Here is a 57,671-nt window from a genome sequence, read left to right on the forward strand (position 1 = left end):
CTCCGCGAAACGCTCTTGCGGGACACCTAAACTCCAATCTACGCTCTCTCGTACTCCGCGAAACGCTCTTGCGGGGCACCTAAACTTCAATCTACGCTCTCTAGTGGTTCGCGAGCCTAGCATTATACCCGTATTAAGAATAAAACGCATATTTGTTCCAAGGTTGCCAAGTCAACTTCCTACTTAAGACATTCCGATTGAATTTCTTTGCGTTTATACCATCTTTAATCGAAAAATCATCGGTTACAGCGCAGGTGCGCAAAAGGATGCAAACTTAGAGAAAATTACGAAATTACGTTCGTTAGTTTAATCATATCAGAATTCATAGAACATAAGACTATATGAGTCCGATGGAATATAAGAGGGCGCACCTTAATAAAACTGTCTAGTTTAGTGTTGACAATCCAGCTTTCTTTTCGAAGCTGGATTAGCTCATTTTCTTCCGCTGACCGGTGGCCCTCCGCTTTGAACGAACCTGTTTTCTGATGGTTTAAAATCCAACGATCTAAGGCAGATGGGGTAATGTCATACTCTCTGGCAATGTCAGCTCTTGACTTGCCATTCTCATATAGCTTCACCATTTGCAGCTTGCATGCGGCTGTATACGTTCGACGCTCTCGTTTCATGGACTACACGCTCCTAAGGTTAGTAAGTATAGTGTACTAGCCCTTATAAGAGTTGTCTAACCAAGTGTAGACCATCCACACGGCCTCATTGTGAATTAGAGGTAAACAGCTATTTACTCAATGAACCGACCTATAGCGCAACAACTCCGATACACGCACAAATTCATATCCTTGCTTTTGCAGAATAGGCAAAATAATCTTTAAGGCTTCAACGGTTTGTGTCCGATTCCCTCCCCCGTCATGCAGCAGCACAATATCTCCATTTCTGGCATGGGAAATAATATGATTGGCAATTACCTGGACACCTGGAGAAGACCAGTCCCTTGTATCTTGATGATAAGACCATAATACAACTGTATAACCATAACTATTGACTTCTGCGAGAAGTGCATCATCAATATAACCTCCTGGTGGACGAAATAACTTAGGTTGGTTTGGCTGATATTGTTGTAATACATGATGGGCATTCAAAAACTCTGTGCGCAAGCGGTCAAATCCGTTTCGATTTTCATAAGGATGTGTCATCGTATGATTTCCAATATCATGACCAGCCTGAATTACTTGCTGCGTGATGTGTGGATAGCGATTGACCCGACTACCAATGGTAAAAAATGTTGCATGAGCATTGTATTGACGTAAAAGCGCCAAAATTTGAGGCGTATAAATAGGACTTGGCCCATCATCGAATGTCAGTGCAATAACCTTGTTTTGTGTCGGCACCTCCCAAACCACTTTTCCGGTCGGTTCTACCTCCCTTCTTTTAATCATTTCTGCTGAGACATTTACATTCATTAGCAATAGGCTTATCAAAAGAATACGCAAATATAGATATTTCATGGTAGTAAGTACCTTTCTGCCTGATGTCTTATCCATACTGTTCCTGAAAACTTATAATGAAATACTGTAATATGATTACCCTATTTGGGATTTAAAGGAACTTCATTGTATTGTCGCAGAAAGAATAATTATAAAGGTTAAGCGGACATTAGTAGTAATCAACTATAGACAGGAAGATTAAATTGAAACGAATAGTTTCTTTATTTGTTATTATATGCGCCATCTTGTCGATATGGACAGGCCAAGCTTTTGCAGTCGCATAAGCTGACATTCAACGTTACCATTACCAAAAAACAAAAAATTTCTAATCGAGCTTTTGTTCAACATAGCGGTCCACAAAGCGCAGCAAGAATTGCGTATGTAACGCCAACGAATATGGCAGTAGTGGAAGAAGATTACATTGCAAAATAAAAATAATGTAAGTAAACAACAATGCATACAGCATGGGAAAGTTTAAGTTCTCCGTGTTCTTAAGAGTTTGGATAGGACCAATAATAAATTGTTGAATCATCTCAGTATTTGAAATACCATCAATATGAATCAAAGCCACCTGATTTTCTTCTACATCAAATCTGCGTAAAATTAAATCAGAACAATTCCCTAAATAAGATTAAATCTCTTTAAGGTTTTGCTCTAGATTACTTGAAAGCGTTCGTTGCTCATGTTGTAACCCTTTCATATATCAACCTCTTCACCAAATAGTTAGGACTTATAATATGATATTGCCAATATATTTATTATTCGTGAAAATGGGCTGAACTATGTAAACCAGTACATAACTGAATCATGTAACTCTAAAGTCAAAAGAATAGAGAGTAACGAACACTCATAAAGGAAAAATCCGAACTAAATCGAATTCTGTGTAGAGAATTCCGACTAATAGTTCGGATTTTTCTTTGGCTGAAAACCTTTTGTCCCAGCTTCTTTATAAATAGTTCTAGAGAATTGGTCCCATCGTCTCTTTTAATACATTTACAGAATGAGCAATTTTGAATTTACGAGGTGTTACGGAGTCAGCCTCTATTTTGGCATATCCTGTATATCTTTTTGTGTTGGCTCTATTTATACTAATTGGTGCCGGTCTATATCATATTGCTACCGGTACAGTTTCTCCTGACTTACATACACCGGTTGGAACGCCAGTAGCCGGTATGACACATGTTGTTGCCAACTCCTTAAATTATGCAAAATCGCTATCACCAGACCAAATTATTGCGGTTTATGTTTCCTTTGAAAGAGAAGATGAAAAAAAGTTTGAAGAAAAATGGAAGATGTGGGAACCTGATGTACGATTGGTTACTCTTCATTCTTATTATCGAAGTATTATCCAACCGCTCACAAAATTCATTGATACGGTTCAGTACAAAGCAAGCGAATCAAACTATCGAGTAACTGTCATTATTCCTCAGTTTATTCCTAAAAAAGGCTGGCATAACATTCTTCATAATCAGTCTAGCTTACTAATTCGGGCATTTTTGCTTTATAAACGAAATGTAGTTATTACAACCGTACCCTATCATTTAAAAAAGTAAAATGAGAACACATTAATACCTAGATAACCCCAACTATATAAACACCGAACTTCAGATATAAGAAGTTCGGTGTTTTCATTTATAAATCAAATTTCTTTTTTATTTTTTTAAATTTAATCCTTATATAGGTTTAAAAATTACCTCTTCGGGTTATCCTATGCAAGTAAGATTGACTTACAGCTTTATTTTTCTACATATTTAGGAGGCAATAAAATGGAACGTGGTAAAGTAAAATGGTTTAACAGTGAAAAAGGCTTTGGATTTATCGAGCGTGAAGACGGAGATGACGTGTTCGTACATTTCTCCGCAATTCACAGTGAGGGCTACAAGTCACTGGATGAAGGACAAGAAGTGACTTTCGAAATCGAGCACGGTCAACGCGGACCACAAGCGACGAATGTCCAAAAAGTGTAATAGAGCATAAAAACAAAGCGAACCTAAATAGGTTCGCTTTGTTTTTATATAGCAATGTAAATACCAAGACCGGCTAACAACACAACTGCAAGCGCAACATAAATCAACGTCAATCGAACTGTATTTCCACGCATTTCCTTGTCATAATGTTCGTCACCTTTTCCGCCAATTTTCACCGTAGCAACAAATCCAAACAATAGAAAAACAATAATCAAGATATATGATAGGAACATGTTCTCTCTATTATCGCAGACTATTATAGCCCTGCTGCTCCTTTCCTTGTATAATCTGGCCCTTACACTCCCCTATTTTCCCTACACTTCACTATATTAACAACCGCTACAAGCATACAATACGAATGAAGCATAGCATCTAAGCATATGGTTGTAAATAACAGGACAAACAGATTTGAGGTGGATATTATGTTTCATCGGATAAAAAGCATTTTATTTTTCATGCTACTTAGCGGTGCACTAACCTTTTCAGTTGTATATTGGGGAGAGGTTTTACTTGGTGAAAATACGACCCAAACCGTTACAACCGAGTCATCAGAACAATTGGAACACGATATACTCTTTTTCTTAGAAAGCAAACTCGTCAAAAAAGAAACTATAAAAGGCTATGTAATTGAAACATATCAAGAATATGAGATATATAAAGACGCTTTAGGGAATGTAGTCAAAAGTATTCCTACTTCAAACTATCAGTATTTGCGCTATAAGAACTGACTAAAAGAGGCTGGGACAAAAGGTTTTTAGCCAAAGAAAAATCCGAACTATTAGTCGGCATTCTCTACACAGAATTCGATTTAGTTCGGATCTTTCCTTTATGAGTGTTCGTTATTCTCTATTCTTTTGGCTTTAGAGTTACATGATGCAGTTATGTCCCGGCCTCGTTTATAGTAAGTACACTTTGGTTACAATCTCTTTAGTGATATTGGTACCAAACAATCCATTCATTATTTTGCTTTTTCGCAAGAAATATTTCACTGAATGAGTATGCATTTTGCATCTTTGGAAACCGTATACGCACAAACCAAGAACGATTAGCAATATCGCGACCACAATTTTGAATTGCCATGTAATAGTATGATTTCTCTACCCCTTGCAAATTTTGCATAGGCATAATTACTTCTGCCTGATAGTCTAGATACTTTGGATTTTTACCGTACAATTTTGGAATAATGGAGCGTGGCAACTCTCGTAGTAATTCTTGCTTATCTTGCTCTGTTAATACGGACAAAATCTCAGTCTTTGGACAAACGGTTTTTACTACCTGTTCTGCTTGCACAGATGTTGCTGTCAGCAATAAAACAAAGCATATCATCACAATTTTCATCTCTTCACCTCTGCGATAGTATGCCCGTTTTCTCGCTCCTACAACAATTATATCTATATTGTAAATATATAGTAAATTCAAAATAAAGGTAGTTGATTTTTCAAACACTGTAATTGGATTTCTTTTCAAAATCTTATATGATAGAAACATAAGGAAAATTTACTGCATGCGAGAGGAATACGGTCATGATAAAGTCCAAAACATCTTATTTCACCTATGGTGTGTATATTATCAAGTCTGTACATGAACAATGGCTTGAATCATTTATCATCGGTCATAGCGGTGCCGATGTTTTTATGGAATCCAATATCTTGATTGAAAAGGATATTATGACTGAAAACGTAGAACATGGTATAGAAAAGCATGGATGCTTTGAAGTTATATCAAGAGATCCGTACCGCCTTCGCCTTGTGCGCGAAATGACAGAAACAGAGAAAAATGCTTGGAATGAATGGCATCGACTATACCGGGACTTAAAATGGAAAATTAAGTCCATTCTTTCTTACCAAGCCAATCCTCTTGATGATTGCGGTGCATTATTTTCAGATTTACAGGAACAAGCACAGCATATCTTATATACCTACCCTGTAACAAGCGATGAGCATACTGCACTACAAGAAATGTTAGACGATTTAGAAGCCTCTATACTTAATCTTGGTATTGAAGTTCCTAAAATATCATTGACTCCTGCAATGGAAATCCAAGAAGTGCAGCTTGATGCCGATAACTCGGCATTCATAGTCTCAAATACGACCGACTATATAGCAGAATATCTGCAACGCTTCAGCCGCTTATCTCATACACTTTCACTTATCGAGGATTCTGACAACCCTACTATTGTCCATATTCAAAATGAGCTAAAAGTAGAGTGCGCTTGGCTTCAAGTAAAAATTTTACGTGAACTTGGTCTAGAAGCGGAGCATGATGAGCAACAACCTGGACATCTTCTGTATCTGCGTATAGGTAATCGTGACCTTCATCCGTTTCAAACAGAGAGTGTGCGATGTTTATTTCATAACTTTAGTAAAATAAACATACATGACCCGAGGTTTACAGAATATACAAATATCATGCTATGTACATTACAAGCTTTATTTGGAAAATAAAAGACGCGGCATTTTGCTGCGTCTTTTATGCTTGCGCTGTTTCTTTGTTACGGTTAAAGAATACTTTCATCATTGGTGGTGTTACAACGGTTGTAACTAATACGACGGCTACCATAACGGCAAACAGATCTTGCTTTAGCAAGTCTGCTTCTAATCCGATAGCTGCGATAATAAGCGCTACTTCTCCTCGCGATACCATGGCGGCTCCTATACCTAGGGAACTATTCCCATTAAATCCGGTTATCTTTGCACCAAACGCACAACCTACAAGTTTCGTTATAATAGCGAGTACACTCAGTCCTAAAATAAGTAACCAGTTCTCACCGACCCCACTAAACTCAGCAGTAACCCCAATAGAAGTGAAGAACACAGGAACAAAAATAGAGTATCCAATTGTTTCTACCTTCTCAAAGATTTCATGCTTATAGTCCGTTACACTAATGGCAACTCCGGCGATATATGCACCAATAATAGCAGCAACTCCTGTATATTCAGCAAAATAGGCAAATGTAAAACAAACAATTAAACCGGCTGATATGAGTGATTCTGTTACACGTAGCGGCGCGAACTTACGCAAGATAATCGGAACCACTTTCCATCCAACAATAATGGAAACAATAAAGAATAACGCTTTCTTTAGAATAACCATTGTTAAGTTTACATCACCACCAGCAAGGCTCATAACAAATGCTAATGCAACGATGACAAGAACATCATCAATTACAGCTGCCCCTAAAATTACCGATCCTTCTCGAGACTGCAATTTCCCCATTTCCTTCAACGCCTGTACTGAAATGCTTACACTTGTTGCAGACAGCAAAAGGCCTAAAAAAACCGCTTCAAAATTAGACATACCTAGAACAATCCCGGCACCGTAACCGAGTGAAAGCGGAACAGCAACACCAGCCGCTCCCACAATACTAGATGCTTTTCCTGTCCGTTTAAACTCATCTAAGTCAGTTTCTAAACCAGCAATAAACATCAATAAAATAACACCAATTTGGCTTAATTCACCCAGAATTTCTGTGTCATTTACAAGGCCTAATACCGATGGGCCAAGAACGATACCAATTAACAGCTTTCCAAGTACAGAAGGTTGCCCCAATCTGACACTAATATCTCCTGCAAGCTTTGAAGCCAGTAAGATAATAGCAAGTTGCGTAATCAACATGTTAATTCTCCGCCTTTCTTACGTCATATAGCCTACCCCTGCAGAAACCGTGCTATACTTTACCTAAAAAAGACAAAAAGGAGCCTGCAGTGGCAGGCTCCTCCAAAAACGATGTATTTTCAATATATTATATATCCTACATGAATAGAGGGAAAATGTAAACCATTTTTGCTTACGGCTGCTTTGTAAGAGGTAAGATTAATACTTCCACCCTACGATTTTTTGCTCGGTTTTCAGCAGAATCATTTGGTGCAACTGGCCGATATTCACCATATCCAATTGCACTGAATTTCTCAGGTTGTAAGTTTGTGTTCTCAAGTAATACTTGCATAAAGTTTACTGCTCTTCCCGTACTTAAATCCCAGTTTGATTTAAACTCTGCGTTAGTAATAGGTACATTGTCTGTATGACCGGACACCATTACTTCACGGGGAGAAGCTGCAACAAGAAGCTGTGAAATTTCTTTTGCAGTTGCGACAGATTCCAATTTTACGAATGCCTTACCCGAATCGAATAAAGCATTGTCCATGATGGTGATCATTAAACCGCGCTCAGTCAAAGTCGTTTTTAAAGAAAGGGACAGTTTATTAGCTGCAATATATGCATCAATCTTTTCCTGTAATTGCTTAAGCTCTTCCATCTCATGTTTGGCTTTAATTTCTTCAGCAGATTTTTCTTCTTTCAATGGCACATCTTGGGCAGGTGGCACTTCGTTTAAAAATTCTTTGTTACCTGTACCACCTTTTAACTCCTTATTAAAAGCAATTGCCATCTGCCTAAATTTTTCTGTATCGAGGCTACTCATCGCAAATAATACAATAAATAAAGCTAACAGCAAAGTAAGCATATCCGCATATGGAATTAGCCATGTTTCGTCAATATGCTCCTCATGCTTTTTCTTTTTGCGCGCCATCTGTACCATCTCCAGCTTCTAGTTTCTTTCTCTCTGTTTCAGAGAGCGCTACAAGAATGCGGTTTTTAATTAAAAATGGATAAGTTCCTGCTTGAAGCATTAGCATGCATTCTAAAATAAGACGTTTTTTCTCTAACTCTTCTGCTGACTTTTGCTTTAATTTATTAGCAAATGGATGCCACAATACATATCCGCTAAAAATACCGAAAATAGTGGCAATAAAGGCGCCTGAAATCGCATGACCAAGCTTATTAATATCAGATAAATTGCCAAGGGCGGCAACAAGACCGATAACAGCTCCCAATACTCCAAGAGTTGGTGCATATGTACCTGCTTGCGTAAACATTCGTGCGCCGGAAGCATGTCTCTCTTCAATAGCCTCAATTTCTGCTTCCATCATGTTTTTCAGATCTTCCGGTGAGATACCATCAATTACAAACTTCATGCCTCTTTGAATAAAGTCATCATCGACCTCATTGACTTGTTGTTCTAATGATAAAATACCATGCTTTCTACTTTCGCCTGCCCAACGTACAAACAGTTCTAATAATTCCTGATACGATAATTGCTTTTTATTGGTTGTGAATAACAACTTAAAAAGCTTTGGGAGACGCTTCAGTTGCTTTCCTGGGAAAGCAATCGTCACAGCACCTGCAGTGCCGACAAAGATAATCATAAGTGCCGCCGGATTTAATAGTGCTTGTACATCTGCTCCCTTGAGGAACATACCGAATACAACGGCAATTATCGCTAGAAGGATTCCCACTATTGTTGCCAAATCCATATCTGCATCCCTCCATATATTACTTACACACAATGTGCAATTATTTATTTTTTTAATTAAATATAGAATTATCTATATACATAACTACATTATAACTTGTTATTTCATATTAAAATAGATGTTTTCATATAAAAAACCTTCACGAAATATAAAAATTTCGTGAAGGTTTTTTTAATCATTACGAAACCAACCCTTTTTCAAAAACCATATTGCCATCATACCACCTGTCCCTAACATCATACCTAGTATAATAAAATAGCCATATTTCCATCGCAGCTCAGGCATATGGTCAAAATTCATCCCATAAATACCAGCAATAAACGTAAGAGGCATAAAGATCGTGGTGATAACGGTCAGCTTTTTCATAATACTGTTCATATAATAGGAGTTTAATGAAATGTAATTGTCTCGCATTTCAGAGGTAATTTCGCGATTTGACATGACCATTTGACTCAGCTTTAACAAGTGGTCATAAATATCCTGAAAATAGGCCTTCTTATCATCCTGTAATAAAAACCGTTTGGATTCCAGCATCCTGTACAATAAATCTCGCATCGGTCCAATTACATAATGAAGCTGCAGTAGTTGACTTCGCACACGGAAGGTTTCATTAATTAGGGAAGGCATCGTTCCTTTTTGATAATCTACTTCCATTTGTCTCATTCGATCTTCGATATCATGCACAATCGGAAAATATGTATCCACAAGCTTATCTATAATTTTATGAAGCACTTCAACAGGCATCTGGTCACAGGTATGTTTTGAACTACAGAAATGGTTCCAAGCAGATATAATTTCCGGAACTTCTTCTAAGTGAAACGAAACAATAAAGTTTTCACCTAAAAATATATCGACTTCTTGAATATCCAATGTATCCTTATGAATGGCATGCATGACTAAAAAGCTGTGATTATTATAATACTCCAGCTTAGGGCGTTGTAAAAAATGCAAACAATCTTCTATTGCTAAAGGATGGAATTTAAAATAAGATGATAACAATAAAATTTCTTCGTTAGTTGGTTTTGAAAAATCTACCCAATACCAAGCAATGTGCTCTTTTTTGACATCAAGGACCGGTATATCTCGCAATACTTCATGTTCCTTTGTTACTGCTAGAATTCGAAGCATAACCCTCTCCTCTGCTATCTAAAATATGCTGGTTACTTACCCGATAATGACTTCACAAATTTTATCATCTGGACATCCTATAAGCAATATAAAGAAAATAGATATTCATTATTGAATATCAGAAACATGATGGGCTTTATTTCCAGACTTTTTTATTAACAAAAGCATAGTTAATATGAATGGAATAATAAATTGCAATGGAACATGCAGATAGATAGGAACCACTTTCAGTCCTATATATAGATGTTCGATCAAATTCCCAGATAAAATTAAAGAACATGCATAGGTTAAACAACATACTAAAATGATTGATTGATTTTTTTTATTCTTAATCCTAATTTTAGAAATTCCCACTAAAGCTGCATATGCAAAAACAAAAATTTTAATACATCCACCTATTAAGTTGATCAATACCGCAAATAGCTCAAAATGTTCTAAAAAACCTAAAAAGTCAAGACCTTCCAAAGCTTTTATGAACGGAAATACATATATTTCCGCAAGTTTAGGATGTAAAATCCCCACTATCATTTCAGCCGCCGCAATCAATAAACCTCCTACAACTAAAATAACCAACCAACCATATGTTTTCAGTTTGCTCTTATGATCAGCCAAAGGAAACAAAATTGTCAAAGCAATCAACTCCCCGTAAGGGAATGTAATTCCTGTAGGAAAAACAGTATTCACAATTGCGGAACCACTGTGTTGGAATAGTGGTCCCAAATTTTTTACTAAGAAAGCGTTACTAAAATAACCTGTCAGCAGCAACATGAGAATTTGAGTTATAACTACAAACAGCAAAATTTGCGTTCCTCTAGCAAAAGACTCGATACCCAAGTAAAGTATATAACCTATGGTGCTGATAAAACTAAAAGAGATAATCCAAGGGGATATATCTTCAAATAACATCTTGCTGGTAAAGAAAGCGAAGTCTTTCAAGACCCGACCGCCTATATAGCAAAAGTATAATGTATATACAATTTGTAATGACTTTCCTACAATCTTGCCGAAACCGTCTTCCAACAGCTCGTACAAATTTCCCCAATTACCAATTGAGAGCATGATAAAATAAAAATATAAAACTCCAACGCCTAAAAATGAAGTTATTAGTAGCCCAATCCAAGTATCTTGTTGCAGATTAAAATTTAAACCGACGACAATCGTGCTCCCTAATAAAAACAATAACATGATGGAGAAGATTTGTAAGAATGATAATTTTACCTGTGCCATGATTCTTTTCTCCTTATTAGAATCCATAGTCCTATTTTACAATTCGAATGATGTCACCTGTATTAATGAGTTTAATTTCAAATTTCCCTTCGATTTTCGCGTCTGGATACAGTCTGCTCCATTGTTTGCTTATTCGCCCCCATAAAGAAGGATTTTGATGGTACATGGCGTCACTGAAACCAATGAAATCCGTATTGTAGGTTTGACTTTTTCTAATTAAGTCTTGTAACTTCACTTGTAAATCTTTGCTTGATTTTTTTTCCAACTCCTTTATATATATTGGGTCTGCCAAATTTCCTTTGCAAGTAATGTCATATATATTTGCTTTAGCTTGAACCCCTAGACGAAAAGTATACGGCCGACGTTCTGAAATCACACTTATGACTGATTTTGTACTGCTTAATTTCCACGATACTCTACCCTTGGAATGAGGACATCCCGTAGTAACGCTCGCCCTATTTAGTTGACCTTGTACAATCCGATACATAATGCTTTCCTCGAATGAAAGCATACGATATAATCTATCACCTCGAAATACAGTGACACCTTCCAGTGAAATCAATACTCCGGGAGTACTCTGTTCGATGTTTGTTTTTTTAAAACCTTCCTTCGGATTTCCGACAACACTTATGTACGGGACAGTTAGTTGGGTTGTACGTGCCGTAAGAATTTCTTTCGCGTTCTCTAATGTTGCGAACCCCCTATATCCCATATGTCTCATTCCCCTTTCAAGCACTTCTTTAAAGCGGGAACTGGAAACTTTTGAAACAGGAGTGAATATACGAAACAGGTCATATGGAGAAATATCTTTGCATATCATAAATTTAATATCCGAGTATACATTCGGTTCTCGAATCAAGTAATTCAAAACATCACTTAATCCATCTCTTGCAAGGCGTTCACTAAACACCACAATTTGCGCCGATTGCAAAAACATGCGGCGGGACGTTATTTTGTACATATTTTGAATAGCTTCCTGGACGGTTTCTCCTTCTTGCTTATATGTATAAGCTGCTACTTCGTCTGAGGCATCTTTTCGATTGGCTGCAGGATTATAAAGTTGCAATGTAACAATATACTTACCCTCGCTTTTATCTACTCCTATACCTGAAACGACAGCTATGCTGTTTACTGTATTTTCTTGAATATTTCTTCCAGTGAATGTAGCTATTATAACCCCGATAAGTAAGACGCTGCGCAATTTAGATGTATTGCCCATTCAAAACTCCTCAATTCTTGTTATCGTCTTCGGTTTGTTGCAATGTTTCCTCTTTTGAAAAAACAGGAAAATTGTTCGCTACATCTTCAATTGATGATCTCAGTAGTCCGTCTTTTTGATCTCTTACTCGAAAAGGAGCAAATGGCGCCAAATATGGAACACCAAACGAACGCAGATTACATAAATGAAACAGTACAATTAAAGTAGCTAAAAAAATGCCGTATAATCCAAATGTAGCGCCTGCAATAATAAATATAAGTACTAAATATCTCGCTACATTACGCATCACCCAAATCGGAACGACACTGGTCATGATGTAAGAAGCGCTCATTACCACTAAAGTAGCTGGCTGTATGAGTTGGGATTCAACAGCTGATTGTCCCAAAACAATCGCACCGAACACTGAGATTGTAAGAACGACATTTTGTGGTACCCGATTGGAAGCTTCATAAATCGCTTCAATCATCGCCCCCAATAAAATTATCTCTACTACGGTTGGAAATGGTACGACTTCCCGCTGTGAAACGAAGCTAATTAACAACTGAATAGGTAATAGATTGGGATGATGTGTGGTGAAAGCAACATATAAACCCGGAACAACTATGGATACAGCATAGAGAATCATTTTAAATAAACGTAACCATTTGTTGTTTTCTAACTGGATATAATAATCTTCAGGCGTTTGAAAAAATTGGATGAATACGGCTGGAGCCACTAATACGAAAGGAGAACCATCCACAATAATACCAATTTTCCCTTCCAAAATTTCTGCAGCCACCACATCTGGACGATCGGTATTCAACATGAGTGGAAATATGGATTTAGATTCTTCTGTTAAGCCTTCTTCTATATAATTGGACTCTAGCACAACTTCCAACTCAATCTTATCTAGACGTTTTTTGATTTCTGTTAAGATTTCATTCTGAACACTCGTGTCCAAATAGACAATAGAAACATCAGTAGATGTTTTTTTTCCATAGGACTTTGTTTCTATGCGCAAGTCCGGATTTTTTATAACTTTTCTTAATAAAGATATATTTGTTGTTCGATTTTCCGTGAATGCGATATCCGGTCCTTTAGTCACCCTTTGTGCTTTTGGGTTTGTTAAACCTTTTTCATTCCACTTAACTATATCCGCGGATATAAATAATGGCATATCATCTACAACAAGCAATGTTTTTCCATTCACTATTTCATGAATCGCATCTTCCATGCTTTCTACTATCCGCACTGCCTTCACTTGAATGACATGCTGGATAAGAAAATTTAACAGCCCCTGCTCTTCATATTTCAAAGGCATCTCAAACGTCATCAACGGTTCGATAATATGAGTTTCTAAAGAGTGGGCGTCTATAGAGCCTTCAAAAAATATGATACTCACACGTAAACCAATTCCTTTTAGTGTGAATGTTCTTATCATAAGATCAGAACTCCAACCTAACTTTTCACTTATTTCATTTATGTTGGCTTGAAGGTTATTCTGTATTTTTGAATTTCTTGTAACCATATATCCCCCAAATTTTAAAAGTTAGTATTGGTATTATAAACCATCTAAAGAAAAATTATGTATACATCTGCAGCAGCTAAAAATTGTAACAAAGATGTAACCAATTATTTCACAAAAGATATTTCTTTTAAATTCACAATATTGTATATTTTCAATACAATCTTTATACACTAGGAGGAGTTTTATGAGAGTGAAAGGCAATTACGTACCAAAGCAAGATGTTGTGTTTTGTAGCGAACAAGATTCATTAGAAAGTGTACTGCAACTTTTGAATGAAACTGGCTATAGATGTATTCCCGTTTTGGATGAGACAAAAACGAAGTTTGTGGGCAATGTATATAAGGTTGATATTTTAGAATACGCTGCAGCCCTTAGTGATACTGTACGCCATGTTGTGAGAGATACAAGTGCTTTTGTATATGAAGAATCCTCATTTTTTAAAGTGTTCTTTACTATTAAACGCTTACCATTTCTTGCTGTTATCGGCGAGAGCGGTAACTTTCTTGGCATTTTAACTCATTCTAAGGTATTTGCTTTACTAGAAGACGCGTGGGGCGTAAATTCTGGTGTGTATTCAGTAACTATCGGTACACAGGATTATAACGGAGCCATTCAAAAGCTTGCTAAGGTATTGAAAAAATATACAGGAATTCAAAGCTTGCTCACACTAGATAATAATGCTTTATATGTAAGACGCATGGTATTTACATTAGGTAAAGAGTTTGATACGTCGGAATTACAGCCTCTTTTAAAAGAACTTGAGGAAAACGGATTTCGAATTGTTCATATCGAAGAACTATAAGAGGCGGAATGCCTCTTTGTTTTTGTATCTAGCACATGTATACTTATTGCCGTATAATACAGATGGGTTCTATCATTTAGAAAGGATATATCTATGGCTCTATGAAAAAAATGACTATGGTCCTCCTACTTTTTACAGGTATATTTATGATAACGATTGCTATTTTAAAGACGGAGCCGATGTTCCAATCGTCTAAAGCAGAGACTTCCGCAGTACAGGTGGATACTGAAAAGAAAGAAAGAATTCCGGAGTTTCCTTCCTACGAAGACACTTTACACGAACATACTGTAACAAATACAGAGTCACTTTTAGTGTTAGTAAACAAAGAGCGTTTATTGCCGCCTTCCTATGTGCCACGAGACCTAGTTGTACCGAACGTTCCAAGAAGTCCGGAAACATCTGCTAAAAATGTTTATATGCGAAAAGAAGCAGCACAGGCATTAGAACAATTATTTACAGCTGCACAAGCAGAGAATTTGCAGCTGCTTGCGGTATCTGGATATCGCTCTTATGAATATCAACAAAAATTATATCAGCGTAATATAAAAACTCAAGGTGAAGAGAAAACACAGGCATACAGCGCTCCCCCCGGAGCAAGCGAGCATCAAACTGGTCTCGCGATGGATATTACATCAAAAGCCGCACAATATCAGTTAAATGAAGCATTCGGCAATACAGCCGAGGGTCAATGGCTTATTAAACACGCTCACGAATTTGGCTTTATTATTCGATACAATGCCAGTAAGCAGAGTATAACCGGCTACGCTTACGAACCCTGGCATATCCGTTATATCGGCAACCCCTACGCCTCGTATTTACAAAGCAATAACTTAACTTTAGAAGAAGCAACAAAACAAGTTGTTGCGAAATGAAAAAATAGGGACTGCAATATACAGCCCCTATTTTTTCATTTTCTGTTTCCACTCTTCCGGCCACGGTAAGCTTTTTCCTGTCTTTTTGGATGCCTGCACCATAGTACTACGTCCTACAAGACAAACCTCATCTCTATCATTTTTCACCATATAATGCAGATCAGCGGATGACGCGCCAATGCTTTGTACTTTCACATACACCTTCAAAGGTTCATCAAAAAAGACTTGCTTTAAATAATCACATTGTAAATTCGCAACTACAATCATCGCTTCGGCATCTTTTTTCGTCCATTCCTGCATGAATCGCAATTCTTTAAAAAATTCAATACGTGCTTCTTCAAAGTAAGTAAATGGTACTTTATTATTTAAGTGCCCAAACATGTCTGTTTCTGAAAAGCGCACCTTCGTCGGCATAAAGAAAACGAACTCTCTCTCCCACGTTGAAAAATCTTCAATATAATCAATTTTTCGCATCTACATATCCCCCTTAATACTATCGCCTCTTCCTATGGAAGAGGCGATAGATGTATCAGTAATTATTGTCGCTGCCGAAGAAGTCTTTAAATGCTTGAATTGTTGTATCACGGTTTAGTGCCGCGATAGATGTTGTAAGCGGAATCTCTTTCGGGCAAGATTGCACGCAGTTTTGTGAGTTACCGCAGTTCGCAAGTCCGCCGTCTCCCATTATGGCATGCAGACGTTCTGCTTTATGCATAGCTCCCGTTGGATGCGCATTGAACAAGCGCGCTTGTGAAAGCGGCGCAGGTCCAATAAAGTCCGATTTGCTGTTTACGTTTGGACATGCCTCTAAGCATACACCGCATGTCATACATTTAGACAATTCATATGCCCATTGACGCTTTTTCTCTGGCATTCTTGGTCCCGGACCTAAATCGTACGTACCATCAATTGGAACCCATGCTTTTACGCGTTTTAGCGCATTGAACATTCTGCTTCGGTCGATTTGCAGGTCGCGAACAACAGGAAAAGTCTTCATTGGTTGCAGGCGAATTGGTTGCTCTAGCTTATCAACAAGCGCTGTACAAGATTGGCGCGGTTTCCCGTTTATTACCATAGAACAAGCACCACAAACCTCTTCCAAACAGTTCATATCCCAAGAAATAGGTGTTGTCGGGTTGCCTTTTGCATCTACCGGGTTACGACGAATTTCCATTAAAGCGGAAATTACGTTCATATTCGGACGATATGGAATTTCAAATTCCTGATCGTACGGCTGTGAATCAGGTGCATCTTGTCTTGTAATAATGAGGCGGATTGTTTTTTCAGACATGTTGCTTATCCCCCTTTTGCTCTGTTGCAGTATCCTTTTTCTTTTTATCTGTCGTGTAATCACGTTTACGCGGTGCGATTAGTGATACATCGACATCTTTGTAAGAGAAGGAAGGTGCCATGCCTGCGCCTTTAAACTTCGCCATTGTATGCTTCATGAAGTTTTCATCATCGCGTTCAGGGAATTCCGGTTTGTAATGGGCACCGCGGCTTTCATTACGGTTGTAAGCCCCCAATGTGATAACACGTGCTAATTCTAGCATGTTGTCAAGTTGGCGTGTAAAGGATGCACCTTGGTTGCTCCATTTTGCCGTATCGTTAATATTGATACGCTTATAACGCTCCATCAACTCTTGAATTTTATCATCTGTCTCTAGCAACTTTTTGTTGTGACGAACAACCGTTACGTTGTCTGTCATCCACTCACCAAGCTCTTTGTGGATAACATACGCATTTTCTGTACCATCCATCAACATAATGTTATTAAAGCGCTCTGTTTCCTCAAGCTCATGACCTTCAAATACAGAAGAAGCAACAGCCTCAGCTGATTTTTCTAAGCCCTTCATGTATTCAATTGCCTTTGGTCCTGCTACCATACCGCCATAAATTGCAGATAACAATGAGTTTGCGCCAAGTCGATTCGCACCGTGCATGGAATAATCACACTCACCAGCTGCGAATAAACCTGGGATATTTGTCATTTGGTCATAATCCACCCATAGACCACCCATAGAGTAATGAACAGCAGGGAAGATTTTCATTGGTACTTTACGAGGGTCATCCCCCATAAATTTCTCATAAATTTCAATGATTCCACCAAGCTTAATATCAAGCTCTTTTGGATCTTTATGAGAAAGGTCCAAATACACCATATTTTCGCCGTTGATACCAAGCTTCAAGTCTACGCACACATGGAAGATTTCACGCGTTGCAATATCACGAGGAACAAGGTTTCCATATGCCGGATATTTCTCTTCCAAGAAATACCAAGGTTTACCATCTTTATACGTCCAAACACGTCCGCCTTCACCACGTGCAGATTCACTCATCAAACGCAATTTGTCATCCCCTGGAATAGCTGTTGGATGAATTTGAATAAATTCGCCGTTTGCATAAATTGCACCTTGCTTATAAACAGCTGCAGCTGCAGTACCTGTGTTAATGATAGAGTTTGTTGATTTTCCGAAGATGATCCCAGGTCCGCCCGTTGCCATAATAACTGCATCGCCTGCAAAGCTCTTAATTTCCATAGAAGTTAAGTTTTGTGCAACGATACCGCGGCATATACCTTCATCATCAACTACGGCACGTAAGAATTCCCAACCTTCGTACTTCGTAACAAGCCCTGCTACTTCGTGACGGCGCACTTGTTCATCTAACGCATATAATAGTTGCTGACCTGTTGTAGCACCCGCAAATGCCGTACGATGATGCTTTGTACCACCAAAGCGGCGGAAATCAAGCAATCCTTCTGGCGTACGGTTAAACATAACACCCATGCGGTCCATCAAGTGGATAATGCCAGGTGCTGCTTCTGTCATTGCTTTTACAGGAGGCTGATCTGCTAAGAAATCGCCGCCGTATACTGTATCATCAAAGTGCTCCCATGGGGAGTCTCCTTCACCCTTTGTGTTGACGGCGCCGTTAATACCGCCTTGTGCGCAAACTGAGTGAGAACGCTTTACTGGCACTAATGAAAACAGATCTACTTTCACGCCTGCTTCTGCTGCCTTAATCGTTGCCATTAAGCCGGCTAAGCCGCCGCCGACTACAATCAGTTTTCCTTTCATATTCTCCCACTCCTTACATATTTGCTAGCTGTGGATCTACGAATGCCAACAATGAACGAATTCCAACAAAGGAAAGTGCTAAGAATAAAATCATTGTTACGTACGTAGAGATGCGCTGTGAGCGAGGTGATACCGTAATGCCCCAGCTAATAAAGAACGACCATAATCCATTTGCAAAGTGGAAGATTGCCGAAACAACACCTACCACATAAAAAGCAAACATAAATGGATTATCAAGAATATTTTGCATCATGTCAAAGTTCACTTTTTGTCCAAGTGCTGCTTGTACGCGTGTTTCCCATACATGCCAAGACACGAAAACTAAAGTGAACACACCTGTAAAGCGCTGCAACATAAACATCCAGTTACGGAAGTATCCGTAAGAGGAGACATTGTTTTTTGCAGTAAATGCGATATAAAGCCCGTATACCGCGTGATACAACAATGGTAAAAAAATCACAAACGTTTCCAAAACAATTCTAAACGGCAGCGATTCCATAAAATGCGCGGCCTTGTTAAATGATGCGGCTCCATTTGTCGCAAAGTGGTTAACCACCAAGTGCTGCATCAAAAAGATACCTACCGGGATTACGCCCAGTAAAGAGTGCCATTTGCGAAATGCAAACTCACGGCCTTTCATCTCCCATTCCCCCCTCGAATGTGTAACTAGAATCATAGATTATTACTTTACAACAATAGCAATTTATAAACAACTACTGTTGACTTCAAAAGTAAGTAAATGATTCAAAATATTTAAGCATAATTTCTGACAAGTTCATTTTACTCCTATTGTCATAAAAGCGTCAAGAAAACGGATACATAATCTAACGATAAAATTTGTAAACAGATGACAATACTACTTCCAATCCGGTAATGTTTTTGTAAACTTACCAAGAAGTAGCTGTGTTTCCGCGCAAAAAATGTTATATAATATGGGCAGAGAAGAAAGAGGGGAACCGTATTGACAAAATTAATGATTACTGATGACCTTATAAAAATACCTGTAAATGCCTTTGCATATGAATTAATTCGTGAAGAACTTCTTCCAGACTTAATGGGAAAAGAAGCAAGTCGCATCTTATATTGGGCCGGGAAAAATTTAGCAAGAAAATATCCGGTCGAAACCGTTGAAGATATCCTTGCCTTTTTTGAAAAGGCAGGTTGGGGCACATTAACCATTGTGGAACAAAAACGTCGTGAGATGCAACTAGAGTTAACTGGACCATTAGTGACCGAACGTTACCGCAACAAGCGAGAGACTACATATCAAATGGAAGCTGGTTTTATTGCTCAGCAGCTGCAGCAACAGCGCAAAGTAATCACCGAAGCCTATGAGGAGCAAAAAAAACGCTCCAATAAAGTCCTGTTTATTGTGCAGTGGGATGCAAAGGATACAATTGAAGAATAAAAAACGCCGTATTCACGGCGTTTTTTGCTGTAGTCGGTCAATAATCAGCTCCCCAACGGCGCGGGGAATACCTGCTTCTATAATTTGTTCAATCGAAGCCTCGCGTAGCTTCTTAACAGAACCAAAATATTTGAGCAGCATTTTACGTCGCTTCTCACCGATACCCGGAATATCGTCTAAAACAGATTGAATAGCTGATTTCCCATGCAATTGCCTGTGGAACGTAATCGCAAAACGATGCACCTCATCTTGAATGCGCTGCAACAAATAAAATTCCTGACTGTTTCGTTCCAGTAGAATTGGCTCTGGTGGGTCTCCGATTATTAAATGTGATGTGCGGTGTTTGTCATCTTTTACAAGACCTGCGATTGGAATAGCTAAGCCAAGCTCATTCTCTAGTACATCAGAGGCAGCTGCTAGGTGTCCTTTTCCTCCGTCAATGATAATTAAATCTGGAAGCGGCAAACCTTCCTTCAGTACACGTGAATAACGACGTCTTACTACTTCACGCATTGACTCATAATCATCAGGCCCTTGTACCGTTTTAATTTTATACTTCCGATATTCCTTTTTTTCTGCTTTTCCGTCAATAAACACAATCATGGCCGAGACAGGATTGGTTCCTTGAATATTGGAGTTATCAAACGCTTCAATACGATGCGGCGTTGGAATGCCTGCTTTTATCCCCAGATTTTCTACAGCCTTGATTGTGCGCTCTTCATCTCTTTCAATGAGATGAAATTTCTCCTGCAACGCAATCGTTGCGTTTTGTCCTGCTAAATCAACTAACTCTTTTTTCTTGCCTCGTTTTGGTTGAATTACAGGTACTTCCAAAAATTTCTCTACAATTTCTTGATCAATTGTATCTGGCAGTGCAATTTCTTTTGGTTTGAAATGATTGTCCTGCGCATAAAATTGACCGATAAATGTTAGAAACTCTTCCTCAGGCTCATCATAAATAGGAAACATAGATACATCGCGTTCAATTAACTTTCCTTGCCGCACAAAAAAGACTTGTACACACATCCATCCTTTATCGACCGCATAGCCAAATATATCTCGATTCACTAAATCAGCCATGATCATTTTTTGCTTTTCCATAAGTGCATCTATATGCGCAATTTGATCGCGTAGCTCCTTTGCTCGCTCAAATTCTAGCTTATCCGCAGCTTCAAACATTTTTTTCTCAAGCTCTGTACGAATGTCTGAGTGGCCCCCGTTTAAAAAGCGTGTAATTTGTTCAATAATTTCTTTATTTTGTTCATCTGTCACTGTCTTTACACAAGGAGCTAAGCACTGCCCCATGTGATAATATAAACAAACCTTATCAGGCATATTTGTACACTTTCGGAGCGGATACATACGGTCAAGCAATTTTTTAGTTTCATTCGCAGCTTGTGCGTTTGGATATGGACCAAAATATTTACCTTTATCTTTTTTTACACTTCGTGTAATAATAAGACGCGGCTGTTCCTCCCCAGTAATTTTAATAAACGGATAGCTCTTATCGTCCTTTAGCATAATGTTATATTTAGGGTCGTACTTTTTAATTAAATTCATCTCTAAAATAAGCGCTTCTAAATTGGAGGACGTTACAATATATTCAAAATCCACAATTTCATTTACAAGCCGATATGTTTTACCGTCATGCGTGCCCGTAAAATACGAGCGCACACGATTTTTTAATATCTTCGCTTTCCCAACATAAATAACCGTACCATTTTTATCTTTCATTAGATAACAACCTGGGCGGTCCGGTAAAATAGCTAGTTTTTCACGCAATTGACTCATAACTTCCTCCTCTATGACATTATTTTCAGGAGATTGAGCTATTTTTAGTGCACATGTACACTGTATCGCCATTCACTTCTCATCCAACCGATACAGCGTAATATCACTGTAGATAGGGTCAAATAACGGATTGGAGCGGAATGTTTTTACTCTCTCTACCTGCGGCTGAATGCCTTGCGTTTGAAAGCCGCTCAGCAGATGATTCGTAACATATATTGTATCATGTTCGCGATACTTTTTATCTTGTAAAAAGTAGGCATACTGTTGCACGCGTTTATGTGTATACGGCACTTGTAGATATTCCATAACCCGCGTCTCCTCCCAAGTATACACAGTTGCTTCTCCTTGTATATACAGAGCTAGCTGATAGGTGGCCGGCAAGCTTGTTGCTTGTTCCCGAACTAGCATACCACCTACAGATGTTTGCAATAAAGCAATTACAATGAGCGGAACAACTGTAACGCGCGGCGAAGCTCTCAATATAAGCAACAATAATAATAAAACAAGTGGATAAGAGTGCCTTGGTTTATCAATATTTTGTGCAAGCAAATTCCATATGAAGTATGCGGAGAATAGAAGAAAAATTAATGCTTCTTGTTTAAAGTGTAGGCTTTGCCATTTCCATATGACTACAAGCAACAACAAAATAAATGCGCCTGCTACTAGAAAAGAGTGTGCAAATAGTCCTGTCCAAACAATATTTGTCCATACAAGATTTGCTATTCGGTGGAATATAGGATCATTCGTCGCTGTAGCAGCACCACCCCACTCTGTAAAGTGACCGCTCACAAAACCAAATGCAAGCTTTAGAAATCCATCTAAACCTCCCGTATTCCAAACGAGCGCACCAATCCAGATAAACTGCATTAAACCTGCTAGTACAACAAGGAATAAAACCTTAGCACCTCTTCTTTTCCAATCCGTATGCCAGAGCCAAAATAGTCCTGCTCCAAACGGTATGTACGATACTCGTATCCCCATTAATATCGCAAACAAAAACAGTGGTATAACTTGACACCAAAATGCTGCTTTTGCCCTTGCAATGTACAAGCTCCAAATATACCACCAAAGTATCGCAAGCGCCGTCCCCTCTGACATGGCTTGCGTGGCTAACACCGAAAGATAGCTGCCTGTTTGTAACACAACTGTAATCCATATCGCCAACTCTTTTGATACTCGTTGTCTGCAAATCAGATAGATAGGTACAGTAGCAGTAATAAGTAATATTGTATTTCCAATTGCCAGCGCTTCAGACGGGTTGTCGATCCATGTATGAATCAGCATCCCCATAAAGATAAAAAATGGATAACCAGGAAAGTGGGGTTGCATCATCGCTAAATCATAACGATCTAAGGCAAGGCTAAAATCCACCTCGTCCCAAGTCGCCGCAAACGGGCTAGCATACAACAAACGCAGCGTAAATGTTATCGCTAGCAACCCAACAGCCAACATAAATGATATCTTCTTCATTATTCTTTTTCCTCCCATGCCTAATATGAAAAAAGTACAAGGCGCGCCTTGTACTTTAGCTAACAGATCGATTTACTTGTGCTTTTTTCTCTTCAACCGGAGGCTTTTTTCCTGTCACAAGCATGTAGATCACAACAAAATATCCGAGATATACGATTACTTCTTCTATAGATGGCATAGAGGAGTAGCCAAGAAATGCCTTTAAGAAAATACCAATATCACCCGATAAAAGCGGTGCTACACCGTTATCTCGTAAATAATGCTCATAGTCGATTGGATGTTCTGGTAAGAACCAAGTGATATCATATACATGTGGCATCACGCTACCAAGCAACTTGATATCCTGTAGCATAGATACACCTTGCACCAAAAGTCCCGCCGCAATCATTACGATAAAAACACCAGTTACTTTAAAGAAGGTTTTTAGTGATACACGCATTGTTCCTTTAAAGAACATGTAAGCAACAACACTGGCAACAAGCAAACCGGAAACAGCACCCCAGCCTTGAAACGCAGCTCCAATATTTCCTCCAGTAATAGCGGCAAAAAAGAATACCGTTTCAACACCTTCACGAAGTACAACTAGAAAAGAGTGCACCACCATCCCGATTACGTTACCGGTGGTGATATAGTGACTCATTTTTCCTTCTACATTGGCTTTTATATTCTTACTGTGCTCAGCCATCCAAAATACCATTTGTGTCAATAATACCGCGGAAACAAAAATGATGCCAATCTTCAAATACATCTCGCTTCCCATCGCTGCAAAGCCCGTAAAGACAACTTGAAACAACAGCGCGACAAGAAAGCTGGCTAACACTGCCATACCGGCGCCAAGCCATACGTATTTCACAAACTTTTTATTATCTGTTCTTTTAAGGTATGTGGTAATAATTCCTACGATAAGCAATGCTTCGAGTACTTCACGGAATGTAATGAGAAACGCTTGAAGTTGCATCATTCTTCCTCCTTACTGTTATCTTCTTCTGCGAATCGCATATGTAATTAAAGCCACTAACAGCGCTACAATTACAATGATTGGTAGCCAGTTTTTTACACTTGATAAATCTGTCCATTCTGTTTTTTCGGCTGCTTCTGTACTTTCCGACTTTTCGTCAAAATGACCGACTTTATAGTCCTTTATATGAAACTCTTTCTTTAGTTCATCTAAAATAATCTTTTTACTCGCAACAAAAGCGTCTTTATTTGCTTCTTTTTGTCCAACTCCAAACAGTCCGGGATTCCCCATCGCTTCCAATGCTTTATTGAATTCATCACGCATTTTTGTATCCAGAGCTTTATCTTTGGCTGCTACAAGGGGCGAAAGTGCTTCATATGTCGCAAAAGCCTTTGCCAACAAACGCTTGCTCGTATCGTAATCTGTAAACTTTTGCTCGACATTTTCAAGACGTCGACCAATATTAAGCGCTAGAATACTTTGCATATCTGTAAGAAGTAGCTCTTTATCTTCTTTTTCAAAAGCCTTTTCAATTGCTTTTGAAGGAGCCGACCCCATGTGCTGATCGATTTCTTCTTGTACAGTACTATAAATCTCTTTTGCCGCCTTATAATTTGGCGGGTTTTCATCAAGCTTAATTGCCATCTCCTTATAAGCTTCCGCAATTTTTTCTTCATTCGGGTTGCCGTAAGAATAAGCAAATGTACTTGTATGTATAGAAAATAGTGATAAGAAAGTCAAAATTCCGACTATTATTTTTTTCATTTTTGCATCTCCCTTCACTGAAAATGATAATAATTATCACTAAAAAAGTCAAGATGAGAAACCTCATCTTGCATTCTTTTCTTCTATGCTACGCTCTCCCCACGCCGTATACGGAACTGGCCTGCGCATCTCCTTCCAAATGCCTGGCAAAACAGAAGTCATATACTTACCAAATTTAATAAATGATTGTCCCGCTGTTCTTACTTTATAGGTAATTGGCACCTCTTTCATCCGAAAGCCTTTTCGTACAAGATTTAGTGTCAGAACTTGCGCATAATTATAATCATGAATAATTTCTGCATGCTCCATGGCCTCTCTGGAAAAAGCACGCATGCCGGATTGTCCATCATAAATCCATCTACCAAGCAAGATTGACTGCAATAACGTAAAGCAATAGTTACCGAGACGGCGATGTAGTTTCATACCAGTAATAGTGCCTAAAAAGCGAGACCCCATTACATAATCCGCTTCGCCTCGTAGAATGGGTCGTACAATATTTGGAATCTCTTCGGCAGGATATTCATTATCCGCATCTATCATAACGCCCACTGTGGCATCCAATAGACAGCAATGTGCTAAACCAGCACGGACAGCTGCACCTAGTCCTTGATTCACTGGGAATGAAACGATATGATCTGCCCCTGCCGCTTTTGCCACCGAAACTGTTTGGTCAGTAGAACCGTCATCAATAACTAGAATCTCCACTACCACTTTATCATCAAAATGTCTAGGGATACGGTAAATTACCTCGGCAATAGAGGCTTCCTCGTTATGCGCCGGCAAAAAAACAATAACCCGTTGTGTCATTTTCTTACAACTCCTTCTGCTAAAACAGGACCACGACTGTGAGAAGGATACGGAGCACCTAGCATATATGCAATCGTAGGAGCCACAGACACCAAACTATGTCGCTCCTCTACTCGTATACCCCCTTTTACATTGGCACCATACATAAAGAATGGCACAATACGCTCTCCTTCATCGAGATGACCATGCCCACCAATGCCGTCAGCTTGTCCATGGTCGGCACAAATAATAAAGGTTGTATTCTCAGCTTTTCCTGTTTGCTCTAAATGTTCAATAAAGTCCTTCACATGTTGATCTGCTTCGTGTATCTTTTGCAAATATTCATCATACAATACACCTCGGCTATGTCCTGTTTGATCTGTAGAGATAAGCTGCACAATAAACAAGTCCGGATCTTGCTCATCCATAATTTGTTTTGCTTTTTTCATAATTTGTGCATCTACGATATCATTTTTCATCACCGCTGTATAGGTTTCTACGTCTGTGCCAAACGCATCCACTAAATGAGCAACTGCCAGCATCTTGCCTCGTTTTCCAATCTTTCGCAATGAATCAAAAATACTTTCCACTTTCACACCTAAGCTCCAAACCATATTGGATTTGATTCCATGCTCAAAGGAATAAGTGCCCGTGAACATGGAGGAAAAGCATACGACTGTGCGTGCTGGATACACAGTTTCCATATTTGTATATTCCGTACCATTTTTACGTAAATAATCTAAGTATGGTGTGTCCGCTGCTTCAAAGCGGTCTTTTCGCATACCGTCAATTACAATAACAACAACCTTCTCACTAAGAGCTTCTCCAATCGCCATATTGCTTGTATAGGTGTCAATTGGTTTTGGTTTCCAGTCAAATAAATAACGATGTAAGACAACTGTATATACGATTACACACCCGTAGAATAAAACGAGCTGTTGCCACTGCAATTCCATATTGCCACTTGCAAAACGTTCGAAATAATAATACCACACGGACAAAAGTAACAAAAATTTTGGCATCTGCTCCTGTGCGTTTCCACTTGTTGAATCACTATTTTTCAGCACTAGCTTCCAGAAACGCGTAAAGTTTAACCAAGATGTACCTATTCGTAAGTGATAATAAAATGTGCCCCAAAAGAAAATGGTAAAGAAAAAGTATAATCCCATTGCAAATAATAAAAGTGGTATATTTACTGTTTTAAACATAATGACATATGCAACAAATGGCAACCATAGATAATTTCGTAAGAACAAAGGAAAATCGTATATATAATACAATACAAATAATGGTATAACGAGCAGTAAGCTGCTAAACAAGGCGGTCCAATCGCTCATTGTATATAAAATAAATGTCCCAATGACAAATATGGGTGTAAACGGCTTTCCCTCATTTAATAAATTCCAGCAGCGTGCTGCTGTTTTTTCAAATTTTGATGCCTTTTTTACTTGCTCCACCTTTTTTCTCCTCTCTGTAGCCAATACTTTGTAAATTGTATTGGAAATACAACCAACACAATGACTCCTGTTACATATGAAAAGATGAACTTAAACCCATGGCTCAGCAAAGCCCACTCATAGCCGTCACGAGCCGCTACTCCAATTATGCCGAGCGCAAATGTCATCACAGTTTCATAGGTACCGATGCCACCCGGTGTAAATTGGAATACCTGCCCGGCAATTGTTATACTATTAACCCAAATCGCTTCCCAAATTGTAAGAGATGCAAGTGTATAGATAATAGCAGCTTCCGCTACCCAGCTACCTATTGTTAACAAGAGTATAAATACACCCGTTTGGCTAAATAATACTTCCTTTATATTCATGACATGGCTGGCAACAAAACGGGGTGACCGCCAAAGCATTACCCCTGCCGTCATGCCCATTAGAACCAATACAATTCCTGCTGTTATACTTATTTGCTCGTTCCATAGAAAGATTGCCCCCATGCCTGCAATGACAACCAAAACCAATAAATCAAGCGTACGAAGTACAATCACAGATTGCAATGCCACTGCCCAAGAAACACGGCCCTTCTTTGTCACGGCAGCAACACGTACCATATCACCCGCCTTCACAGGCGATAAATGATTAAAAAGCAAGCTGTAGCATAAGCCAGCCAACGCTTCTCCCAACGTAATGGTATTGCGTAAGTATAAACGCCAGGCATAAGCTCGCAGGACAAATGCAAACGCATAACCAATTGTCATCCAAAATAATGCCTCCATGCTCAGCAGTTGCTGGAGTTTGTTCGTAAGAGACTGCATATCAAATAGCATCATTGACATCCATAAAAAAATGCATACGAGGAGAAATCCAATTATTCTAAAGAAGGTACGCATGTTCACGAGCCCATGCGACGGTTCGTCGCAGTCCTTCTGCAAAAGATATGCGCGGTTCGTATCCGAGTTGTTGGCGAGCGTTTGTTAAATCCGCCCATGTCGAAGTGACATCACCCATTCGTTCTTGTTCATATATCACGTTCATTTCGGGAAAATATTTCTTCAATTCAATCAATACATCTTTCATAAGTACAGGCGCATCTGAACCAATATTAAAAGTGCCGCTCTTGTTTACGTATAATGTGCGGCATATTCCTTCCACAATATCATCAATATACGTATAGTCCCGGCCCGTTCCTGCCCCAAATATATGCAAAGGTTCTCCCTTTTGAAGCTTACGTAAAAAACTTCCGATAGCCATATCAGGTCTACCCCACGGCCCATACACTGTAAAAAAGCGCAAAATATTAAGCTGAAAACCGTACATATGCTGATATGCATAGCACATTGCTTCCCCGCTGTATTTAGATGCAGCATACGGTGATAGCAATCGTCCGTCTGCCATATCCTCTCGAAGTGGCACACCTGCTTTTTCACCGTACACAGAGGATGACGATGCAAAGACGACTTGTTTTACCTTATGCTTTCCTGCAGCACTTAAAATATTGATTGTTCCCTTTACATTAATGTCTACATAATGATGCGGATCTTGAAGTGAAAGTTGCACACCTGGCAGTCCCGCCAAATGAACAATTACATCCGGCTTTTCTTTACCGATAAGTGCCTCCAAATATAAAGCATCTAAAATGTCACACTCATAAAAGTCTACATTTTTGTATTGCAAGGCACGAGAGAGTTGTTCTTGCTTTCGCTGTCTTGAATAATAGGGGTGGAAATTATCTAGTACTATGATTTCCGCATGTTCTTTTGCAAGACCGATCGCTAGATGACTTCCAATAAAACCTGCCCCACCTGTTATCATGATTTTCATAAATATCCCTCCGCCATTACCGTAACAAAAAGAAGAAACCTTGTCCAAAACAAGGTTTGCTTCTTTTTGTTATTTCGCTGTCTGTACTACTTTATTTAACACAGGCTCCAATGTAGCCATTGCTTGATCAGCTTTTGTTTTATCTTTCGCTTTTATTGCATCAATATATGCTTGTGCTGCAGCACGAAGACTTGTTGCCTCGGACTCTCCCAGCAATGTTTTCAAATCTTTCTCAATTACATTGATAAACAATGCACCTTCTAGTCCTGTAATTACACCTTTATCTTGACCGAAGTTTTCCTTGCTTTCTTTATACTCGGCAAGAGCAATCTTTGCAAACCCACGTACAAATGCTTTATTTACTGCATTTGCATCAATCGTTTTTACATCTGTTTGCAAATCAAACTGCTTTGCAATTACATCAGCTTCTTCGCTCGCATGTTTTTTTACGTATGGATACACTGCTTGATAAAATGCCCATCCCTCAGCTTGCTGCACTTTTGCTTCTTTTTCATCTTGTTTCGCTGTTTGAGCAGCTTTCGTTGCATAGCCGTTTTGCAGATCTCCTGCAGCTAGATAGAATGTTTTCATCAACGTTTTATCAACAAGCTGTTTACCAAGCGCAAATGCTAACTTATCACCTTTTTCAATTGCATTCTTCATCTCTGTAAAGCCTGCATCAATGGTTTCTTTCATATTTGTACCGTTTGCCGTATCACGTTTTACAACTGTTCCTTCAATTGCTTTATAGAAATTAACAGCTTCGTTATACTCTTCGTTTACTTCCTCTTTGTTACCCCAGTTTTCATCAATCTCTTTGAATTCATGACGCATTGTTTGGAAGAACTCTTTTTGCAATAACTTATCAAATATTTGCTTTACAACCATACCTTCCATCTGCTTATTTTTACCAGCTTCTAATGCAGCTGTAATTGTTTGATCAATTTTTTCATCAAACTCCGCATCACGCTTTTGTACTAAGATTTGTAATTTTTCTTTATATAATGTCATTACTTTATCAAAATCAACCGGTTGACCTGCTTTTGCTTTTTCTAGCTCTGCAGCACCGTCTTTATATGCTTGAATTATTTCTGCTTCTGTTAAAGAAGGCGTAGCTTTCTCTTCTGCTTTTTTCTCTGTTTTTGCCGCCTGCTTTGGCTCTGCTTTTTGCGCTGCTTCTTCTTTTCCGCAGCCCGCAAATAATAATGATGCTACTGCCGCTGCAGATAATACCTTCCACTTGACTGACATATTGTACGTCCCCCTGTTACATAAGTGATAATGATTTTCATTTCAACTGTTTACATTATAAAAGAGAAGGATTCTCATTGTCAACGACATTTTTGAAAATAGTTTCATCATTAGTGCTCCCTTAATTGAAGCAGGGGTTGCTAAGAACACAATGCCTTCTCTCGTACCGATAGCTCTAATTCAAACAATGCGCTCGGCATGTCGATACAAAGTAATAGTTCCTTTTAATAACTAAGCGTCATCAAGGTTTCTGTCATGAGGAACCGAATTTCAAAAAAAACAGCGGCCAATAGGCCGCCTTGTATTACAGATGTTTAGACACCAATTCAACTAAAGCTTCTTTTGGTTTGAAGCCCAACGTTTTATCAACAACTTTGCCGTCTTTCATTACAAATAATGAAGGAATGCTCATTACCTCAAATTTTCCAGCTGTTTCTTGATTTTCATCCACATCTACTTTTACAATCTTCACTTTTTCGCCCATTTCAGCAGCAAGCTCTTCTAGAACAGGAGCAATCATTTTACAAGGTCCGCACCATGGTGCCCAAAAGTCTACCAGTACTACACCGTTTTCTGTTTCTGCTGTGAATGTTTGATCAGTTGCATTTACAATTGCCATTGTTTGTTCCTCCTTTAAGGTTATTCTATAGAAGAGTATAACATTCTCTTCTTGCTGTGGCGAATATTATGTATTGTCCCTCATAAAACCACTCTTATACGAAGCGAAAGCGAGAAGCAGGGGACTTCTCGCTTTCATATGATTAGGGGTAATGCACAAATTAAGAATGTACTTTTAGCTTTTTAAATTCTTCTGTTAGTAGCGGTACAACTTCAAATAAGTCGCCTACGATACCATAATCTGCTACCTTGAAGATGTTTGCTTCCGGGTCTTTGTTGATTGCAACAATCACTTTGGAGTTGGACATACCAGCTAAGTGCTGAATTGCCCCGGAGATACCGCAAGCAATGTATAAATCTGGTGTAACTACTTTACCCGTTTGCCCAATTTGTAGAGAGTAATCGCAATATTCAGCATCACACGCACCGCGTGAAGCACCTACTGCAGCACCCAATACGTTCGCCAATTCCTGAAGTGGCTTGAACCCTTCTGCACTTTTCACGCCGCGACCACCAGCAATAACAACCTTAGCCTCAGATAAGTCAACGCCTTCTGCAGCTTTACGAACCACTTCTTTGATAATTGTTCGCAAATCTTTAATATCCACAGATAAAGAGGTTACCTCACCTGTACGAGACAGATCTTGTGCCAATGGCTGGATATTATTTGGACGAATTGTCGCAAACACAATGCCCTCTGTAATAATTTTTTTCTCAAAGGCTTTACCTGAATAGATTGGACGCGTGAACACTACATTACCGCCAACTACTTCAAGTGCGGTTACATCAGAAACAAGACCTGCATCAAGCTTTGCTGCTAATTTTGGCGAAAGATCTTTTCCTAAAGCCGTGTGACCAAATACGATCCCGCCAGGTTGTTCAGCTTCTACTGCCGCCAATACCGCTTGTGCATAGCCGTCTGATGTATATGCTTTTAATTTTGCATCTTCAATCGTAATAACGCGGTCTGCACCATATGTAATTAAACTTTGTGCCAAAGGTGCAATTCCTTCTCCTACTAAAAGTCCTACTACTTCGCCGCCCTCTGCAATTGTTTTGGCAGCTGCAACTGCTTCAAAAGACACGTTTCTTAAAGAACCGTCGCGTACTTCACCCATTACTAATACTTTGCGCATGTGTTTCGCCTCCTGTTAATTAAATGACTTTCGCTTCTGTGTGCAACAATGCAACCAGCTCTTTTACTTGATCTTGCAAATCTCCTTGCAATACTTTACCTGCATCCTTTTGCGGTGGAAGATATACTTCAATCGTTTTTGTTTTGGCTTCAACATCGGCTTCTTCCAGATCTAAATCATCAAGCTCAACTTCAGCAAGCGGCTTTTTCTTTGCCTTCATAATGCCTGGTAAAGATGGATAACGCGGCTCATTCAATCCCTGCTGTGCAGTCACTAAAATAGGAAGAGAAGATTCAATTATTTCCGTATCACCCTCTACATCTCGCTCAATTGTTACTTTCGTTCCTTCAATTGTAAGTTTGGTAATTGTTGTTACATACGGAATACCTAGGGCTTCTGCTACACGAGGTCCTACCTGTCCAGATGCACCGTCGATGGCAACGTTACCTCCTAGGATTAAATCGGCATTTTTATCCTTTAAGAACTCAGCTAATACTTTTGCTGTTGTATATTGATCACGGTTTTCCACGTCATCTTCCACATTGATTAAAACGGCTTTATCACAGCCCATTGCCAATGCTGTGCGTAGCTCTTTTTCCGCATCTTCGCCGCCTACCGTAACAACCGTTACCTCGCCGCCTTGTGCGTCTCGTACTTGAATCGCTTCTTCAATGGCATATTCGTCGTACGGGTTAATAATGAATTCTGCTTCTCCCTCATAGATCTCACCGTTTTTAATCACAATCTTTTCTTCTGTATCAAACGTTCTTTTCATCAGTACGTAGATATTCATGATATATCCCCCTTAATATTTAAACATTGTATCAATTTTAATTTTTCAGTCTTTTTTGACTAAAAAAAGAACCCCTTATTTGCCGCTGAATACAGGTTTACGTTTTTCCAAAAAGGCTGCCACACCCTCTTTACCATCTTCTGTGGTAAACACTTCGCCGAACATGCCCGCTTCTTGCACTACACCTTCGTAATACTCAGATGTTTTCGTCGTTTGCAACAAAGCAAGTGTTGCACTCACAGAAGCTGGGCTTTTGGTTGCTATTTTTCTAGCTAATTGTAAGGCTTCGTCCATCACATGCTCTGCAGGGTGCGCACTGTTTGCCAATCCCCATTTCACAGCTTCAGCGCCCGTAATGGGTTCCCCTGTAAGCATCATTTCTAGAGCCTTTGCTCTGCCCACATAACGCGGCAGACGCTGCGTACCTGCGAATCCTGGAATTAAACCTAAGTTTAATTCTGGCAACCCAATTTTTGCATCTTCCGCTACAATTCGCATATGGCAAGACATCGCAAATTCTAGTCCGCCGCCAAGAGCAGCACCGTGAATCGCAGCGATAACAGGTTTTGAAAAGCGCTCAATGCGTTCAAATACATCCTGTCCCTGCTTCGCTAGCGCAGCAGCTTGCTCTGCATCGCCAATTGAAACGAATTCACGAATGTCCGCGCCAGCAGAAAAGAACCTACCTTCTCCATGTACAAGAACCACACGTACAGCATCATTTTTTTCTAATGCATTAAATACTTCCGTAAGTTCTTTAAAGACTTGTGTAGACATGGCATTTGCAGGCTGATGATTAATTTTCACCACCGCTACGTGCTTTTCAACAACCGTTGACAGAAAGTCCATATACGTTCCTCCTTTAATTTCGGTTTTCAAAAGCTCGTACTAAAAGCTCATGAACCGTTGTAGAAAGAGCGACAAGATTATATTTATGATCGCTCATCACCCAGTTGGTCACCACTTCATCGATTGAACCGAACACCATTTGTCTTGCAACACGAATATTTAAATCCTCGCGAAACTCTTGCTTTTCCACTCCAATTCGCAAAATTTCATCAATGACTTGTAAATATCCTTTAAGTACTTCATTGATTTTTAGACGCAAATCCTTATTAGACTGACGGAGTTCAAGCTGTGTTACAATAGCCAAATGAAGATTTTCCGAAAGCAAAGTGAAGTGTGTTTCTACCAACATTAATAACTTCTCTACAGCGCTTTCAATTCCTGCCGTTTTGAGTCGAATGGTATCGATAAACTCGCCCATTTTTTCTTGAAAAAGAGATATTAAAATATCTTCTTTATTTTTAAAGTATAAGTAAATGGTACCGTCAGCTACACCAGCTTGCTTCGCAATCTTAGAAACTTGTGCCTGATGGTAGCCATTTTCTGCAACTACAATAACAGCTGCATCAATAATTTGATTATATTTTGGTTTATTTTTTTTCACTTTTACTGTCTCCTTTTAGAACATGAATGAATCATCATTCATAACTTAATGATACTGACAATTTTATATATTGTCAATCATATATTAATAGAAAAAGGGGCTTTATCAGCCCAGTTTCTCATCCTTATTTTTTTGAATTTCCTCTTCAATGAGAGCTCTTCTTAAAATTTTTCCAATCATCGTTTTAGGTAGCTCTGTACGAAACTCATATACTTTTGGCACTTTGTAGGCAGCTAGGTATTTACGGGCATATTGATCAATTTCCTCTATTGTGCACGTTACACCTTCTTTTAATACAACGTAAGCTTTTACCGTTTCACCACGATACGGATCTGGAATGCCAACAACAACAACTTCACGAACTTTTTCATGTTCGTATAATACTTCTTCAACCTCGCGAGGATAAATATTAAACCCACTTGCTACAATCATATCTTTTTTCCTGTCTACCACATAGAAGAATCCTTCTTCATCCATATAACCGACATCACCTGTATGCAGCCAGCCATCGCGTAGCGTTTCGGCTGTGGCCTCCGGTCGATTCCAGTATCCTTTCATGATTTGCGGTCCTTTTACAACAATTTCTCCAATTTCATGCACAGAAAGAGGCTCACCGGTTTCTAATGAAATTACTTTGGCATCAGTATTAGGCCAAGGTACACCGATGCTACCTGGTACTCGTTTTGCCCATAGAAAGTTGCTGTGTGTCACTGGCGAAGACTCTGTTAAACCATAGCCTTCTACCAGCTTTCCGCCCGTGATCTTCTCAAACTGCTCTTGTACCTCTACAGGCAATGCCGCAGAACCGCTAATACAAGCACGTACGGAAGATATATCATATTGTTGTAATTTAGGATGATTTAACAAGGCAATGTACATTGTAGGCGCACCAGGGAATAACGTAACCTTATGCTTTTTAATTGCCTTCAACATAGCTTCTACATCAAATTTAGGAATAAGAATCATTTGATACGCCTGCATGATAGAAATATTCATCACTGCCGTCATACCATACACATGGAAAAATGGTAAAGCACCAAGAACAACTTCCTCTCCGGGCACACAATTATATAGCCAATAAATCCCCATAACTGTATTTGATACTAAGTTTTGATGAGTTAACATAACACCCTTAGGAAATCCTGTTGTCCCCCCTGTATATTGTAACAGGGCTAAGTCTTCTGCAGGGTTACATGGCACCTCCTGGAGTTTTCCTGGCGTCATCGCGGATTTCCACAAATGAATATCATCTGTTTCTACAATATTCACTACGATTTTTGTTTGTTTTTTCTGGATGAAAGGATAGAGAAGATTTTTTGGGAAGGGTAAAAAATCAGCAATGCTGGTAAAGATGAGATGTTCTAACGCTGTATGACTCTTGACATTTGTAACTTTTGGATACAACAGATCTAAACATAAGATAGCCTTAGCTCCTGCATCCTTTAATTGATATTCAAGCTCGCGCTCTGTATACAAAGGATTGGTTTGCACCACAATGGCACCCGCCAAAAGCGCACCGTAATATCCAATTATACCTTGTGGACAGTTTGGAAGCATGATTGCAACACGATCACCTTTTTGTATACCAAGCATTTGTAAATATGCTGCGAATCGTTCAGCCTTTTCCAAAACCTCTTGAAATGTTAAACTCTTACCCATGAAATGAAGCGCTTTCTTTTTAGGATACTTTAACGCCGTATCACGCAAATATTGATGCAATGGCTTTAAATCATACGAGATTGTATGAGGAATTTCCTTAGGATAGCTACTAAGCCATGGTTTTTCCATATATACTTCCCTCCTATATCTGTTTACTCGGTAATAGTATATCATATGAAACAGATATTTATCATAACATTCCGAATAAAAAGATATTTTCATGAAGGTGCCTAACAGGAAGTTTGATCCAGTTTTCAAACCAGCAAGCTCACAGCCTACATTTCAATTGTTGATCAAAAAATTTCTTGCATCAATAAACAAAAATTATTTTCACATGATTTATACAGACACACAAAAAAAAAGCACATCATGTGCTTTTTTAAATGAGAACTATAGTTATCTTTTCTATAGAGACGACTATAATGTTAAACTTGTCTCATATTAGAAAAATCCTGAACAGGTAAGATAAAAAAACAGAAATAAATAAGAAAATAAGATAATGTTACATTCTCAATTTAACATGATATTTTCATATTTTCAATGGTATTATTTTCACAAACTGTATCAGTCTATATTCTCATTACATTACTTTCCTCATAACCCTAGCCTACTATTTCCTAAAAATGAAAAGAGCTTGCCAAAGCAAGCTACTTTTCTTATTCTACAATCTCAAACATCCCAAAACCTTGTGAATTTCTCCCCCCAATGCCAGTGTCATATGCAAATGCAAGCTGCTCCGGCGATGATTCAATCTCGAATTTACCAAGCCATCCTGTAATGATATGTCCTTTAAAGGTTGTAACCACTTTATATTTATCCAATATTTGTAAAGGTTTAATAACAAAAGGATGCTCCGGACGTTTGCCGTGATAAGCTTCATATTTATTTTCAAAATTGGATTCAATAAGTACAGGAAACACTGGGTCTAGCGGCTGAAAGTAATGTGTTTTTTTTCGATCCTCTTTTTCATATGTGCTATAAACAGTAACTGGTGAAAGCATTTCAATTTTATATGTGTTCTTTTCAAGTTTCGTGCGCTGAATTTCAAGCTTTTCTACCGTCAACACTTGCCCGTGCAATTGAATCGTTTCTGAAAACATAAGGTATTCCGCCAATTGCTGAATTAGAGTCTCTAATACACTGCTTACGTGCCATGTAATAGTATCCGTAAACTCTATTTTCTTTTGTTTAATTAAGATACGATGCATACCTGATAAACGACTAAATGTAAATAACTTAAACGTTCGATTTCCTTTTTGAAATCCTACTTCATGCAAAAAATCAGCAAAGTGAGGCGATGTTAGAGAACGATATAAAAAGCCTTGTAGCACATATTGATAATTTAAAGGTAAGTGCAAAGTTTTTTGTGGCTTAAACGTAACGGATAGTCTCATAAAAGTTATTTCCCCTCTTAAACCATTCATCCAAAGTGAATATCGCATATATAGAGAATAGATATTCTTAAAAAAGAACTAAATCATTTAAAATAATCGAATGAACATGGTTTATATCGCTATGTAGTATTCTGAGGTTCCCCATAAAGAACAAAAAGATAAAATATGTAACACATTTGATGTTAGCAAATATATCTTAATTTGTAAATACAAATTATATAATGAAGAGGTATTAAAATAACAAAAAGGACACCTCATTCCGGTGTCCCTTCCCATACTTGACACTATAGCGCCAAGTATACAATCCCCCATACTACGAAAATGCCGCACAGAATCATAAGCACCTTCGCTAATTTGTCCATAAACATCCCAATTTCCCCTTTTGATTATTTCAGTTCAACGACGGTCACTCCGAGGCCACCTTCGCCCATATCACCGTAACGAAATCCTTTTACACCGCGATGTGTTTTTAAAGCAGCCTGTACTCCTTGTCGCAATGCACCTGTTCCTTTCCCGTGAATGATGGAAACACGTGGATATCCCGCAAGCATTGCATCATCTAAGTATTTTTCTACACGATGCATCGCGTCTTCGTAACGTTCACCACGAAGATCGAGCTCTAAGCTGACATGATAATCCTTTCCTTTAACAGTCGCAAGCGGCTTTTTCTCTACTTGCTTCGGACTGCTCATATATTCCATATCACTCTCTTTTACTTTCATTTTTAAAATGCCAATTTGTACATTCCACTCTGAATCGTTGACACGCTCCAACAGCTGACCTTTTTGACCAAATGTTAGTACTTTCACTTCATCACCTTCCCGAAGAACACGCTTAGAAGGTGTCTTAGCTGGTTTTACTTCTTTCTTAACAAGGGTTGGCGCGGCAGCATCTAAACGACTTTTCGCCTCAATTAACTCATGTTCTTTCAAATTAGCAAGCTGCGCTTTTTGCAACTGGCGAAGTTCGCGAATAACTTCCTCTGCTTCTTTTTTGGCCTCTTCAACCTTCGCTTCCGCTTCTTGTTGTGCTTTCAATAGCATTTTGTCACGTTCTTCATTAAATTCAATAATTTGCTGCTGCAGTTGTTTATGAAGTTTTTCTGATTGCTTACGCAGCTCTTCGGCTTCCTTCCATTCTTCTTCTGCGCTGCGCTTACTTTCTTCTAGCTTCGCAATCATATTTTCTACTTTGTTTGTATCTGTTCCGATATATCCGCGCGCTCTAGTAATAATACGATCAGCAAGTCCCAAGCGTTTAGAAATTTCAAAGGCATTGCTTCGACCAGGCACACCCAGCAATAATTTATATGTCGGACTCAATGTATTTACATCAAATTCTACACTCGCATTTACAACCTTTTCACGGTTATATCCGTACGCTTTCAACTCTGGATAGTGCGTGGTTGCGATGACACGCGCACCGCGGTTATGAACTTCATCTAAGATAGAGATTGCTAAAGCCGCTCCCTCTTGCGGGTCAGTTCCAGCGCCCAGTTCGTCAAATAACACAAGGCTTTGAAAATCCGCTTGTTCTAAAATATCAACAATATTGACCATATGAGAAGAGAAAGTACTTAAGCTCTGCTCAATGGACTGCTCATCACCAATATCAGCAAACACATGCTGAAACACACAAATCTCCGAGCCATCGAGCGCCGGTATTTGTAAACCAGATTGCGCCATTAATACACTTAAACCAATTGTTTTAAGAGTGACTGTTTTACCACCCGTATTTGGTCCTGTAATAACGATTGTCGTAAAATCACCGCCAAGCTCCACATCGTTCGCGACAACAACGTCCATTGGGATAAGAGGATGACGCGCCTTAAACAGCTTGAGGTAGCGATTATTATTAAGTTTGGGCTTAGATGCCTTTAGTCGCTTGGCATACGCGGCTTTTGCAAACAAGAAGTCCAATTCAGCAAGTACTTCTACATTTTCTAAAATGATTTCACTGTCATTGGCAACTTCCGCCGTCAGCATAAGCAAAATGCGTTCAATTTCTTGCTTTTCCTTAACTCGTGCTTCTTGCAGCGTGTTATTTAAATCTACTACTACCTGTGGCTCAATAAATAGGGTTTGACCAGAAGCCGACTGATCATGAATAATGCCGCCATATACATTGCGATACTCCTGCTTAACAGGAATAACATAGCGGTCATTACGAATCGTAACGATGGCATCGGATAACATTTTGGAAGCATTTGAAGAACGCACCATGTTTTCTAGCTTTTCCCGAATACGTCCTTCCGCACCACGAATTTGGCCGCGAATCACACGCAGCTTTTCACTTGCACTATCAAGCACTTCTCCACCATCGCCAATACAAGCGTTAATACTTTTCTCCAATGCTTGCAATGAAATTAATCGATCTGCATAAGTGGACAAAATCGGCAAATCCTCACCATTTTCCACTAAATCCTCAATAAATTGCTTCATTTGACGGCTGCCGTACAACGTTGTGGATATATCGAGCAGTTCATTTGGATGCAACATACTGCCAATCACAGCTCGCTTTACCTGCGCCCTTATATCGGAAACGCCACCGAGCGGAGCATGCCCTTTTAAGCGTAGCACAGTTGCTCCTTCGTCTGTCGCATTCTGTAGCCATACGACTTCTTCATAATCGGTGCTTGGCAATAATTCTCTTACTTTCTCTCTTCCTAACGATGACGCAACGTGCTCCATCAGCTGTTCTTTTACTTTGTCATATTCTAAAACGCGTAACGTTCGTTGCAACATTCGTATACTCCTCCCTACTTGTGCCGGCGAAGAAATGTCATTAATTTCTCTGTATCCCATGTATTAATTACAGTGTCTTTCCGGATCCAACCTTTTTTAGCGGCAGCTACACCAATCTCTAAATCTTCTAGCATGTCAAGTGTATGCGCATCTGTGTTAATGGCAATTTTAACGCCGGCTTCTTGCGCTTTCCATAATAACTCTGCACTTAAGTCCAAGCGCTGCGGATTTGCATTCAATTCCAATACAGTATCCGTTTCTTTCGCTAGTTGTATAAGCAACTCCGTGTCTACATCATACCCCTCACGTCTTCCAATTAGACGACCAGTCGGATGTGCAATCATAGTAACATGTGCATTTTCAACAGCAGCTCGTAATCTTTTCATAATCGTTTCACGGTCTTGCGAGAAGGATGAATGAATAGCACCAATGACAAAATCAAGCTCCTGCAATACTTCGTCATCAAAATCCAATGTTCCATCTGGTAAAATATCCATTTCAACACCACGAAAAATGGTGATATCCGGATATTTTTCATTAATACGACGAATTTCTTCACCTTGCTCACGCAAGCGTTCTTTCGTAAGACCATTTGCCACTTTTAAATATTGTGAGTGATCGGTAATTGCCATGTATCGATACCCCCGCGCCAAACAGGCTTGTACCATTTCTTCAATAGAAAAGGCACCGTCACTCCAAGCTGTGTGCATATGCAAATCGCCTTTTATATCTTCAAGTTCTACTAGGTCATTGTAATCTTGTATACGTTCAATTTCTTTTCCATCTTCACGCACCTCAGGCGGAATGAACGGCAAGCCAAAGTGTGCAAAAAAGGCTTCTTCTGACTCAAAAGTTAGTACTTCACCAGTATGTAAGTTTTCCACACCATACTCGCTGATTTTTTCGTCTTTAGTCTTTGCAATTTGTCTCATACGAACATTATGATCTTTTGAACCAGTGAAATGATGTAGTGTGGTAATAAATTCTTTTGGTTGTACTAAGCGAAAGTCGACCGAAATATCGTATTCATACTGCAAACGAACAGACACCTTAGTATCACCGCTTGCAATTACCTCTACAATATGATTCAACTGCAATAAACAATCCCGAACTACCCCTGGTGCTTCTGTAGCAATAATAAAATCTAAATCTTTTACTGTTTCACGGACGCGACGTAAACTACCAGCACGTGAGAAGCGCTGAATTTCGGGAATTTCTGACAACTTTCGTTCTATTTCCTCGGCAATAGGTAGTACAAACGCAATCGGCAAACGTTCTGGTCTTGTGCCAAACTGCGCAATTGCTTCCAAAATCTTTTCCTCTGTTTTCTTTCCAAATCCCGCTAACTCTTGTACCTTCTGTGCCTCACACACCTCTTTCAAGGTAGCAATATCCACTACACCTAATTCTTTATATAATTTAGCCAGCTTTTTACCCCCAAGTCCTGGAAGCTTTAAAAGAGGAACCAGTCCTGCTGGTACTTCCTCTTTTAGTTCATTCAAAATCGCAGAAGTACCACTTTCCATAAACTCAACGATTACAGCGGCAGTTCCTTTACCAATACCGCTTATCTTTGTAAAATCTTCAATCGCTGACAAACTACGCTCATCATTTTCCAGTGCAGCAGCAGCTTTGCGGAACGCTGCAATTTTAAATGGATTTTCACCCTTTAATTCCATATATAAAGCTATTGTTTCGAGAAGCCCGATAACTTCTTTTTTATTTGTAAACATTGCGCTCACCCCTTTTTATCATAGAAAAAACTTCCCTTTATGAAAAAGAGAAGCTACACTCTATCTCCGTACGCCCACAATTCTTTTACTTTATCAGAGAGCACAGGTGTATTATCTGCAATGATTTGGCAAAGAGCCGATTGCTGAATTGAGGCTTGTACTTCTTGAATGGGCAATAATGTGCCAATTAAAATTAGTACAAATAACACAATATAAATCTCGACTACACCTAAAACGGCGCCTCCCAATGCATTCGCTTGCTTAAGAACTGGAATTTGTGCAAACATATTTAGTAAGTGCCCAATTAGAGACAAAGAGATTTTTGTTACGAAAAATAAAATTACAAAAGCTATACCACGATAAAATACTTCTTCTACGCCTCCCTCTTCTAACCATATAGGAGCAGCAGTTGTTAAGGGATACGGAATAACTTCTCGAAGCATAGGCGCTACATCATCACAATACATATAGGCCACAAAATAGGCGGCGATAAAGCCAATCAGCCTTACTGCTTGCAAAATTAAACCTCGTTTTAATCCAACGATGAAACCAAGTAACAGCAAGGCTATGATAAGTAAATCAATCATATATTATCCATTCCTTTTTGCGCGCTCTTTCAATCGTTCATTTTCTTCTTTGAGTTTTATGTAATCGTGCACCACATTTACTGCAGTGAGCACTGCCAATCTGTTTATGTCAAGAGAAGGATTTTTGGCGTTTATTTCGCGCATTTTGTCATCGACAATTGCAGCGACCATTCGTATATGGCTTGTGCTTTCATCGCCAACTATGGCATATTGTTGGCCGTAAATTTCCACATTAATTTTAGTACGGTTTTGGTTTTGCTGTGACAACTCACTGTCCTCCAATCAACATACGGAATCCTAACTTCTATCATAACATGATTTGGCGACAGATGGAAATAGAAAGAGAACGCGGTTTTTTATGAACTTACCCTCCATTATCACCGTTTCTAAGGGAGTTAAACATACTAAGGCAGTATTTCCAAACTGTTTATTTGAAGCTATATAAAGACCCTATCACAAGTATAGTGACAGGGTCAAAGAAAGTTATTATTTACGCAATTGCGCGCTGTATGTTTCTTCTAACACACGCAATACATTTGCATGTGCTTCTGTTACTTCTTCATCCGTTAGTGTACGCTCAGGATCAAAGTAACGGAGTGAGAATGCCAATGATTTTTTACCTGCTTCCATTTTCTCACCTTCGTATAAGTCAAATAGTAATACATCTTTTAATAAAGGACCGCCAGCTTCCTGAATAGTACGGTATAAATCTCCTGCAGCGATGGATTTATCCACTACAAGAGCCATATCACGTGTCATGAATGGGAAGCGAGGGATGCTTTCATAAGCCACCTCATCCACATCCGCGCTGAATAGAGCTGTCAAAGATACTTCAAAGACATATGTATCCTTGAGATCGAGCTCTTTTTGTGCTGTTGGATGAATTTGACCAATATAGCCAATTTCTTCTCCATCTACTTCAATTACAGCTGTTCTTCCTGGATGCATGCCATCACGCTTCGCCGCTTTATAGGTACAAGTAACACCCAATACCTCAAACAAACCGTCTACAATGCCTTTTACCACATAAAAGTCTACAGCCTTTTTCTCGCCTTGCCATGCATGATGTACATGTAATCCTGTGAGTACACCGGCTACGTGCTGTTCTTCTTTTGGCAATTCTTCTGTACCTGGAAGGAATACAGAACCCATTTCATATAGTGCCACATTCTCTGCTTTTCTGGCATTGTTATATGCTACTGCTTCAAGTAAGTGAGGCACTAAACTTAAACGTAGACGACTGCGCTCTTCACTCATCGGCAAAGCCAAACGAATTGGTTCACTATCAATTGCTTTGATAGCATATTGCTTTGATTTTTCTGCGCTCGTTAAGCCGTACGTAATTGCTTCGTATAAACCTGCACCTTCTAAAAAGCGGCGCACTTTACGACGTTTTAGTTGATTTGCCGTTAGCTTACCACCTGTTGTTTCTGCTATTGGTAATGTTGCAGGAATGTGATCATAGCCGTATAAACGTCCTACTTCCTCCACTAAATCTTCCGCGATTGTGATATCCGGACGTCTAGAAGGGACATTTACATGGAATGCGCCTTCTACCTCAGAGAACGGGAATTTCAAGTTCGTGAAAATAGCGGCCACTTCTTGCGGAGAAATAGATGTACCAAGTACACTATTAATTTTTTCCACCGTAACAGATACATTGTTTTCAGGTCGCTCTAAGCGGTCTACTTCTACAACACCTTCTAACGCTTCGCCGCCTGCATATTTCACCATTAATGCAGCTGCATGTTGCGCTGCTTCAAACGTACGTGCAGGGTCAATACCTTTTTCAAAACGAGCACTGGATTCACTGCGAAGACCTAGATCTTTAGATGCTTTTCGTACCGTAACTCCTGTAAAATACGCAGATTCAATTAGTACATTTGTCGTTGTCTCATCTACTTCTGTGTTTGCACCGCCCATTACTCCGGCAACTGCCACAGCCTTTTGACCGTTTGTGATGACAAGATGATCAGCCTGCAGTTTGCGCTCTGTTCCGTCCAGTGTTTCAATGACTTCACCTTCTGCCGCGAGACGCACGATAATTTCTTTAGAGCCAAGCTTATCATAATCAAATGCATGAAGAGGCTGTCCATACTCCATTAAAATATAGTTAGTAATATCCACAACATTGTTAATTGGACGAACACCAGCAGCCATCAGACGCGTTTGCATCCAAAGCGGAGATGGACCAATTTTTACGTTTTTTACCATCTTTGCGATATATAACGGATTTTCAGCAGGGGCATCTACTTGAACGCGAATGTAATCAGATGTTTTTTCGTTACTTTCATGCAGCTCTACCTTTGGAAGCTTAACTTCTTTTCCTAAAATCGCTGCAACCTCATACGCGACACCTAGCATGTTTAAGCAGTCGGCACGATTTGGCGTTAAACCAAGTTCTAATATTTCATCATTCAAGTTTAGTGCTTCTAACGCATCCGTTCCCACCTCAGCATCGCTTGGGAATACAAAAATACCTTCTGCATATTCCTTAGGTACAAGCTTTGTATTTACCCCTAGTTCTTGCAGAGAGCAAATCATACCATGAGAAACTTCGCCGCGCAGCTTTGCTTTTTTGATTTTTAAGCCCCCTGGTAGCTTCGCACCAACCTTCGCAACTGCAACTTTTTGTCCTTGCGCTACGTTTTTCGCACCGCAAATAATTTGAACAGGCTCTTCTTCTCCTACATCCACTAAGCACTTGCTGAGTTTATCAGCTTCTGGATGCTTTTCTCTCTCCATTACATAGCCAACCACCACATTGCTAATGCCTTTGTTTAAAATCTCTACACCTTCTACTTCAATACCACTTTTTGTGATTTTATCCGCAAGTTCAGACGCTGTTATGCCGTCTAAATCCACGTACTCTGCTAACCATCGATAAGATACGAACATGCTGTTCCCCTCCTTAAGCTCGTTTGAATTGTTGTAAGAATCGCATATCGTTTGTATAGAAATGACGAATATCATCAATACCATACTTTAACATCGCAATACGTTCAGGCCCCATACCGAAGGCAAAACCTTGATATTCTGTAGGATCATAGCCTGCCATGCGCAACACATTTGGATGTACCATGCCGCCTCCTAAAATCTCAATCCAGCCTGTTCCCTTACAAGTTCCGCAGCCTTTTCCACCGCACATCATACAAGAAATATCCATTTCTACAGACGGCTCTGTAAACGGGAAGAAGCTTGGGCGCAAACGAATTTCACGATCAGAACCGAACATCTTTTTCGCAAATACTTGTAATGTGCCTTTTAAATCACTCATGCGAATGTTTTTATCAATAACAAGACCTTCAATTTGCATGAATTGATGAGAGTGCGTCGCATCATCATCATCACGACGATACACTTTACCTGGGCAAATAATTTTAATTGGACCTTTTCCTTCATTTTTCTCCATTGTTCTCGCTTGTACCGGTGATGTATGTGTACGAAGCAATACTTCTTCTGTAATATAGAAGGAATCCTGCATATCGCGTGCTGGGTGTCCTTTTGGCAAATTCAATGCCTCAAAGTTATAGTAATCCTTCTCTACTTCAGGGCCTTCCGCCACTTCATACCCCATACCAATAAATAAATCTTCAATTTCCTCAATAACGGCCGTCAGTGGGTGATGAGCGCCAGTCGCGACGGGGCGTCCTGGTAAAGTTACATCAATGGTCTCTGTAGCCAATTGCGCTTCGATTGCAGCTTTTTCAATTTCAGCAGCTTTTTCTTCTAAACGAGATTGAATCGCTTCTCGTACTTCATTGACCAAGGCACCCATACGAGGACGCTCTTCTGCTGAAAGCTTACCCATGCCGCGAAGAACTTCCGTAATCGGACCCTTTTTCCCTAAATACGCTACGCGCACATCGTTTAATTCTTTTAACTCGCCTGCAGCTGCAATTTTGGCAAGCGCTTCTGCTTGCAATTCTTTCAAACGTGCTTCCATAACATAACCTCCTAAATAATAAGTATAAAACACAAAAAACCTCTTCCCAAGAAAGGGACGAGGTTTGATCGCGGTACCACCCTAATTAACGACAGATTGTCGTTCGCTTCATTGTCATAACGGTTAAACCGGTACGCCTTTATATGTAAATCATAGTCCCGGCGCCAACTCCAGAGGTGAATTCACTTGCTTCTACCATAAAAATGCTTGCAGTCTAAGGCATTTTCTCCCTGTGTGGTGAGCGACAAGCTACTCTTCTCTATCAACGTTTTTGTGTTATTCAGCTTCTAACTATTATAGAAAGTTTTTCACCAATTATCAACCCCGCAAATAGTACGTTAACACACCTGTTGCTACTGCAACGTTTAAAGATTCCGCTCGGCCATGAATGGGGATATACAAATTATGATCGCATAGTGCTAGCAGCTCTTCTCGTACACCGCTACCTTCATTTCCGACAATCAAAGCAAACGTTCCCTGTGGCTTTACTTCCTGATAGGGCACTGCATGTTCTAAAGCTGTACCGTATACAGGCACATTTTGCTTTTTTAATTCAGTAATCCACCCCTTCAAGTTTCCTTTTATAATGGGTAAATGAAAGATGGATCCTTGTGTAGAACGAAGCGTTTTGCTATTGTAAACATCGGCTGTTCCTTCTCCTAAAATAACTGCGTCTAGTCCTGCGGCATCTGCTGTACGAATAATCGTGCCAAGATTTCCTGGATCTTGCACACCATCAAGAAGAAGAAACTTGCCATTAGTAAGAGGCACATCGTAGGTTATTTTTTCGCACACAGCTATTACGCCCTGCGGTGTTTCTGTTTCACTCAGCGTCCTCATAATCGCTTCTGATACCGTATATAACTCAATATCACCGATGTTCCATTTCTGCGGCAAATCAATATTTTCACTTATAATAAGCGTGCGGACCGCGTCTTGTGATTTCAGAGCTTCTTCAACAAGATGAAACCCTTCTATTAAAAATAAGCCTGTTTTTTCGCGCTCTTTCTTTGTTTGCAGCTTTTTCCATTGTTTCACGCGCGAATTTTGAATCGAATCAATTTTTTTCATATGCTTTCCCTCTCTTTACACCTTTTCATTATAGCCTATTTTTCATACATAATTACACCTAAAACATCTAAAACTATCTTCATCCTGAGGAAAGAGGTGTTTGTAATGAGCTTCAATTTGCGCGGTGCTGTGCTAGCAAACGTAAGCGGCAACTCTCAACAAGAATTGAAAGCAACAATTGTAGATGCAATTTCAAGCGGTGAGGAAAAGATGTTGCCTGGTCTTGGCGTATTATTTGAAGTGATTTGGCAGCATGCGGATGCTACCGAAAAGCAAGAAATGTTGTCTACATTAGAAAACGGTTTGAAAAAGGGATAAACAGAAAAAAAGATGTACGGCACTTCCGTACATCTTTTTGGGCTAAGAATGAAAAAGTATTCTTTTTCAAGAGAATATCTTTACATTAATCAAATGTAATATTATGTACTGTTTCCTTATCCAAACGCTTAATAACAGATACAATGAGTTTTACAGTATTTTCGTAATCGTCACGATGAAGCATTGCAGCATGAGAGTGGATATAACGCGTTGCAATTGTGATTGACATAGCAGGGACACCGTTCATAGAAATATGAATAGCACCTGCATCTGTACCGCCACCTGCGATGGAATCGTACTGATACGGAATATTTAATTCGTCTGCCACGCTTACTACAAAATCACGCAAACCTTTATGAGAAACAATAGATGCATCATATAGAATAATTTGTGGACCTTTGCCCATTTTGCATGCCGCTTCTTTTTCAGAAATACCAGGTGTGTCCCCTGCAATACCGACATCTACTGCAAATGCGATATCAGGTTGAATAAAGTTCGCCGACGTTTTTGCGCCGCGTAAGCCAACTTCTTCTTGCACCGTACCTACACCGTACACAATATTTGGATGCGCTTCATCTTTTAATTGCTTTAGAACGTCAATTGCAATTGCACAACCGATACGGTTGTCCCAAGCCTTTGCAAGGAGCATCTTCTCGTTTTTCATTACTTGGAATTCAAAATACGGTACAACTTGATCCCCTGGTCTTACGCCCCACTCCATCGCTTCTTCCTTGCTAGAAGCACCAATATCAATAAACATATCCTTAATATCAACCGGTTTTTTACGCGCTTCCACCGGCAAGATATGAGGCGGTTTAGAACCAATAATACCTGTGATATCGCCATTGCGTGTGGAAATTGTTACGCGCTGTGCGAGCATAACCTGTGACCACCAGCCACCTACAGTTTGAAAGCGTAGGAAACCTTTATTATCAATCGATGTAATCATAAAGCCGACTTCATCTAAATGACCCGCAACCATGATTTTTGGTCCATTCACATCTCCAACTTTTTTGGCTACTAAGCTTCCTAGGTTATCTGTTGTGATTTCATCAGCGTAAGGTGCGATATATGTGCGCATAACCTCGCGCGGCTCACGTTCATTGCCGGCGATACCTTTTGCATCTGTCAGCGCTTTTAACATATTCAATGTAGCATCCAAAAATACCCCTCCTTTTGTATGTATCTCTTCTATTATACAAAAGGAGGGGCTAATATTCCAAATAGTCTTTAATATCCTTGTGTTTGACGTTCGTGATTTACCTCATTTTTTTCTAAATAGGCTCTTTCAATATCTTCCTCATCAAATTCCAGAGCCTGTCCCAAACGTAGATAGCTTGTAAACAATTCAATGTAATTTGTGATGGAAGGCTGATCGTGAAAGCGAATGACCTTGCTATAAACATCTAAGAAAATTTGTACAACCGTTTTGTTGGATTGACAGCATTTATAAAATAAGAAATTTTTATCTACACCGAGGTCGATACCAATGGATAAGATAAAATGCAAGCCATCTACATACTCCTCCAAAATGACGCTACGCTCAGAAGCTGGCTTATTGCTCCAATATTTAAAGCAGCGCGTCTCATTTGCAAGCTCTCCCACCTCTACCAGAAGGGCTAGCATTTTTTCTTTTAATAATGTTTTAGGCTCTAGATTATGCTCTTGTAGAATACGCTCATCTAGTTCTTTTTGTAGTTTAAAGAGATGCAGTAAATCCATACACGGTTCCTCCTCCATCGTTCCTTTGCAAACACAATTCTTTTTATCTATACCTTATGTATTGTATATGTTAAACGAAAAAAAACAAAGGAAAATTCCTCTATCCCTTTCAATCTATTCTTCAATTGTCACCATGTACAATAAAAAGCCTTGGCTATGCGCCAAGGCTTACGCTATTACTTGTTTAGGCTGTTTTTTGCAGCAGTTGCTAATTGAGCGAATGCGTTCGCATCAGTGATAGCAAGGTCTGCAAGCATTTTGCGGTTCACTTCGATACCAGCAAGCTTCAAACCGTGCATTAAACGGCTGTAAGAAAGACCGTTCATACGTGCAGCTGCGTTGATACGAGTGATCCATAATTTACGGAAGTCACGTTTCTTTTGACGACGGTCACGGAATGCGTACATTAGGGACTTCATTACTTGTTGGTTAGCAACTTTGTATAATGTATGTTTAGAACCGTAGAAACCTTTAGCTAATTTTAAAACCTTTTTACGACGTTTACGAGTAACTGTACCGCCTTTTACTCTTGGCATATTCCTTACCTCCTAGATAATCTATAATAAACCGAAATTAGATGCTGTAAAGCATTTGACGAATGCGTTTGAAGTCGCCTGTGCTTACTACGCCAGCTTTGCGAAGTTTACGCTTAGCTTTTGTAGATTTGTTAGCGAATAAATGGCTTGTATAAGCGTGAGAACGCTTAAGCTTACCAGATCCTGTTCTTTTGAAACGCTTTGCAGCGCCGCGGTGTGTTTTTTGTTTAGGCATGAAGGTATCCTCCTCTATTGATTATTTATCGTTTTTTGGTGCTAAAACTAAGAACATGCTTCTTCCTTCCATTTTCGGAGAGGATTCCACTGTACTTACTTCTTTACAAGCTTCAGAGAAGCGATCCAATACGCGCTGTCCGATTTCTTTATGCGTGATGGCACGACCTTTGAAACGAATAGACGCTTTAACTTTGTCGCCTTTTTCCAAAAACTTAATGGCATTACGAAGCTTTGTGTTGAAGTCATGTTCATCAATTGTAGGGCTAAGACGAACTTCTTTCATCGTAATTACCTTTTGGTTTTTACGCATTTCTTTTTCTTTTTTCTGTTGCTCAAAGCGGAACTTGCCGTAGTCCATAATGCGGCACACAGGCGGTTTCGCAGTTGGTGCAACCATTACAAGATCAAGATTTACGTTACCGGCTATTTCCAACGCTTCTTGACGGGATTTAATTCCAAGCTGATCACCGTTTGGTCCAACGAGACGAACTTCGCGAGCGCGAATTTGCTCATTAATCATCATGTCCTTGCTAATAATAAGCCACCTCCAAGGTTTAATGGGAATACGTTTGTGAGGGCCCCGAGCACAATAAAAAAGTGCCGATGTACATAATACACCCGCACTGTAACTGTTGTGGTTACGTTAATCATCAAACCCAGTAACTACCAAAGCGGCGTCGTTTGGGTGAGAAGCGGGGTGCTCCTTCTTTCACAAGTTCGTATTTCATTTGTCCTTGAAAACTATATCATAAGTCATGATGATATGTCAAGAAAGCATAATATGCAAGTGACACAAAAAACATTGTAACAGACAACGTAAGAGATAGCAATAGTTTTTTTAAAACGCTATACATACAAGTACCATTCAGGTGAATGACATGTACACATTAGAGCAGACATTTGCTTTCTCGTTTTATAAAAACAAGCCGCAGAACACCTGCGGCTCTATTTCTTACCGTTTGATTTCTGCTGCAATTCGCTCTGCAAAAGCAGTAAACGCCATTGTTTCAGATTTTTGCTCACCATATTTGCGAACATTTACGCCATTTTCAGCAACCTCGTTGTCACCTACCACTAGCATGTATGGAATCTTTTGCATTTGCGCTTCACGAATTTTGTAGCCAATTTTCTCGTCGCGTGTATCTACTTCCACCCGAACACCAACACGCTGCAAGTCTTCTTGGACCTTTTTCGCATACTCTAAATGAACTTGTGGTGAAACTGGGATAACCTGTACTTGTACAGGCGCCAACCATGTTGGGAATGCACCTTTGTACTCTTCAATTAGGAATGCAATAAAACGCTCCATTGTTGATACAACACCACGATGAATAACAACCGGACGATGCGGTTTGCCGTCTTCACCGATATATGTTAAATCAAAACGCTCTGGCAATAAGAAATCAAGCTGAACAGTAGACAGCGTTTCATCCTTGCCAAGCGCTGTACGAACCTGTACGTCAAGTTTTGGACCATAGAATGCAGCTTCACCTTCTGCCTCATAATATTCCAGCTCCATGTCATCCATTGCTTCCTTCAGCATGCTTTGCGCTTTGTTCCACATCGCATCATCATCATAGTACTTCTCTTTATCTTCTGGGTCGCGGTAAGAAAGACGGAAGGAGTAATTTTCCAAACCAAAATCTTTGTATACTTCCTGCACCAAACGCACCACGCGGATAAATTCTTCTTTAATTTGATCCGGGCGTACAAAGATGTGTGCATCATTCAGTGTCATCCCGCGCACACGCTGCAAACCAGAAAGCGCGCCTGACATTTCATAGCGATGCATTGTACCAAGCTCGGCAATACGAATTGGCAATTCACGGTAACTGTGGATATCATGCTTGTACACCATCATATGATGCGGGCAGTTCATCGGGCGAAGCACAAGTTGTTCGTTATCCATTTCCATCGGCGGGAACATACCATCGCGATAATGATCCCAGTGGCCAGATGTTTTATAGAGATCCACACTTCCAAGTACCGGCGTATATACATGATCGTAGCCAAGGCTTGCTTCTTTATCGACAATATAACGTTCAATAATGCGGCGGATTGTAGAACCCTTTGGCAACCATAACGGTAACCCTTGTCCAACTTTTTGAGAGTTGGTAAATAACTTCAATTCTTTACCAAGTTTACGGTGATCACGCTCTTTTGCTTCCTGTAGCAAACGTAGATGCTCATCAAGCTCTTCTTTTTTTGCAAAAGCTGTACCGTAGATACGCTGTAGCATTTTGTTGTCACTGTCACCGCGCCAGTAAGCACCCGCAACACTCAATAGTTTAAAGGCTTTAATTTTACCTGTAGACGGCAAATGCACACCGCGGCATAGGTCGAAGAATTCACCTTGTTCATAAATTGTGATGATTTCATCTGCAGGTAATTCGTTAATTAACTCAAGCTTTAATTCATCGCCAATTTCTTCGTAACGCGCAAGCGCTTCTTCCCGGCTTACTTCTTTGCGTACAATCTCAATGTTTTCCTTTACAATACGTTCCATTTCTTTTTCAATTTTAGGAAGGTCTTCTGCTGTGATGGATTCTTCCATATCTACGTCATAGTAAAAGCCGTTTTCGATCACTGGACCAATTCCCAGCTTTACCCCAGGATAAAGGCGTTTTAACGCTTGTGCCAATACATGAGCAGTAGAGTGGCGCATAATATCTGCACCCTCTTTGGAATCTAAAGTAATGATTGAAATAGCACCATCTTGTTGAATCGGTGTTTTTAAATCTAAAAATGTATCATTAATTTTACCAGCGATTGCTTTTTTCTTTAGACCAGGGCTGATGGATGCAGCAATGTCTTCTGTTGTTGTGCCAGGCGCGAATTCCTTTATTGCACCATCCGGGAAAGTAATTTTCAACATGTTGTTCACTCCTTTAAAATGTAGGCTTTATGAGATTCACGATTACTTAACCGTAAAAACTCAAAATAAAAACACTCCTCCCCAAAAAGGGACGAGTGTTGTATTCGTGGTTCCACCCTTGTTCCAAAAGATATAAAACATCCTTTGCTCAAGACGTCATAACGGTGTTTGCCGTCAGCAATTACTGCATTGTTCACTGCTGAAGTTCAGAGGGGGTAAACAACTTTTTCGTATTAGGAAGCTCCCAGCCCAAGGCTTCCCTCTCTGCGAATCGTAAAAAGAAGTTCATGTCCTCATCAGTACTTGTTCCTGTATTATGTACGTAATTATATGTCGAACATGAAAGAAATGCAAGATACCATTTATAAATTCTGTCGCATCTTTTCAAACTCTCCCACTGTATATAGCTTGACCCGCTCCTGAAACACATTCCGAATCGTAACAACCATGTTGTGATCAGTGTGCGCTGTATACAAATGAATGATTTTAGGCGCAATAGACAAAAGAGGTGCGATAACATTTGTATCTACGTACAAATCTTGGTCTTTAAGTATATTGCTATCTATATACTTGACCAATCGCTCCTGATTTAAACGGTGGCCTTTATCGTCATAAAAAACAAAGCTGTCATGAAACACAAGATGCAAACAAGACAAACGAGATTTACGCGATCCTAACTGTTGTCTCAATGCTTCTACAAAGGATTGATATTCTTGTTCCAGCTTATACTCATCAATTGCCATCTCCACGAAACGATGGAGCTCAGCAAAATAAACACGCAGACGAAAGCGGACATACGACGCAAACGAAAAAGAAAGATCAGCCTGAATAATATCCTGTAGTGACGCATGAAGTAGCTGATAACAATCATGCTTTGGTTTGTGAGACCACACTGTATTGCTTTCTCGTATGAGTTCATCCGCAATATGTAAAATGTGGTTTCGCTCCTCTTCATCGCTGTAAAAAAAAGATTGCGCTAAAATTTCATCCATCCATTTCATTTCCTTTGTTTTGACAATGAATTCTACGAGTTCACGTACAAGAAAATCTTGCGTGTCCGCCGCCAAAGATACAATTATGGATTGTTCCCGCAAAACCATATCTATGTAGAAGCTTTTCGCTTTCATCTGCTCGTACAATATTTTTGCATCACTTGTTTCTTCAAAGCGGATTTCAATCAAATTTCTCCCCCCTTATCCCCCTATCCTATGTATATGGAAGGTTTATCGAAAAAATGATAAGGGAGGGATGATAAAAAACAAAAGGAGAACAAAAATATGTTCTCCTCATACACGACGATTGCCACCTAACACTTCCACAGGCTTTGCCAGATATTTAATGCGTTCCATAATACGTGCCGCTTTCATTTTCTCTTCTTCACCGCGCTGGGTGTACGTTAAATGATGCTCCAAGCCTTTGAAATCAAAATTAGATGTAAAAAAGGTTGGTAAGTTTTCTAGCATGCGAAACTGTAGGATGGTACCTAAAATATCATCACGTACAAAGCTAGACATCCCTTCTGCGCCTATATCATCAATCATTAAAACAGGCACACGCTTGACTGCATCCAGTTTATCACCGATGGAATTATCCTGGATGGACCCTTTCATCTCTCGTAAAAACTCTGGTAAATATATTAACATCGAAGAAACCTGACGTTCTGCCAAAGCGTTTGCAATGGCACCCAAAATATACGTTTTCCCTACGCCAAAGGCACCATAAAAATAAATGCCCTGTACACGTTTACCAGGCTCATATTCTTCTAAAAAATGTTCTGCTGCCAAAATCGCTGGAAAACGCTGCGGATCTCCTAAATCCACAGTCGCCATATTCGCCTCTAAAATCTCTCTTGGTATATACACACTTTGAATTAAAGACTGTTGCTTCTTCCGCTCATCATAAGCAACCTTTCGTGGACAACGATCATACTGGATATCAATCGTTTTTCCCTGTATAACCAAATGCGGATGATAACCTTGAATCATATTTTTACAACCATCCAAGTTAGGACAATCTTCACATGAAACACTCTGCCCAATATATTCATACAGCTTCATCAAACTGCGCTCCATCATAGAAGAAGTAACCTCTTCATGTGTATTTACAAACTCTTGTACACGCGGATGAGACATAACCTCTTGCTTTAACGCTTCGTATCGCTCTTTAAATCCCTCTCGCTGAATCAACTGTCCAAATGCGTTTTGAATTCGTTCCATTATCTCACCTCCAACACTGTTTACTCTTTCTTATACTTTTGCAATGCTGCTTCAAGTTGCTTTCTTTGTTCTTCCACGTTTAGGTCTACTGTTGGCGAAGACGCCTCTGTTGTTTGCTCCATCCAAGTAGGAAGCATTTCTTTTCTAGTTGTACGCTTGCTTTGTTTCTTCCCCTCAGCCCATTGCTGATATTGGCGATGTTCCTCTTTCGCAAGTTCCATTGCATCTTTTACAGTTTTCACCTTTTTGCGTGCCCAATGCCCTGCAATTCTTTCTACATAAGATTTCGTAAGCTTCATATCCGTTCGCAACATCACATAATGAATCAAAACGTTCACAACTCCCGGCAAAAGCTTTTGCTTCGTCATTACCTCTTCTATCACCTTCAAATCAGCGACAGTTGGCTGTGCGCCCCCTGCAATTTCCACAAGCAGCTGACGGGGAGAAAGCTCTTCCAAATGTTTGATAAGCAATTCTTCCTGACCTACGGGCTCTTTTGTATGCATCGTGCGTTGCTGCAAGGGCTGGGTTCTTTCTATTAATGTTGGCAAAGCGCTTCCTTGCTCAAATTGATACCAATCACGTGCATTTTTCCGAAGAGTTTCTAACTCAATTATGTTCTGCTCCGTTACTGCCCCAAGTACTAAATTTTGCATTGAAATCGGATCAATACCATATATGTAGGCTAACGTAACAATACAATCCTTTACTTTTGCGGTAAGTGCTTTCTTGGGAATAAGGGGAGACAGACCTTCGACAAATAATTTGTAATCAAAGAAATCATTGCTGATGGAAATGGCATTCCCTTCTATAGCTCCTGCCACACGATATCCCTCTGGCGTAGCAAGTTCTTCCTGGAGTTGCGCCATTTGTGCGGAGGCAATTGGTTGAAAAACATCGTTGAACGCATATGTGACCTCTTTATAGGAGGAAAGATCTTCTTCTTCTTCACTAAAGTATTGCTTGACTTGATTATACTTACTTTTTCCTAAACGGTTATATAAAAATATGTTTAATACAATTTCCGCAAAAAACTGACGCGGCGTAAGAGGCGGATACAATTCATACACAAATCGTCTCACATCATCTTCTCGTTTTACGTATACCTTTAACAACCCCAGAGCCTCAAGCTTAGTGCGCTCTTGATAGATATCTGGAAGCTGCATGCCTGTACTCACCATTAGCATATGATGTCCTGCCTCTTTTGTTCCTTGCTCTACTTCGCACCATAATGTCATATATAGACTAAACGCACGAGCACCAATGAGTGGCTGATACAACATTGTTAAAACTTTTCGGTCATACGCATGCAACAGTCCGGCTGCACATACCTTATATCGGTCAACAGGCAATAATTCCATCCATGATTGTCGCTCCATAGTTACATTCCTTCCGTCTCTCGGATTGTACAAAAAAGAGCCGACAGCCTAAGCCTCAAGCTCCTCTACTTCCGCTCTTTTTGTAAAATATCCTTAAGCTCATCAATAAATACTTGTAAGTCCTTAAACTGCCTGTATACAGATGCAAAGCGTACATAGGCTACTTCATCAATTTCACGAAGTTGTTCCATAACCATTTCGCCCACAATTTCACTTTTTACTTCAGGCGTTCCTAAATTACGCAGTTCCCGTTCAATTGACTGCGTTACTTCTTCCAATTGCTTCAGTGCAACAGGACGCTTTTCACATGCTCTAATCAATCCACGCAAAATTTTATCCTTGCTAAATTCTTCCCGTATGCCTTCCTTTTTAACAATAATAAGTGGAGTTTCCTCAACTCGCTCAAATGTTGTAAATCGATGCAAACAGCTCTCACACTCTCTTCGTCTTCGAATAGAACGGCTGTCATCCACAGGACGAGAGTCTAATACCCTTGTACCACTATGAAAACAAGACGGACAACGCAAATCCCTCACTCCTTATCTCATATATTACAACTTTTGTGCCAAACTTGTCCCAGCAAAAATGAGCTTTTTATCCAATTGTTTGTAAAGTTCTTCTATTGTACGTCTACTAAAGCCAAAATCACTTGGTAATACCGTTTCCGTATATACCATAAAGTCCACAGCTGTTTCAAATGGTCGTATCGTTACAATTGTAGCAACAACATGTGCCTTTACTTTTCCCTTCAGTACTGCACTAACTTCGCCTCGCTCCGTTTGTACAGACGTCACATTACAATGCGGTACAGTCTTCAACAGCTCTTCAACTGCTTTTACAGCAGCTATAGTATTCGTTTTATAATAGCGAGTACGCAATCCCTCTATACGGTGCGTATCTGCCGTTTCTGCTTGTGTTGTGAAAAATTGTTTAATATTTGCGATAAGGCTCATACAAGTCTCCTTACTCTCTTAAAAATAAATGAAAAGAGGTGTATATA

57 protein-coding genes, 1 pseudogene and 2 other annotated features are annotated in these 57,671 nt (G+C 39.5%); of the genes and pseudogenes, 8 read left to right on the forward strand and 50 right to left on the reverse strand.

Features of this window, described 5'->3' with window-relative positions; genetic code table 11:
* Nucleotides 1–284: 284 nt before the first annotated feature.
* The 3 genes from EEJ45_RS07720 to EEJ45_RS07730 all read right to left on the reverse strand — a co-directional run bounded on the left by EEJ45_RS07720 (nt 285) and on the right by EEJ45_RS07730 (nt 2,013).
* The gene (locus EEJ45_RS07720; protein ID WP_124564238.1) at nt 285–626 is read right to left on the reverse strand and encodes a transposase; all 342 of its coding nucleotides are present in this window, start codon (nt 624–626) and stop codon (nt 285–287) included.
* A 117-nt stretch (nt 627–743) separates the two neighbouring features.
* On the reverse strand, nt 744–1,463 hold the full coding sequence (locus EEJ45_RS07725; RefSeq protein ID WP_245999856.1) for a polysaccharide deacetylase family protein: 720 nt from the start codon (nt 1,461–1,463) through the stop codon (nt 744–746).
* Between the two features lie 304 nt (nt 1,464–1,767).
* Nucleotides 1,768–2,013: a hypothetical protein gene (locus EEJ45_RS07730; protein ID WP_245999857.1), complete on the reverse strand. Its 246-nt coding sequence runs from the start codon at nt 2,011–2,013 to the stop codon at nt 1,768–1,770.
* Between the two features lie 589 nt (nt 2,014–2,602).
* Between EEJ45_RS07730 and EEJ45_RS07735 the strand changes: the two are divergent.
* A pseudogene (locus EEJ45_RS07735) lies at nt 2,603–2,995 on the forward strand (amino acid permease); the annotation flags it as partial.
* Between the two features lie 213 nt (nt 2,996–3,208).
* Complete coding sequence (locus tag EEJ45_RS07740; protein WP_124564240.1) at nt 3,209–3,409, forward strand: cold-shock protein; 201 nt, start codon at nt 3,209–3,211, stop codon at nt 3,407–3,409.
* A gap of 44 nt (nt 3,410–3,453) precedes the next feature.
* Here EEJ45_RS07740 and EEJ45_RS07745 read toward each other — a convergent pair whose 3' ends face one another.
* Nucleotides 3,454–3,642 carry a hypothetical protein gene (locus EEJ45_RS07745; RefSeq protein WP_124564241.1) on the reverse strand — a complete coding sequence of 63 codons (189 nt, stop codon included), beginning with the start codon at nt 3,640–3,642 and terminating at the stop codon, nt 3,454–3,456.
* A gap of 189 nt (nt 3,643–3,831) precedes the next feature.
* On the opposite strand from EEJ45_RS07745, the gene EEJ45_RS07750 reads away from it, so the two are divergent.
* A complete protein-coding gene (locus EEJ45_RS07750) occupies nt 3,832–4,137 on the forward strand; it encodes a hypothetical protein (RefSeq protein ID WP_124564242.1) in 306 nt (101 codons plus the stop codon).
* Nucleotides 4,138–4,336: 199 nt separating this feature from the next.
* On the opposite strand, the gene EEJ45_RS07755 is transcribed toward EEJ45_RS07750, so the two are convergent.
* Nucleotides 4,337–4,747, reverse strand: a complete 411-nt coding sequence (locus EEJ45_RS07755; protein ID WP_124564243.1) for a hypothetical protein — start codon at nt 4,745–4,747, stop codon at nt 4,337–4,339.
* Nucleotides 4,748–4,932: 185 nt separating this feature from the next.
* On the opposite strand from EEJ45_RS07755, the gene EEJ45_RS07760 reads away from it, so the two are divergent.
* Nucleotides 4,933–5,853 carry a hypothetical protein gene (locus tag EEJ45_RS07760; protein WP_124564244.1) on the forward strand — a complete coding sequence of 307 codons (921 nt, stop codon included), beginning with the start codon at nt 4,933–4,935 and terminating at the stop codon, nt 5,851–5,853.
* A 25-nt stretch (nt 5,854–5,878) separates the two neighbouring features.
* Here EEJ45_RS07760 and EEJ45_RS07765 read toward each other — a convergent pair whose 3' ends face one another.
* From EEJ45_RS07765 to EEJ45_RS07795, 7 genes are all read right to left on the reverse strand, one after another.
* Entirely contained in the window at nt 5,879–7,024 is a 1,146-nt protein-coding gene (locus EEJ45_RS07765; RefSeq protein ID WP_124564245.1) for a cation:proton antiporter, read from the reverse strand.
* Nucleotides 7,025–7,196: 172 nt separating this feature from the next.
* Nucleotides 7,197–7,946, reverse strand: a complete 750-nt coding sequence (motB, locus tag EEJ45_RS07770; protein ID WP_124564246.1) for a flagellar motor protein MotB — start codon at nt 7,944–7,946, stop codon at nt 7,197–7,199.
* Nucleotides 7,912–8,721 (reverse strand): flagellar motor stator protein MotA, encoded by an 810-nt coding sequence (motA, locus tag EEJ45_RS07775; protein ID WP_124564247.1) that lies wholly within the window; start codon nt 8,719–8,721, stop codon nt 7,912–7,914. The genes motB and motA overlap by 35 nt, the downstream gene beginning before the upstream one ends.
* A gap of 171 nt (nt 8,722–8,892) precedes the next feature.
* On the reverse strand, nt 8,893–9,849 hold the full coding sequence (gene corA, locus EEJ45_RS07780) for a magnesium/cobalt transporter CorA (RefSeq protein WP_124564248.1): 957 nt from the start codon (nt 9,847–9,849) through the stop codon (nt 8,893–8,895).
* 108 nt (nt 9,850–9,957) lie between these two features.
* Nucleotides 9,958–11,076 (reverse strand): GerAB/ArcD/ProY family transporter, encoded by a 1,119-nt coding sequence (locus tag EEJ45_RS07785; RefSeq protein WP_164464224.1) that lies wholly within the window; start codon nt 11,074–11,076, stop codon nt 9,958–9,960.
* A 31-nt stretch (nt 11,077–11,107) separates the two neighbouring features.
* On the reverse strand, nt 11,108–12,295 hold the full coding sequence (locus tag EEJ45_RS07790) for a Ger(x)C family spore germination protein (RefSeq protein ID WP_124564250.1): 1,188 nt from the start codon (nt 12,293–12,295) through the stop codon (nt 11,108–11,110).
* 10 nt (nt 12,296–12,305) lie between these two features.
* The gene (locus EEJ45_RS07795) at nt 12,306–13,802 is read right to left on the reverse strand and encodes a spore germination protein (protein WP_124564251.1); all 1,497 of its coding nucleotides are present in this window, start codon (nt 13,800–13,802) and stop codon (nt 12,306–12,308) included.
* Nucleotides 13,803–13,986: 184 nt separating this feature from the next.
* On the opposite strand from EEJ45_RS07795, the gene cbpA reads away from it, so the two are divergent.
* Together cbpA and EEJ45_RS07805 are read left to right on the forward strand one after the other, a co-directional pair.
* Complete coding sequence (gene cbpA / locus EEJ45_RS07800; protein ID WP_124564252.1) at nt 13,987–14,604, forward strand: cyclic di-AMP binding protein CbpA; 618 nt, start codon at nt 13,987–13,989, stop codon at nt 14,602–14,604.
* Between the two features lie 146 nt (nt 14,605–14,750).
* Nucleotides 14,751–15,476 (forward strand): M15 family metallopeptidase, encoded by a 726-nt coding sequence (locus tag EEJ45_RS07805; RefSeq protein ID WP_124564253.1) that lies wholly within the window; start codon nt 14,751–14,753, stop codon nt 15,474–15,476.
* Nucleotides 15,477–15,503: 27 nt separating this feature from the next.
* Here the strand turns inward: EEJ45_RS07805 and EEJ45_RS07810 are convergent, their stop codons facing one another.
* From EEJ45_RS07810 to EEJ45_RS07825, 4 genes are read right to left on the reverse strand one after another with little or no spacing between them, the layout of a single operon-like run.
* Nucleotides 15,504–15,950 (reverse strand): acyl-CoA thioesterase, encoded by a 447-nt coding sequence (locus tag EEJ45_RS07810; protein WP_124564254.1) that lies wholly within the window; start codon nt 15,948–15,950, stop codon nt 15,504–15,506.
* 55 nt (nt 15,951–16,005) lie between these two features.
* Nucleotides 16,006–16,767, reverse strand: a complete 762-nt coding sequence (gene sdhB, locus EEJ45_RS07815; RefSeq protein WP_124564255.1) for a succinate dehydrogenase iron-sulfur subunit — start codon at nt 16,765–16,767, stop codon at nt 16,006–16,008.
* On the reverse strand, nt 16,760–18,556 hold the full coding sequence (gene sdhA / locus EEJ45_RS07820; RefSeq protein WP_124564256.1) for a succinate dehydrogenase flavoprotein subunit: 1,797 nt from the start codon (nt 18,554–18,556) through the stop codon (nt 16,760–16,762). The genes sdhB and sdhA overlap by 8 nt, the downstream gene beginning before the upstream one ends.
* Before the next feature lie 13 nt (nt 18,557–18,569).
* Nucleotides 18,570–19,196, reverse strand: a complete 627-nt coding sequence (locus tag EEJ45_RS07825) for a succinate dehydrogenase cytochrome b558 subunit (protein WP_124564257.1) — start codon at nt 19,194–19,196, stop codon at nt 18,570–18,572.
* Between the two features lie 333 nt (nt 19,197–19,529).
* Here EEJ45_RS07825 and EEJ45_RS07830 point away from each other — a divergent pair, with 333 nt between their 5' ends.
* Entirely contained in the window at nt 19,530–19,964 is a 435-nt protein-coding gene (locus EEJ45_RS07830; RefSeq protein ID WP_124564426.1) for a YslB family protein, read from the forward strand.
* 12 nt (nt 19,965–19,976) lie between these two features.
* On the opposite strand, the gene uvrC is transcribed toward EEJ45_RS07830, so the two are convergent.
* The 23 genes from uvrC to EEJ45_RS07945 all read right to left on the reverse strand — a co-directional run bounded on the left by uvrC (nt 19,977) and on the right by EEJ45_RS07945 (nt 47,388).
* Complete coding sequence (gene uvrC / locus EEJ45_RS07835; protein WP_222928027.1) at nt 19,977–21,755, reverse strand: excinuclease ABC subunit UvrC; 1,779 nt, start codon at nt 21,753–21,755, stop codon at nt 19,977–19,979.
* A gap of 72 nt (nt 21,756–21,827) precedes the next feature.
* Nucleotides 21,828–23,225: a hypothetical protein gene (locus EEJ45_RS07840; protein ID WP_124564259.1), complete on the reverse strand. Its 1,398-nt coding sequence runs from the start codon at nt 23,223–23,225 to the stop codon at nt 21,828–21,830.
* Between the two features lie 55 nt (nt 23,226–23,280).
* Nucleotides 23,281–24,183 (reverse strand): FTR1 family iron permease, encoded by a 903-nt coding sequence (locus tag EEJ45_RS07845; RefSeq protein ID WP_124564427.1) that lies wholly within the window; start codon nt 24,181–24,183, stop codon nt 23,281–23,283.
* An 18-nt stretch (nt 24,184–24,201) separates the two neighbouring features.
* Entirely contained in the window at nt 24,202–24,948 is a 747-nt protein-coding gene (locus EEJ45_RS07850) for a hypothetical protein (RefSeq protein ID WP_124564260.1), read from the reverse strand.
* Between the two features lie 63 nt (nt 24,949–25,011).
* A complete protein-coding gene (locus EEJ45_RS07855) occupies nt 25,012–25,755 on the reverse strand; it encodes a glycosyltransferase family 2 protein (protein WP_124564261.1) in 744 nt (247 codons plus the stop codon).
* Nucleotides 25,752–27,191 carry an alkaline phosphatase family protein gene (locus tag EEJ45_RS07860; protein ID WP_124564262.1) on the reverse strand — a complete coding sequence of 480 codons (1,440 nt, stop codon included), beginning with the start codon at nt 27,189–27,191 and terminating at the stop codon, nt 25,752–25,754. The genes EEJ45_RS07855 and EEJ45_RS07860 overlap by 4 nt, the downstream gene beginning before the upstream one ends.
* Nucleotides 27,179–28,075, reverse strand: coding sequence for a lysylphosphatidylglycerol synthase transmembrane domain-containing protein (locus tag EEJ45_RS07865; RefSeq protein ID WP_124564263.1), 897 nt, complete (start codon nt 28,073–28,075; stop codon nt 27,179–27,181). The genes EEJ45_RS07860 and EEJ45_RS07865 overlap by 13 nt, the downstream gene beginning before the upstream one ends.
* The gene (locus tag EEJ45_RS07870; protein ID WP_124564264.1) at nt 28,059–29,006 is read right to left on the reverse strand and encodes an SDR family NAD(P)-dependent oxidoreductase; all 948 of its coding nucleotides are present in this window, start codon (nt 29,004–29,006) and stop codon (nt 28,059–28,061) included. Before EEJ45_RS07870 ends, EEJ45_RS07865 begins: the two co-directional genes overlap by 17 nt.
* Before the next feature lie 69 nt (nt 29,007–29,075).
* Nucleotides 29,076–30,257, reverse strand: a complete 1,182-nt coding sequence (locus EEJ45_RS07875; protein ID WP_124564265.1) for a hypothetical protein — start codon at nt 30,255–30,257, stop codon at nt 29,076–29,078.
* Nucleotides 30,258–30,561: 304 nt separating this feature from the next.
* The gene (trxA, locus tag EEJ45_RS07880; RefSeq protein WP_124564266.1) at nt 30,562–30,876 is read right to left on the reverse strand and encodes a thioredoxin; all 315 of its coding nucleotides are present in this window, start codon (nt 30,874–30,876) and stop codon (nt 30,562–30,564) included.
* A 160-nt stretch (nt 30,877–31,036) separates the two neighbouring features.
* Nucleotides 31,037–32,011: an electron transfer flavoprotein subunit alpha/FixB family protein gene (locus EEJ45_RS07885; protein ID WP_124564267.1), complete on the reverse strand. Its 975-nt coding sequence runs from the start codon at nt 32,009–32,011 to the stop codon at nt 31,037–31,039.
* 19 nt (nt 32,012–32,030) lie between these two features.
* Entirely contained in the window at nt 32,031–32,804 is a 774-nt protein-coding gene (locus tag EEJ45_RS07890; RefSeq protein WP_124564268.1) for an electron transfer flavoprotein subunit beta/FixA family protein, read from the reverse strand.
* A gap of 75 nt (nt 32,805–32,879) precedes the next feature.
* A complete protein-coding gene (locus EEJ45_RS07895; RefSeq protein ID WP_124564269.1) occupies nt 32,880–33,653 on the reverse strand; it encodes an enoyl-CoA hydratase in 774 nt (257 codons plus the stop codon).
* Between the two features lie 13 nt (nt 33,654–33,666).
* Entirely contained in the window at nt 33,667–34,254 is a 588-nt protein-coding gene (locus EEJ45_RS07900; RefSeq protein WP_124564270.1) for a fatty acid metabolism transcriptional regulator FadR, read from the reverse strand.
* Nucleotides 34,255–34,359: 105 nt separating this feature from the next.
* Complete coding sequence (locus EEJ45_RS07905; RefSeq protein ID WP_124564271.1) at nt 34,360–36,042, reverse strand: AMP-binding protein; 1,683 nt, start codon at nt 36,040–36,042, stop codon at nt 34,360–34,362.
* A 527-nt stretch (nt 36,043–36,569) separates the two neighbouring features.
* The gene (gene cas6 / locus EEJ45_RS07910; RefSeq protein ID WP_124564272.1) at nt 36,570–37,307 is read right to left on the reverse strand and encodes a CRISPR-associated endoribonuclease Cas6; all 738 of its coding nucleotides are present in this window, start codon (nt 37,305–37,307) and stop codon (nt 36,570–36,572) included.
* A gap of 386 nt (nt 37,308–37,693) precedes the next feature.
* The gene (locus EEJ45_RS07915; protein WP_124564273.1) at nt 37,694–40,051 is read right to left on the reverse strand and encodes an endonuclease MutS2; all 2,358 of its coding nucleotides are present in this window, start codon (nt 40,049–40,051) and stop codon (nt 37,694–37,696) included.
* Nucleotides 40,052–40,065: 14 nt separating this feature from the next.
* Nucleotides 40,066–41,784 (reverse strand): DNA polymerase/3'-5' exonuclease PolX, encoded by a 1,719-nt coding sequence (gene polX / locus EEJ45_RS07920; RefSeq protein WP_124564274.1) that lies wholly within the window; start codon nt 41,782–41,784, stop codon nt 40,066–40,068.
* A gap of 53 nt (nt 41,785–41,837) precedes the next feature.
* Entirely contained in the window at nt 41,838–42,371 is a 534-nt protein-coding gene (locus EEJ45_RS07925) for a CvpA family protein (protein WP_124564275.1), read from the reverse strand.
* A gap of 3 nt (nt 42,372–42,374) precedes the next feature.
* On the reverse strand, nt 42,375–42,638 hold the full coding sequence (gene zapA / locus EEJ45_RS07930) for a cell division protein ZapA (protein ID WP_124564276.1): 264 nt from the start codon (nt 42,636–42,638) through the stop codon (nt 42,375–42,377).
* A 219-nt stretch (nt 42,639–42,857) separates the two neighbouring features.
* The gene (gene pheT / locus EEJ45_RS07935; RefSeq protein WP_124564277.1) at nt 42,858–45,269 is read right to left on the reverse strand and encodes a phenylalanine--tRNA ligase subunit beta; all 2,412 of its coding nucleotides are present in this window, start codon (nt 45,267–45,269) and stop codon (nt 42,858–42,860) included.
* A 13-nt stretch (nt 45,270–45,282) separates the two neighbouring features.
* Nucleotides 45,283–46,317: a phenylalanine--tRNA ligase subunit alpha gene (gene pheS / locus EEJ45_RS07940; RefSeq protein WP_124564278.1), complete on the reverse strand. Its 1,035-nt coding sequence runs from the start codon at nt 46,315–46,317 to the stop codon at nt 45,283–45,285.
* Between the two features lie 50 nt (nt 46,318–46,367).
* Nucleotides 46,368–46,592 (reverse strand) — a binding site (T-box leader).
* Nucleotides 46,593–46,635: 43 nt separating this feature from the next.
* A complete protein-coding gene (locus tag EEJ45_RS07945; RefSeq protein ID WP_124564279.1) occupies nt 46,636–47,388 on the reverse strand; it encodes a TrmH family RNA methyltransferase in 753 nt (250 codons plus the stop codon).
* A gap of 105 nt (nt 47,389–47,493) precedes the next feature.
* Between EEJ45_RS07945 and sspI the strand changes: the two genes are divergently transcribed.
* Nucleotides 47,494–47,706: a small acid-soluble spore protein SspI gene (gene sspI, locus EEJ45_RS07950; RefSeq protein ID WP_124564280.1), complete on the forward strand. Its 213-nt coding sequence runs from the start codon at nt 47,494–47,496 to the stop codon at nt 47,704–47,706.
* An 85-nt stretch (nt 47,707–47,791) separates the two neighbouring features.
* On the opposite strand, the gene EEJ45_RS07955 is transcribed toward sspI, so the two are convergent.
* The 11 genes from EEJ45_RS07955 to EEJ45_RS08005 form a co-directional block, all read right to left on the reverse strand.
* Entirely contained in the window at nt 47,792–48,850 is a 1,059-nt protein-coding gene (locus EEJ45_RS07955; RefSeq protein ID WP_124564428.1) for a M42 family metallopeptidase, read from the reverse strand.
* An 86-nt stretch (nt 48,851–48,936) separates the two neighbouring features.
* The gene (locus tag EEJ45_RS07960; protein WP_124564281.1) at nt 48,937–49,428 is read right to left on the reverse strand and encodes a dUTP diphosphatase; all 492 of its coding nucleotides are present in this window, start codon (nt 49,426–49,428) and stop codon (nt 48,937–48,939) included.
* Nucleotides 49,429–49,604: 176 nt separating this feature from the next.
* Nucleotides 49,605–49,964: a 50S ribosomal protein L20 gene (gene rplT, locus EEJ45_RS07965; protein WP_124564282.1), complete on the reverse strand. Its 360-nt coding sequence runs from the start codon at nt 49,962–49,964 to the stop codon at nt 49,605–49,607.
* A gap of 37 nt (nt 49,965–50,001) precedes the next feature.
* Nucleotides 50,002–50,199 (reverse strand): 50S ribosomal protein L35, encoded by a 198-nt coding sequence (gene rpmI, locus EEJ45_RS07970; RefSeq protein ID WP_124564283.1) that lies wholly within the window; start codon nt 50,197–50,199, stop codon nt 50,002–50,004.
* Between the two features lie 21 nt (nt 50,200–50,220).
* Entirely contained in the window at nt 50,221–50,724 is a 504-nt protein-coding gene (gene infC / locus EEJ45_RS07975) for a translation initiation factor IF-3 (protein ID WP_124564284.1), read from the reverse strand.
* 429 nt (nt 50,725–51,153) lie between these two features.
* Entirely contained in the window at nt 51,154–53,085 is a 1,932-nt protein-coding gene (gene thrS / locus EEJ45_RS07980; RefSeq protein ID WP_124564285.1) for a threonine--tRNA ligase, read from the reverse strand.
* Between the two features lie 75 nt (nt 53,086–53,160).
* Nucleotides 53,161–53,385 (reverse strand) — a binding site (T-box leader).
* Between the two features lie 53 nt (nt 53,386–53,438).
* The gene (gene ytxC / locus EEJ45_RS07985; RefSeq protein ID WP_124564286.1) at nt 53,439–54,257 is read right to left on the reverse strand and encodes a putative sporulation protein YtxC; all 819 of its coding nucleotides are present in this window, start codon (nt 54,255–54,257) and stop codon (nt 53,439–53,441) included.
* 105 nt (nt 54,258–54,362) lie between these two features.
* Nucleotides 54,363–55,292 carry a primosomal protein DnaI gene (gene dnaI, locus EEJ45_RS07990; protein ID WP_124564287.1) on the reverse strand — a complete coding sequence of 310 codons (930 nt, stop codon included), beginning with the start codon at nt 55,290–55,292 and terminating at the stop codon, nt 54,363–54,365.
* 20 nt (nt 55,293–55,312) lie between these two features.
* Nucleotides 55,313–56,671, reverse strand: a complete 1,359-nt coding sequence (locus tag EEJ45_RS07995) for a replication initiation and membrane attachment family protein (RefSeq protein ID WP_124564288.1) — start codon at nt 56,669–56,671, stop codon at nt 55,313–55,315.
* A 65-nt stretch (nt 56,672–56,736) separates the two neighbouring features.
* Nucleotides 56,737–57,198 (reverse strand): transcriptional regulator NrdR, encoded by a 462-nt coding sequence (gene nrdR / locus EEJ45_RS08000; RefSeq protein ID WP_124564289.1) that lies wholly within the window; start codon nt 57,196–57,198, stop codon nt 56,737–56,739.
* A 24-nt stretch (nt 57,199–57,222) separates the two neighbouring features.
* Entirely contained in the window at nt 57,223–57,624 is a 402-nt protein-coding gene (locus tag EEJ45_RS08005; protein ID WP_124564290.1) for a cytosolic protein, read from the reverse strand.
* Nucleotides 57,625–57,671 lie beyond the last annotated feature (47 nt).

The organism is Ectobacillus antri (assembly GCF_003852715.1).
In the GTDB taxonomy this organism is placed as follows: domain Bacteria; phylum Bacillota; class Bacilli; order Bacillales; family Bacillaceae_G; genus Ectobacillus; species Ectobacillus antri.

Coding starts and splice junctions, on each gene's coding strand:
- EEJ45_RS07865 (WP_124564263.1), bottom strand. CDS start 28,075: ATGCGTACCTTCTTTAGAATAATTGGATTTCTCCTCGTATGCATTTTT.
- EEJ45_RS07925 (WP_124564275.1), bottom strand. CDS start 42,371: ATGATTGATTTACTTATCATAGCCTTGCTGTTACTTGGTTTCATCGTT.
- EEJ45_RS08005 (WP_124564290.1), bottom strand. CDS start 57,624: ATGAGCCTTATCGCAAATATTAAACAATTTTTCACAACACAAGCAGAA.
- EEJ45_RS07755 (WP_124564243.1), bottom strand. CDS start 4,747: ATGAAAATTGTGATGATATGCTTTGTTTTATTGCTGACAGCAACATCT.
- EEJ45_RS07960 (WP_124564281.1), bottom strand. CDS start 49,428: ATGGATTTACTGCATCTCTTTAAACTACAAAAAGAACTAGATGAGCGT.
- sspI (WP_124564280.1), top strand. CDS start 47,494: ATGAGCTTCAATTTGCGCGGTGCTGTGCTAGCAAACGTAAGCGGCAAC.
- EEJ45_RS07875 (WP_124564265.1), bottom strand. CDS start 30,257: ATGTCAGTCAAGTGGAAGGTATTATCTGCAGCGGCAGTAGCATCATTA.
- EEJ45_RS07945 (WP_124564279.1), bottom strand. CDS start 47,388: ATGAAAAAAATTGATTCGATTCAAAATTCGCGCGTGAAACAATGGAAA.
- motB (WP_124564246.1), bottom strand. CDS start 7,946: ATGGTACAGATGGCGCGCAAAAAGAAAAAGCATGAGGAGCATATTGAC.
- EEJ45_RS07915 (WP_124564273.1), bottom strand. CDS start 40,051: ATGTTGCAACGAACGTTACGCGTTTTAGAATATGACAAAGTAAAAGAA.
- rpmI (WP_124564283.1), bottom strand. CDS start 50,199: ATGCCTAAACAAAAAACACACCGCGGCGCTGCAAAGCGTTTCAAAAGA.
- EEJ45_RS07885 (WP_124564267.1), bottom strand. CDS start 32,011: ATGCGCAAAGTATTAGTAATGGGTGAAGTACGCGACGGTTCTTTAAGA.
- EEJ45_RS07765 (WP_124564245.1), bottom strand. CDS start 7,024: ATGTTGATTACGCAACTTGCTATTATCTTACTGGCTTCAAAGCTTGCA.
- sdhB (WP_124564255.1), bottom strand. CDS start 16,767: ATGTCTGAAAAAACAATCCGCCTCATTATTACAAGACAAGATGCACCT.
- EEJ45_RS07955 (WP_124564428.1), bottom strand. CDS start 48,850: ATGTTAAAAGCGCTGACAGATGCAAAAGGTATCGCCGGCAATGAACGT.
- motA (WP_124564247.1), bottom strand. CDS start 8,721: ATGGATTTGGCAACAATAGTGGGAATCCTTCTAGCGATAATTGCCGTT.
- EEJ45_RS07805 (WP_124564253.1), top strand. CDS start 14,751: ATGATAACGATTGCTATTTTAAAGACGGAGCCGATGTTCCAATCGTCT.
- EEJ45_RS07795 (WP_124564251.1), bottom strand. CDS start 13,802: ATGGTTACAAGAAATTCAAAAATACAGAATAACCTTCAAGCCAACATA.
- infC (WP_124564284.1), bottom strand. CDS start 50,724: ATGATGATTAATGAGCAAATTCGCGCTCGCGAAGTTCGTCTCGTTGGA.
- EEJ45_RS07855 (WP_124564261.1), bottom strand. CDS start 25,755: ATGACACAACGGGTTATTGTTTTTTTGCCGGCGCATAACGAGGAAGCC.
- EEJ45_RS07810 (WP_124564254.1), bottom strand. CDS start 15,950: ATGCGAAAAATTGATTATATTGAAGATTTTTCAACGTGGGAGAGAGAG.
- EEJ45_RS07745 (WP_124564241.1), bottom strand. CDS start 3,642: ATGTTCCTATCATATATCTTGATTATTGTTTTTCTATTGTTTGGATTT.
- corA (WP_124564248.1), bottom strand. CDS start 9,849: ATGCTTCGAATTCTAGCAGTAACAAAGGAACATGAAGTATTGCGAGAT.
- pheT (WP_124564277.1), bottom strand. CDS start 45,269: ATGTTCGTATCTTATCGATGGTTAGCAGAGTACGTGGATTTAGACGGC.
- EEJ45_RS07905 (WP_124564271.1), bottom strand. CDS start 36,042: ATGGAAAAACCATGGCTTAGTAGCTATCCTAAGGAAATTCCTCATACA.
- EEJ45_RS07785 (WP_164464224.1), bottom strand. CDS start 11,076: ATGGCACAGGTAAAATTATCATTCTTACAAATCTTCTCCATCATGTTA.
- EEJ45_RS07995 (WP_124564288.1), bottom strand. CDS start 56,671: ATGGAGCGACAATCATGGATGGAATTATTGCCTGTTGACCGATATAAG.
- trxA (WP_124564266.1), bottom strand. CDS start 30,876: ATGGCAATTGTAAATGCAACTGATCAAACATTCACAGCAGAAACAGAA.
- EEJ45_RS07870 (WP_124564264.1), bottom strand. CDS start 29,006: ATGAAAATCATGATAACAGGTGGGGCAGGTTTTATTGGAAGTCATCTA.
- sdhA (WP_124564256.1), bottom strand. CDS start 18,556: ATGAAAGGAAAACTGATTGTAGTCGGCGGCGGCTTAGCCGGCTTAATG.
- EEJ45_RS07725 (WP_245999856.1), bottom strand. CDS start 1,463: ATGAAATATCTATATTTGCGTATTCTTTTGATAAGCCTATTGCTAATG.
- dnaI (WP_124564287.1), bottom strand. CDS start 55,292: ATGGAACGAATTCAAAACGCATTTGGACAGTTGATTCAGCGAGAGGGA.
- cas6 (WP_124564272.1), bottom strand. CDS start 37,307: ATGAGACTATCCGTTACGTTTAAGCCACAAAAAACTTTGCACTTACCT.
- EEJ45_RS07740 (WP_124564240.1), top strand. CDS start 3,209: ATGGAACGTGGTAAAGTAAAATGGTTTAACAGTGAAAAAGGCTTTGGA.
- polX (WP_124564274.1), bottom strand. CDS start 41,784: ATGTTTACAAATAAAAAAGAAGTTATCGGGCTTCTCGAAACAATAGCT.
- EEJ45_RS07750 (WP_124564242.1), top strand. CDS start 3,832: ATGTTTCATCGGATAAAAAGCATTTTATTTTTCATGCTACTTAGCGGT.
- EEJ45_RS07890 (WP_124564268.1), bottom strand. CDS start 32,804: ATGAATATCTACGTACTGATGAAAAGAACGTTTGATACAGAAGAAAAG.
- EEJ45_RS07845 (WP_124564427.1), bottom strand. CDS start 24,183: ATGCAACTTCAAGCGTTTCTCATTACATTCCGTGAAGTACTCGAAGCA.
- cbpA (WP_124564252.1), top strand. CDS start 13,987: ATGAGAGTGAAAGGCAATTACGTACCAAAGCAAGATGTTGTGTTTTGT.
- EEJ45_RS07720 (WP_124564238.1), bottom strand. CDS start 626: ATGAAACGAGAGCGTCGAACGTATACAGCCGCATGCAAGCTGCAAATG.
- rplT (WP_124564282.1), bottom strand. CDS start 49,964: ATGCCAAGAGTAAAAGGCGGTACAGTTACTCGTAAACGTCGTAAAAAG.
- EEJ45_RS07830 (WP_124564426.1), top strand. CDS start 19,530: ATGATTACTGATGACCTTATAAAAATACCTGTAAATGCCTTTGCATAT.
- uvrC (WP_222928027.1), bottom strand. CDS start 21,755: ATGAGTCAATTGCGTGAAAAACTAGCTATTTTACCGGACCGCCCAGGT.
- EEJ45_RS07825 (WP_124564257.1), bottom strand. CDS start 19,196: ATGAAAGGCCGTGAGTTTGCATTTCGCAAATGGCACTCTTTACTGGGC.
- EEJ45_RS07760 (WP_124564244.1), top strand. CDS start 4,933: ATGATAAAGTCCAAAACATCTTATTTCACCTATGGTGTGTATATTATC.
- EEJ45_RS07790 (WP_124564250.1), bottom strand. CDS start 12,295: ATGGGCAATACATCTAAATTGCGCAGCGTCTTACTTATCGGGGTTATA.
- EEJ45_RS07895 (WP_124564269.1), bottom strand. CDS start 33,653: ATGGACTTTCTGTCAACGGTTGTTGAAAAGCACGTAGCGGTGGTGAAA.
- EEJ45_RS07850 (WP_124564260.1), bottom strand. CDS start 24,948: ATGAAAAAAATAATAGTCGGAATTTTGACTTTCTTATCACTATTTTCT.
- EEJ45_RS07840 (WP_124564259.1), bottom strand. CDS start 23,225: ATGAAGAAGATATCATTTATGTTGGCTGTTGGGTTGCTAGCGATAACA.
- pheS (WP_124564278.1), bottom strand. CDS start 46,317: ATGGAAGCACGTTTGAAAGAATTGCAAGCAGAAGCGCTTGCCAAAATT.